Below are 55963 nucleotides of genomic sequence, written 5' to 3'. Positions count from 1 at the left end.
CGCGGCGTCGCGCACCTCCGGCGGGGCACCCGCCACCGCGAAGGAGCGTCCGGCCCACGTGAGCATGGGGATGTCGTTCGGCATGTCGCCGAACGCCCACACCTCCGCCGCGTCGATGCCGCGCCCCTCGCACCAGGCGGCGAGGGCGCTCGCCTTGCTCACGCCCGCGGGGCCGATCTCGGCGAGCCCGCACGCGCCGGAGTAGTTGACGACGGCCCGCTCACCGACGACCTCACGCACCCGCTCGAGGAACGCGAGCCCCTCGGGGGTCTCCGGCGAGGGGCCGAGATCGGCGGACGGGTCGTCGGTCGTGAGACGGGCGAGGAGCTTGCCCACGCCGTCGAGCCCGCAGACCTCGGGCCCGTCGAGCGGACCACACGTCGCGCTCGGCCCGGCGAGCGCGAGATCGACCGTCCCGTAGGCCTCCTCGCGGTGCATCCCGCCCGCGTGCTCGAGCGCGAACCCGATGCCCGGGAGCGCCGCGCGCAGGTCGACGACGAGATCACGGACGACGGCGACGTCGAGGAGATCGGTGCGGACCACCTCGCGCGCGTGCACGTCGTAGAGGAACGCGCCGTTGGCGCAGATCGCGTACCCGTGACCGCCGACCGCATCGGCGAGCACGTCGATCCACCGTGGCGGCCGCGCCGTGACGAAGAGGGTCTCGACGCCCCGCTCCCACACGCGCGCGAGCACGTCACGGGTGAACTCCGTGACGTGCCCGTGCGGATCGAGCAGCGTGCCGTCGAGATCGGTGGCGACGAGCCGCGGGGTCGACGTCCTCATCGTCCCAGGGTAGGGCGGATCACCGCCGCTTCAGGAGCTCCTCGGCGACCTGCACCGCGTTGAGCGCCGCGCCCTTGCGGAGGTTGTCGCCGACGACGAAGAGCGAGAGACCCTTGCCCTCGGGCGCGGCCTGGTCGGCGCGCACGCGACCGACGAACACCTCGTCGCGGCCCGTGGCCTCGAGCGGGTTGGGCACGTCGGTGACGACGACGCCCGGCGCCGCGCCGAGCAGCTCGAGGGCACGCTCCGGGGAGAGGTCGCGCTCGAACTCGGCGTGTATCGCGAGGCTGTGCCCGCTGAACACCGGCACCCGGACACACGTGCCCGAGACGCGCAGGTGGGGCGCGTGGAGGATCTTGCGAGACTCGTTGCGGAGCTTCTGCTCCTCGTCGGTCTCGCCCGAGCCGTCGTCGACGAGCGACCCGGCGAGCGCGACGACGTTGAACGCGACCGGCACGGCGTAGATGTTCGGCGCCGGCAGGGCGAGGGCGTCGCCGTGGAGCGCGAGATCCTTGGGGTCGCCCGCGGCGTACCCGGCGCGCAGCTGGGAGTCGAGTTCGACGAGGCCCGCGCCGCCCGAACCGGACACCGCCTGGTAGCTGCTCACGAGGAGACGCACGAGCCCGGCCTCGTCGTGGAGGGGCTTGAGCACGGGCATCGCGGCCATCGTCGTGCAGTTGGGGTTGGCGACGATTCCCTTGGGGATCGAGTCGAGGTCGCCCGCGTTGACCTCGCTCACGACGAGGGGGACGTCGGGGTCCTTGCGCCACGCGCTCGAGTTGTCGACGACGACGGCACCCGCCGCAGCGACCTTGGGCGCGTACTCCTTGCTCGCCGTGCCGCCGTTGGAGAACAGGGCGATGTCGATGCCGGCGAAGTCGGCCGTCGCCGTGTCCTCCACCGTGACCTCGCGGCCGCCGAACGACAGGGTCGTGCCCGCCGATCGCGCGGAGGAGAAGAAACGGACGTCGTCGAGGGGGAAGGCCCGCTCCTCGAGCAGGGTTCGCATGACGTTTCCGACCTGGCCGGTGGCTCCGAAGACAGCAACACGCATGGGCTCAGCGTACGGGTCGTGTCCGCCTGTCGGTACGACCGATTCGAGGGGTGGACGGTGTGTCGCGTCGCCCCACCCCCGTCGCACGCGCCGCCGTCCACCCCGCGACAGCGGGCCGGTGCCGGGCCACGCCTACCCGTACCCTCACGCCCATGGAGGAGTCCGCCGGGTGGTTGCTGATCTTCGTCATCACGGTGATCGTGGTGGCGTCCTGGTGCCGGAGCCGCGGGCTCCCGGCGCCACTCGTGCTCACCGCCCTCGGGCTCGTCGCGAGCTTCCTGCCGTTCCTGCCGCACCCGCCGCTCAGCCCCGACCTCATCCTCACCGGGCTCCTCCCGCCGCTGCTCTACGCGGCGGCGATCCAGGTGAGCCTCCCCGACTTCAAGCACGAGTGGCGGGCGGTGCTCGTCCTCTCCGTCGGACTCGTCATCGTCACGACCCTCGCCGTCGGCGCCGTCGGACTGTGGCTCCTGCCCGTGCCGGCCGCAGTGGCCCTCGCGATGGGCGCCGTCGTCGGCCCGCCCGACGCCGTGGCCGCGACCGCCGTCGGCCGCCGCGTCGGGCTGCCGCGGCGTCTCGTCACCGTCCTCGAGAGCGAATCGCTCGTCAACGACGCGACGGCCATCGTCCTCCTCCACACGACGACCGCGGCGATCGTCGGGCGCGTCACCGCCCGCGACCTCGGACTCGCGTTCGTGCTGTCGATCGTCGGCGGCCTCGTCGTCGGGGTCGTCGTCGCCCGCCTCGTCGGCTGGATGCACGCCCACACCGACGAGCAGGTGACGAGCACCGCGATCTCCCTCATCACCCCGTGGATCGCGTTCCTGCCCGCCGAGGCCGTCCACGGCTCCGGCGTGCTCGCCGTCGTCGTCGCCGGTCTCCTCATCGCGCACGAGTCGCCGGTGCAGCAGAGCGCCACGGCTCGGCTCGCCACCCGCCTCAACTGGAGCACGGTGCAGTTCTTCCTCGAGAACTCCGTGTTCCTCCTCTCCGGCCTCCAGCTCGCGGTCGTCCTCGGTTCACTGCGCGCCTCCCATCTCGGCCGCGGCACGATCACCGCCCTCTGCGTCGCGGTGCTCCTCACCGTCGTCCTCGTGCGGCCCGTGTGGATCTTCGCGATGGCGTGGCTCCTCAACGTGCCCGACCGGCGCGGCGAGAGGATGACGAAGGGTGAGCTCGGCGTCGTCTCCTTCGCCGGCATGCGTGGCGTCGTCACCCTCGCCGCCGTGTTCACCCTCCCGCCCGAGACCCCCCACCGGGAGGTCGTCGAACTCGTCGCGATGGTCGTCGTCGCCGGCACCCTGCTCATCCAGGGGCCGACGCTGCCGATCGTCGCGCGCCGCCTCGGCGCTCAGGGCCCCGACCCGCGCGCCGACGCCCTCCAGGGCAGCGCCGTCCTCCGCCGCGCCGTCGACGCCGGACTCGTCGAGCTCGACCGCATCCAGTCCGACCCCGACACGGCCATCTCCGAGCAGGCCCTCGAGGACCTCCGCGGTCGCGCCACGCGCAGCGTCAACAGCGCGTGGGAGCAGCTCCGCGGCGGCCTCGACGAGAAGGAGATGCCCGGCGAGGCCTACCGGCGCACCCGACTCGCGATCATCGACGTCGAACGCAAGGAGATCCTCCGGGCGCGCGACGCGGGCGAGGCCGACAACGAGGTCCTCGTCCGGATCCTCTCGACGCTCGACCTCGAGGAGTCGATGCTCCTGCGTCTCGAGGAGCGCATGGAACGGTGGTCCGCCGCAGCCGACCTCGTCGCCCCCGAGGGCAGCGGCGGGGGCTGCGAGCACCTCCGCCGCGCCAAGCGCCGCCACCCGCGGCCCCTCAGCGAGACCTGCCTCGAGTGCGAGGAGTCCGGGGACGACCCCGTGCACCTGCGCCTCTGCCTCTCGTGCGGGTACGTCGGCTGCTGCGACTCCTCCGTCGGCCGCCACGCGACCCGCCACTTCGAGGAGACCGGCCACCCCGTCATACGCTCCTTCGAGGACGGCGAGGCCTGGCGCTGGTGCTACGTCGACACGTGCCTGGGTTGACGCGCACCCGGCGACGCCCAGGACGCGGGGATCGACTCCCTGCGCCTCGGGGCACCTCCCCCGGCGGATCCCTATGCTCGGGGACATGAGCGACGCCCACGCCCCCGACGGTCCCCAGGACGTCGTCCCCGGCCGCCCGCACGGAGTACCGTCGAAGGACTCGATGCCGGTGATCCGCCCCGACGGTGTGCAGCCCCCTGCCCCCGCGGTGCGTCACGGCGAGATCGTCGTCCACGACGGCGGCACCCTCCCGGCGGCACCCCCACCGGAGACGCACATCGTCACGGTGTTCGGCGACGCCCGACGCTCCGGCCGGTTCCGCGTCGCTCCCCACACCTCCGTATCCCTCCTGTTCGGCGACCTCACCCTCGACCTCCGGGAGGCGATCCTCGACGCCGACGTCGTCGAGCTCCGCACGGACATGCTGTTCGGCGACGTCCGGCTCGTCGTGCCGCCCGGGGTGGACGTGCAGATGCGGACGACGACGGTCTTCGGCGATGCGACGGTCCACCCGGGCTGCTCCACGGACGTGCCCCACACCCATACCGTCGTCGTCCACGGCGTCACCGTCTTCGGCGACGTCACGGTCCACACCCTCGAGGTCGGCGCACCGATCCCCACGCTCTGGGGCCGCCTCAAGACCCGGTGGGCGCAGACGCGCCGCTCCTCCGGCGGGACGTAGGGGAGAGGCGTCGGTCGCTCGCACCCGGGCAGGGCCGTGGACGAGGACGACGCACCCACCGACGGCCGTGACGACGCGACGAGCGCGGAGCGGCGGGGACGGATCGGACGACTTCTCCGGAGTCCTCCTCCGGCAGGGTCCCCGGCCGCTAAGGTCGACTCACCGTGACACCCCTGACGACCCACCCGGTCGCCGGAGGAGGACACCGCCGGCCGACCTGACGCACGACCGGCCGCGGAACCGTTCACGTCGGGTGCGTCGTCGCGGCGCCCGGACCAGGAGGTGCCCGATGAGCGAGCACGTCGCCGACCCCCGCACGTACATGATCCCGCCCCACCTCGAACGCCTCTGCGACGACACGGCCCTCTTCCCGCCCGGCGACCTCACCCTCGAGGCGGCACTCGCCGCCCACATCGACGGATCCTGGGCGTCCCACCGCGCGTTCCTCGGCCCGCTCATCGCCCCCGCCGACCGCCTCGACGAGCTCGCCGCCCTCACCGCAGACCTTCCCCGGGACGCCCTGTGGTTCGCCCTCACGGCACCCTCGCCCGACGTCCTCGGCGACGCCCTCCGTCAGGCGCTCACCATCCCCGCCGTCTGGCTCGCCGGCGCGGAGGTCGCCCTGACGGACGACGTCACCCCGCGACACCTGCCCCGCCTCCTCGCGACCGCGCTCGACGAGGCCGGGGTGGGCACCACCGAGATCTACGTCGAGGTTCCCCGAGACGAACGACGACCCGACGTGCTCGACGCCCTCGCGGACTCCGACTTCGACGCGAAGTTCCGCACCGGCGGGGTCCACGCCGAGCTCCACCCCGGCGAGGAGGAACTCGCCGACGCCATCCTCGGTGCCGTCACCCGCCACCTGCCGTTCAAGGCCACCGGCGGCCTCCACCGGGCCATCCGCCACACCGACCCCGCGACCGGTTTCGAGCGGCACGGGTTCTGCAACCTCTTCCTCGCCGTCGACGCCGCACGTCAGGGCGTCGACACCGACCGCGGCGGACTACGCGAGCACCTCGTCGAGATCCTCGCCGACCGCGACGGGGCCGAGGTCGGCCGACGCATCCGAGCCCTCGAAGCCTCACGGGCGATGGTCGTCCGCGCCTCCTTCACCTCGTTCGGGTCCAGCGACGTGAAGGCCCCCCTCGCCGACCTCGTCGCCCTCGGCCTCGTCGACGCGCCCACTCCCTGACCCGGCCGGGCGATCCCACCGGCCGACCCGACCGACCACGCCCCGCCCCCTCGGCCGACCACCTGCGCCCTCCCGCGCCCGACACCGCGACCGGTCACACCGCGCGACGGCCGAACCCACGCGCGTCCGGCCGTGTCCGCGACGCATGCCCCCGCGGGCGTACCCTGCAACGTCGGGGACACGTCCCCCATCGGTGTGCGCGCCGTCGCCCGCACGCCGCCCACCACACGACGACCGACGGAGGGCCCGTGGCCGAGAACATGTCGACGGGCGGGACGACCCCGCCCGCCCCGCAGCCCCGCCAGGGTCACCCGGCCGAGGACGGCGCCCCCGAGAACCCGTGGCCCGCCCTGTGGGCGCTCGTCCTGGGGTTCTTCATGATCCTCGTCGACTCGACGATCGTCTCGATCGCGACGCCCGCGCTCATGTCGCACTTCCACGCCGGCATCACCGAGGTGCTGTGGGTGACGAGCGCCTACCTCCTCGCCTACGCCGTCCCGCTCCTCATCACGGGCCGTCTCGGCGACCTCGTCGGCCCCAAGCGCGTCTACATCGCCGGTCTCGCCGTGTTCACCCTGTCCTCGCTGTGGTGCGGACTCACCGGGTCGATCACCGGCCTCGTCGTCGCCCGCGTCGTCCAGGGACTCGGCGCCTCGCTCATGACGCCGCAGACGATGTCTGTCATCACTCGCACGTTCCCGCCGGACCGCCGCGGCGGCGCCATGGCCCTGTGGGGTGCGACGGCCGGCATCGCCGCCCTCGTCGGCCCGATCCTCGGCGGGTTCCTCATCGACGCCCTCGGCTGGGAGTGGATCTTCTTCGTCAACGTGCCCGTAGGCGTCCTCGGGATGGTCCTCGCCTGGCGACTCGTCCCCGACCTCACCACCCACGCCCGCAGCTTCGACTGGGTCGGCGTCACCCTCTCGGCCGTGGGCCTCTTCTGCGGCGTGTTCGCCCTCCAGGAGGGCTCGACCTACGACTGGGGCACGATCGTCGGCCCGATCTCCGTGCCGCTGCTCCTCGCCGTCGGCACCGTCCTCCTCGTCGCGTTCGTGTGGTGGCAGTCGCGGGTGCGCACCGAGCCGCTCGTGCCGCTCTCCCTGTTCCGCGACCGCAACTTCTCCCTGTCGAACATCGCGATCACCGCGGTCGGGTTCTCCGTCACGGCGTTCGCGTTCCCGTTCACGATCTACGCCCAGGCCGTTCGCGGCCTCCCGCCGACGGGCGCGGCGCTGCTGCTCGCCCCGCAGGCCGTGATGTCGCTCGTCCTCGCCCGCCCCGTCGGCAAGCTCGTCGACAACACCCACCCGCGCATCCTCGCGGGCATCGGCATCCTCGGCTGGTCGGTGAGCATCTTCGCGCTCACCCGCCTCATGGTCCCCGGGTCGCCTACATGGGCGATCCTCCTGAACGCGGTCGCGATCGGCACGTTCAGCTCGCTGGTGTGGGGCCCGCTCGCGACGTCCGCGAGCCGCAACCTGCCCCGCGAGCTCGCGGGCGCCGGCTCCGGCGTCTACAACACGACCCGCCAGATCGGCTCCGTCCTCGGCAGCGCCGCGATCGCCGCGCTCATGCAGGCACGCATCGCCGCCCGCCTCCCCGGCGCCGGAGAAGGGGCCGGGGCCGCGGCGATGGGCGGCGGCGGTGGCGCCATGCCCCCGGCCGTGGCCGACCAGTTCGCCCGGGCACTCGCCGAGACGATGCTCCTGCCTGCCACCGTCCTGCTCATCGCGTGGGTCGCGGCGCTCTTCTACCAGCGGCCCCGCCACCTCGCGCACTGACCCGCACCACCGCCCCCGCCCCCGGTCGTCCGCCGTGCCGATGCCGGGGTGACGGGCCGTCGAGGTGCGGGCGCGTGCGACGTCATCGGTGATCGCAGTTCGGGCCCGCAGACCTCAGCCGCGGGTCGCGTTCCGCCGCTCCTCGACGTCGTCGCTGATCGCCCGCTGGTACCCGTCGAGGTCGGTGATGATCCCGACGATCCCGTCGATGCCCTCGATGGCGCTCTGCGCATCGGCGCGGGTGGCCTCGACCTGCGAGACGATGTCGCTCGTCGCGTCCGAGGTCTCGTCGGCGAGGTCCTCGACCCGCCCCAGGACGGCACGCTCCCGCCGGTCCGAGAACGTCGGGCACCCCCGCCGCCCTCGCGCGGCCGCCCGCGGCGACACCGCACTGCGAGGGGGGGTTGGGTTCACGGCGGGGGACGCGCGAGAATCGGGGCATGCGTGCAGCCGTGATCCACCGCTTCGGCGGCCCAGAGGAGTTCGAGATCGAGGATCTCCCCACCCCCACCGCAGGCGAGGGCGAGGTGGTCGTGCGGGTGACGCACGCCGCCGTCAACCCCCTCGACTTCAAGATCCGTGACGGCTCATCCGGCATGGCCGCGCAGCTGCGCGACGAGGACTTCCCCCTCGTGCTCGGCCGCGAGTGCGCAGGCGTCGTCCACGAGGTCGGCGAGGGCGTCACCGACTTCGCCCCCGGCGACCGCGTCTTCGGCATGGCGCCGCCCGACCACAAGGGCCACTGCTACGCCGAGTTCGTCTCCATGCCCGCCTCGGCACTCGCCCACTCCCCCGCCGGGGTCGACGACGTCGTCCTCGCCGGGCTCTCCCTCGTCGGGCTCACCGCGTGGATCGCCGTCGAGGACCTCGCCAAGGTGGGCTCCGACGACGTCGTCCTCGTCCACGGCGGCGGTGGCGGCGTCGGATTCATGGCCGTGCAGCTCGCCAAGGAGGCGGGCGCGAAGGTGTACGCGACGGCCTCGGCCCGCAACGCCGACCGGCTCCAGGCCGTGGGCGCCACGCCGATCGACTACGCGCGCGACGACTTCACGCAGGTCACCCCGCGTCCAAGCGTCATCGTGGACTGCGTCTACTTCGACACGTACGAGCCGTCGATGGACCACCTCGCCGACGGCGGGCGCCTCGTGCTCCTGCCCTCCCTCGCCGACGTCCGCCCCGCCAAGGAGCGCGGCATCGACGTCTCGATCCCCCGCGTCGCGCCCGACCGCACCCGCCTCGACGCGCTGGCCACGGCCGTCGCCGAGGGCCGCCTCACCCTCACCGTCGCCGACGTCCTCCCCCTCGCGGAGGTCGCCGAGGCGCACCGCATCGTCGAGAGGGGCCACACCCCGGGCAAGATCGTGCTCCGCGTCGCGGGTGAGTGAGCGGGGCGCGTGAGCCTGCTCCTCGCGGTCGACCTCCTCGGGGTCTTCTGCTTCGCCCTGTCGGGCTGTCTCCTCGCCGCGAGCCGACGGTTCGACGTCTTCGGGTCGTTCCTCCTCGGGCTGCTCACCGGGCTCGGTGGCGGGATCATCCGTGACGTCATCCTCGACGGGTTCGTCCCTACGGCGTTCGACCGGCCCGTCTACCTCCTCGCACCGCTCATCGCGACCGTCGTCGTACGGCTCGGGTGGCTCACGCCAGGACGGTTCCGCCGCACGCTCCTCCTCTTCGACGCCGGGGGGCTCGCCCTCTTCTGCGTGAGCGGCACGCTCATCGCCCTGCGCCACGGCCTCAACCCCGTCGGCGCGACGCTCATGGGCGTGACGACCGTCATTGGCGGCGGCCTCCTCCGCGACATCGTCGCCCGCGAGGTCCCCCAGGTCGTCCGCGTCGACGGGGGCCTCTACGCCGCGCCCGCCACCGTCGGCGCCGCGCTCGTCGCCACCTCGGCCACGCTCGGGCTCAACCCGCACCTGCGGGTCGGCCCGGGAGAACTCCTCGTCATCGCCCTCGTCTTCGGCATCCGCGGCCTCGCACTCCGACACGACTGGCAACTCCCGCACGCCGGCCCGTCCGCGACGTAGCGGCGGGACATCGCCGGGACGCGGCGCCGAGCTGGGGGACGCGAGACGCGCCCGATTGGCCTGACGAGCGGATCCTCGCACTCACGACGGCGTCGGCGCGTCCTCGACGAGAACGACCTCGCCTCGACGGCGTGGACGCCGCGGCCGGCGAGATGTCGAGAGGCGTCACCGGCGTCGGATCGGCCCGACGCGTGCCGGTGCCGTTCAGAGCCGGTACTCGGCCCGCTCCCCACCGACGAGCTTGGGGCGGCTGCGCAGGGCGGTGACGCGGGCGTCGCCGACCTCCCGCGTCCCGAGACGGACGGGGATCTGGACGAACCGCACGTGCATGCCGACCTCGGTGTCGCCGATGTCGAGGCCCGCGTCGGCGACGACGTGCTCGACCATGACCGGGTCGTCGGCCGCCTCGAACGCCGCCCGGCACACCGCGCCACCCGCGCGGAGGGCGGGGACGACGGTGACGACCTCGAGGCGTTCGGCGCGAGCGTGGTCGCGCTCGACGACGAGCGCACGGTTGATGTGCTCGCAGCCCTGCACGGCGAGCTGCACGCCCTTCTCGGCGACGACGGGGCGGATGCCCGCGATCACGGCCTCACCGATCTCGGTGCTGCCCGCCTTGCCGATGCGTTCCCCGCGGATCTCGCTGCTGCTCGCACCGAGCACGACGAGGCCACCCGGGGGCACGGAGGCGATGTCGAGGAGTTCCCGCATCGCGTCGGCGGCACGGTCGCGGATGCGGACGAGGTCGAGGTCGAGGGGCTCCGTCGCGTCGTTCATGTCCCCAGTCTCGCGCGCCGCGTCCCCGTCGGCCCCCGTAACCCGACCCTCCGTCATACAGCGATGCGGCGGCGCCCTCGACCCCGCCCCGAACGTGCTGGTCGGAAAGTCGGGGCCAGGCGCATGGTGTGCGCCGACGCGATCGCTGCATGACGGAGGGGGCACCTTCCTTCGACCTGTGCATAGCAACTACTTTCCCTTTCGGAAAGTAGTTGCTATGGTTCAGGAACGTTCACGAGAACACGGGGACGCCCGACGAGCAAAGGACTCGCCACGATCAGGCACAGCACCTCCGCCGCCCGCACTGCTCGCCGCCCGCACTGCTCGCCGCCCACGCCGTCTCGCGCCTCGGCCGCCGACCCCGCCGACACCCTGCCGAGGAGAGGACCCACGATGACCGGCCCCACCCGCCCCACCCCCGAGGAGGCCCGCCGCGCCCTCGACGAGGCCTCCGGCCTGCGCGTGGTCACCGACCGTGACCTGCGCACCCTGCCCCGGGTACTCCTCGGCGTGGGCGCCGCCATGGCAGTACTGCTCCTGCTCATCAAGGCCCTCGGCGACAACCCGTGGGGGTTCGCCTTCGCCATCGGGGCCTACGTGCTCGCCCTGGCCGTCCTCATGACGTGGCAGACCACCGTCGCCGCCTCACCCCGTGGATACGGACTGAGGTACGGACTCGGCGTCGCCGGCGCGTCGGCGATGTACGGACTCGGGTGCGCGCTCGTGCCGCAGGGGGTGTCGTGGTCGCTCGCCGCACTGCTCGCTCTGCTCACCTTCCTCCCCACGTTCCTCGGGGCACGGTCCATCGCCCGGCTGGGGCGGACGCGATGACCCTCGAACACGCACGCCACCGCCTCGACGAGACGATTCACGCGCCGGTGCGGTTCAGCATCGTCGCGGCGCTCGCCAAGATCGACCAAGCCGAGTTCAAGGCCGTGCGCGACGCGATCGAGGTGAGCGACTCGGTGCTCTCCAAGCAGGCGTCGGCACTGGAGGCGGCGGGATACGTGCGGATCAAGAAGGGATACGTCGGTAAACGCCCCCGCACGTGGTTGTCCCTCACCCCCGAAGGGCGCGCGGCGTTCGAGTCCCACCTCACCGCGCTGCGGGAGATCGCCGGCGGCGCGTAGCGAGGTGCGCCGCGGGCAGCGCCGAGACGGGGGACACTGGAGGCATGGCGATCTCCCCCCCACCCGCGAACGCGGCCCCCGTCGACTCCTGGCTCACCGACATGGACGGTGTCCTCGTCCATGAGGAGGACGCCATCCCGGGCGCCGCCGAGTTCATCGAGGCCCTCAAGAGCCACGGGCTCAGGTTCCAGGTGCTCACGAACAACTCGATCTACACGCCGCGCGACCTGCGGGCGCGACTCCTCGCGAGCGGCATCGACGTGCCGGAGGACGCGATCTGGACCTCCGCCCTCGCCACCGCCCGGTTCCTCGCCGACCAGCGACCGAACGGCTCCGCCTACGTCATCGGCGAGGCCGGACTCACCACGGCGCTCTACGAGGTCGGGTACACGATGAGCTCCCGCAACCCCGACTACGTCGTCCTCGGCGAGACCCGCACGTACTCCTTCGAGGCGATCACGACGGCGATCCGCCTCATCGACTGCGGCGCCCGGTTCATCGCGACGAACCCGGACGTCTCCGGACCCTCCCCCTCGGGCAAGCTCCCCGCGACCGGCAGCGTCGCCGCCCTCATCACCGCGGCGACCGACCGGACCCCCTACTACGTGGGCAAGCCCAACCCGCTCATGATGCGCACGGCGCTCAACCGCATCGAGGCCCACTCGGAACACACCGTGATGATCGGCGACCGCATGGACACCGACGTCATCAGCGGCCTCGAGGTCGGCATGCGCACCGTCCTCGTCCTCTCCGGCTCGACGAGCGAGAACGAGGTCGAGCGGTACCCGTTCCGCCCCACGCGCGTCGCCGACTCCATCGCCGACGTCGTCGACCTCGTCCACGAACGCGTCCGCCCCGAGGACGCCGAGAACGACGGCGACGAGAACGAGGAGGGCACGGACTCGGGCAGCTGAGCCGCCCCGCGCCCCTGCCGTCACACCTCGCGACGAGCGTCGTCGCCACCTCGGCACGCCCCTCGCCGCACGTCTCGACGTCCCTCACGCGGCGTGCCGCAGGCGCCGTGATGTGCCGTGAGCGCCCACGCTGGCTACGTTTGTCCCATGGCGACCGCGTACAGCGACACCGACAATCACGCCGGACCCCCCGCCACGGGGGCGCCCGCGTCGACCCACGACGACACCTCGGGGGGTGAACCGGCCCCCAAGAAGTTCATCGAGAAGGTCAAGGAATCCCGCCCCGTGCGGGCCTTCATGCGCTTCGGCAAGGCCCGTGGCGGCCTCCTCGCCGGCGGCATCGCCTACACGTCGCTGTTCTCCATCGTGTCGGCGCTGACGATCGCGTGGACGGTGTTCGCCGCGACGTTGGGCGACGACCCGGCGCTGCGTGAACAGGTCATCGAGGCCGTCAACAAGGCGCTGCCGGGGATCCTCAAGGACTCCTCCGGCTCGGGCATGATCGACCCGAACTCGCTCGTGCTCGAGACCGCCCTCAACCCGGCGTCGATCGTCGCCGCGCTCGTCCTGCTGTGGAGCGCCATCGGGTTGATGTCGAACATCCGCTCCACCATCCAGGCGATGTTCGGGATCATCGCCCCGGCCGAGAACTTCGCCGTCGCCAAGCTGCGAGACCTCCTCGGGTTCGTCGTCATGGCCCTCGGCATCGTCCTCTCCTCGTTGCTCGGCGGAGCGGCGACGACGATGGGCTCCACGGTCCTCGGCTGGATCGGCCTCGGCGACAACCCCGTCACCGGGTTCCTCCTGCGGGCGCTCGGGTTCGTCATCGCCGCCTCCGTCGCCGCCCTCACGTTCGCGTTCCTCTTCCGCGTCACCGCCGCCGTGCGGCCGCTCAAGAAGGACCTGTGGCTCGGCTCCGCACTCGGCGGCGTCGCCGTCACGGTCGTCCTCACGCTCGGCACGAGCATCGTCAAGTCCGCGAGCGACAACCCGCTGCTCGCCGCGTCGGCCGCGCTCGTCACGCTGCTCCTCTTCGTCAACCTCCTCGCGCAGGTGCTCATGCTCGTCTCGGCGTTCACGGCCAACCCGCCGTCGCCCGACGTGCCGCAGTCGCCGGAGGAGGTCCACTTCCACGAGACGCCGAACTTCGTCACCCTGTCGGACCCGAGCACCCTCGACTGGAAGCACCAGGACGTCACCGGCCAGATCGACGTCGACGAGACCCTCCGCCCCGGCTACCGCAAGCCCAAGAGCCGCGATCGTCGCCCCGGCGACCACGACGTCCGCCCCGACGGCCAGCCGATGGAGGTCCTCGCGAGCCCCTGGTCGGTGGGTCGCATCCGTCGCCGTGCCCGCCGCCACGAGCGCGCCGCGGTCGAGCTCCGCGCCCAGCTCGGCCAGCGTCCCCGCACCGAGGCCGCCGAGGCCGCCTACTGGACGAAGCGCGGCGTCACGGGCACCCGGCGCCGCAAGCGCACCTCCTGACGCGCCGGCCCGCACGACGAACGCGCCCCCTGCTCGCCGCGGGGGGCGCGTTCGCGTGCGAGGAGACGTCCGTGACGGCATGCCCCGGGGGTACCACCCGCGCGGAGGACGGCTGCCTCGTCACGGGATCGGACGCGGGTGTGGTGTGGTGCGGGTCAGGTGAGGACGAAGTGATGGACCTCGGTGACGTGCGGCAGGGCCGACGCCCGTGTCGTCGACGGGTCCGAAGTGCTGCGTCACGGCCTCGGCGACGGCGGCGCGGATGCGCGCACGGTCGGGCTCGGGGCGGGCGAGGTAGTAGCTGCGCGTCGTGACGAGGTCGGCGAGGTCGCGGGTCGTGAGTCGCCACTCCCACCGGAACGTCCGCGACTCACGACCGGTGAACGCGCCGGTGACGGCGGCGACCGCGACCCCCCCCCCAGCCCCGTGTCCTCACCGGTGCCGACATGGGCCTCGAGACCGGATCGTGGCGTGCGGAGTTCGTCGAGCATGTCGCTGCTCGGATCGACCGCGACGACCTCACGCCCGAGGTCGAGGAGGACGCCGGTGAGCGTGCCCGTGCCGCACCGACGTCGGCCACCGTGCCCGCGGGGGCGTCGGCGAGCGCCCACGCGACGGCCTCGCGCAGGTAGGTGGGGCGGAGCCGCTCGTCGTCGGCACCGCCCTCGGCGAACGCGGATCCCAGGCGGCGACGCTCGTCCGCGATGCTCGAGGACTCGACGCTACCGGGCCCGCGGCCCGGCCCGAACTGCGATCACCGGTGAGGATGTGGTCGGGGCGTGAGGAGGGGATGGGTGGGAAACCGCAGGTCAGCGCGCTGGGCCCGCAGGGCCCTCGTCACCGCCGCGCATCGGTGATCGTCGTTCGGGCCGCCGACCGCGTCGGCGGGGCGGGTTCAGAGGCGACGGAGGGTCTCGGGGTCGCGCTCGCCGTCGTAGAACGTGTCGAGGACGTCGGCGAACAGGGCGCGGTCCTCGCCGTCGGCGGCGGCCTCGAAGAGGGTCGCCGAGCTGCGGAACTTCATCGCGTCGATGCCGCCGAAAAGGGCGACCGGGTCGGCGACGCCGGAGCCGAGCGCCGCCTGCGTCGCCTCACGGAGGCGGGGGCCGAGGACGGGGTGGGCGAGGTAGGCGCGGGCCTCGTCGAGGTCGGCGATCGCGTACCGCTGCGCCATCGGGCTGCGGCCCAGGCCGCTGATCTGCGGGAACACGAACCACATCCAGTGGCTGCGCTTGTGTCCCCGCCGCAGCTCCGCGAGCGCCGTGTCGTACGTGCCGTCCTGGGCCTCCACGAACCGTTCGAGATCACTCATGGGGCCAGTCTCCGCGACCGGTTGCGCGCGGGCAGCACGAGACGGGGCCGACACGGCGCCGACACGGCGAGGGGCGAGGCGTTACATCGGTCGGACGACGACGGTTCCCTGGTGGCGGAGGGCCTGCCACCCGGCCTGGGTGCGGCGCCAGAGGGTCGTGCGGCGGGAGAGGCGGTCGCCCTGGTGGAGGAGGTAGGCCGCCTCCCACAGGTCGGGGGCGAGTTCGGTGACCGCGAACTCCTCGACGCGCCAGGTGTCGTCGTCGCCGTGGTCGCCGGTGACGTAGCGGTGGAGGGTGCGGGCGAGGTACTCCTCCCGCTCGGTGCGGATCCCCGAGGCCCCGATGTGGATCACGCCCGGCGCGAGGAGTGCCTCGAAGTGGGCACGGTCGGCGTCGCGGGGTTCGCGATGGGTGAGGGGTTCGCGGGCCCGCAGCTGCTCGGCGACCCGGGCGTCACCCCCGTCCCGGTCCCCGACCCCGTCAGGACGCATCGACGTCGTCATCCGGACCACCTCTCCTCGGCTCGCGTCGGCCGGCCTCGCGCGCAACGCTCCCGGCCGGGTGGCTCGATGCGCGTGGGGGTCGGTTCCTCCTGCGGCCATGAGACCACGTCCGGGGTGCGCCCCGGCGGACGCGCGCGCTCACGGCGCCCCCACTCCGACCCTGTCGGATTCCCTCGCCGGTGCGGTCAGAGCTCGTCGAGGAGGGCGGGCTTGCGGGCGAGACGCACGAGGGCGGCGGCGTGGGAGGCGAACTCGTCCGGGTCGACGAGAGCGGCGAGGCCCTCGGCGTCCTCGGGGAGGCCCGCCAGGCGAGCCCCCTTGATCACCAGCGGATCCGCCACCGGCCGCACGCCGGGCCACACGGCCTGGACCTCCCGCAGGAAGATCGACGCACCCGTCGGGCCGATACCGGTGAACTCCTGGAGCAGGCGGGCGGTGCGGGCCGGGTCGCCTCCGGCCTCGTCGCGGAGTTCGCGCAGGTCGTCGTGCCACCGGTCGCGGATCAGCGTGGCCGCCTCGCCGAGACGGGTGGCGGTGGACTCGTCGTACCGCCGGTAGCCGCCGCGGCCGAGGGCGACGACCCGCGCCCGACGGGCACTCGCCCGCATCGCCTCGGGGGTGCGCCAGCCCGCCTTCCACAGTTCCCGCGCGGTCGCGAGCGCGACCCCCGACCCGATCCGCGTCGAGAGGAGCAGGGAGAGCACGAGCAGTTGCCACAGCGGGGCGGGCTCGTCGCGCAGGGTGATCCCGGCCTCGGCGGCGAAGGTCTCCCGGTGGCGGTCGAGCAGCGTCCGGGCGGTCTCGGCAGGCGTCATGCCTCCTCACCTACCCGCCGGCGGGGCGGGGAACACGACGAGGCCGACCCGGCGCCTGGCGCGCGGGTCGGCCGTCGTGCGGGATGCACCGTCGGCCCTGGGACGACCGCTAGTCGATCTCCTCGCACACGGGTGTTGACGGCGACCGACGCACGGGAGATGATCCATGCAATCGATTCCATGCAATCGATTGCAGTCACACGAAGGAGTGTGGGATGAGCGTCACGCTGCGCGACGTCGCCGAACTGGCGGGTGTGTCCGCCGCCACGGCCTCGCGCGCGCTCGATCCCACCGGATCGGCGTCCTCCGCCACCCGCGAACGGGTCGCCGACGCCGCCCGCCGCCTCGGCTACGTCGGCAATACCGCGGCGCGCAGCCTGCGCACGTGTCGCAGCGACACCATCGGCCTCCTCGTCCCCGACGTCCGCAACCCGTTCTTCACCGACCTCGCCTACGCCGTCGACAAGGCGGCCTCCGCAGCGGGCCTCACGGTGATGATCGGGAACGCCGACGAGGACGGCGCGGCGCAGGATCGCTACCTCGCCGCCCTCGAACGCCACCGCATCGACGGCCTCCTCGTCGTCCCGCAGGGAGGAGCGACCCCGGGGCTGCGACGTATCGTCGAGACCTTCCCCACCGTCGCCATCGATCGCGACGCCGGGCTCGGCGTGCCGGTCGTCGCCTCCGACTCGGAGGCGGGGATGCACGCACTCGTCGACCACGCCGTCGCCCTCGGCCACCGCCGGTTCGCGATCGTCGCCGGCCCGCAGTCGACGTCGACGGGGCGTGTCCGACTCGACGCCGCGCGCGAACGTCTGGCACACCACGACATCCGGTTGAGCGACGGCGACGTCATCGAAGGCGACTTCCGCCTCGAGAGCGGACTCGCCGCCGCTCGCAGGCTCCTCGACCACGACCCCGTGCCCGACCTCGTCGTCGCCGCCGACGCCCTCATGGCCCTGGGTGTCCTCGCCGTCATCCGCGAACGCGGCCTCCGACCCGGTGTCGACGTCGGCCTCGCCGCGTTCGACGACAACCCCTGGTTCCACGTGCTCGACACGCCCGTCACCGTCGTCGCCCAGGACACGACCGTGCTCGCCCGCCGCGCCCTCGACGCCCTGCTGCGCCGCATCGCCGGCGAGGACGTCGACGTCGCCCCGATCCCCACGACCTTGGTCGTCCGCCGGTCCCTCGGCGAGACCACCACAGTGAAGGAGAACGCTCATGAGTGACGTCCTGCTCCGCCTCGAGGGGGTGTCGAAGTCCTTCTCCGGGGTGCGTGCCGTGCACGACGTGAGCCTGGAGGTGCGGAAGGGCGAGGTGCACGTCCTCCTCGGGGAGAACGGCGCCGGCAAGTCCACCCTCATCAAGATGATCGCCGGGGTGCACGAGCCCGACGAGGGCCGTATCGTGCTCGACGGGCAGGAGGTGCGGATCCCCGACACCCGCGCCTCGGAGTCCCTCGGCATCGCGACGATCCACCAGGAGCTCAACCTCGTCCCCGGCCTGTCGGTGGCGGAGAACCTCACGCTCGGCCGCACCCCGAGCCGGTTCGGTCTCGTCGACCGCAAGGCGGCCCGCCGGTACGCGCAGGACGCCGTGGCCCGCATCGGCCTCGACATCGACGTCGACCGCCCGGTGTCGTCCCTCGGTGTGGCCCGCCAGCAGATGGTGGAGATCGCGAAGGCGCTTGCGATGGACGCCCGCATGCTCATCCTCGACGAGCCCACCGCCGCGCTCACCCGGTCGGAGACCGACGTCCTGTTCGGCGTGATCCGGGAGCTCCGCGAGGCGGGCGTCGCGATGGTCTTCATCAGCCACCACCTCGACGAGATCGAGGAGATCGGCGATCGCATCACCGTGCTCCGCGACGGCACCGCCGTCGAGACGGTCTCGGCCGGTGCGGGTGAGGCCGAGCTCGTGCGGCTCATGGTCGGCCGCACCATCGACGACCTGTACCCGCGCCGCCCGTCGGCGTGCGGGGAGCCCCTCCTCGAGGTCGAGGGGCTTACGAGGACGGGCGCGTTCGAGGACGTCGCCCTCACCGTGCGCGCAGGCGAGGTCGTCGGCCTCGCCGGGCTCATGGGTGCAGGCCGTACGGAGGTCCTGCGGGCCGTCGCCGGCGCCGACGCGTACGAGCACGGCACGATCCGCGTCCACGGACGCACACTGCCGAAGAAGGACGTCGCCGCGGCCGTCGCCGCCGGTGTCGGACTCGTCCCGGAGGACCGCAAGTCCGCCGGTCTCGTCCTCGGCGCCTCCGTCGAGGAGAACCTCGGTTACGCCACGCTGCGCCCCACCGGAAAGGGCGGCCTCGCCGACCTCAAGGGCCAGCGGCGTCGCAGCAACGAGGTCGCCGAGCGGCTCCGCATCCGCATGGCGTCGCTCGACCAGCCGGTCCGCGGCCTCTCCGGCGGCAACCAGCAGAAGGTCGTCTTCGGCCGCTGGGCCATGGCGGGCTCGGACGTCCTGCTCCTCGACGAGCCCACCCGCGGCGTCGACGTCGGCGCCAAGGTCGAGATCTACGAGCTCGTCAACCGTGTCACCGAGAAGGGTGGAGGTGTGCTCCTCGCGAGCAGCGACCTCCCCGAAGTCATCAGCATGAGCGACCGGGTGCTCGTCATGGCCCACGGTCGCATCGTCGGCGAGCTCACCGCCGAGGAAGCCACACAAGACGCGGTCATGTCGCTGGCCGTCAAGGAGGTCGAGTCGTCCCGTGCCCGCTGAGTCCGTCACCCCCGCCCGCAACGCCCCCGCAGAACGCTCCCGCACCCGGGACGAGAAGGACGTCCAGGCGCCCGCCCGCCCCAAGCGCACCTTCAAGGACTGGCTCGCCGACAACGGCGCGCTCGTCGGTCTGGTGCTCGTCTGCGTCGTCATGTTCATCGCGACGCCCGCGTTCCTCACGGTGCCGAACCTGCTCAACGTCGGCGTCCAGGCCGCCGTCGTCGCGATCCTCGCCTTCGGGATGACGTTCGTCATCATCACCGGCGGCATCGACCTCTCGGTCGGGTCGGTCGCGGCGCTGTCGTCGATCGCCGCCGGATGGCTCGTCGCCTCGGCGGGGCTGCCCGGGCCGGTCGCACTCCTCGCGGCGCCGCTCGTCGGGCTCCTCACCGGCCTCGTCTCCGGGGCGGCCATCGCCTACGGCAAACTCCCCGCCTTCATCGCGACGCTCGCGATGCTGTCGATCGCCCGCGGTCTCGCCCTCGTCATCTCGGGCGGCCGCCCCATCGACATGCCGGACGCCGTCTCCGCCCTCGGCGGCGACCTCGGTCCCGTGCCGGTGCCGATCCTCGTACTCCTCGTCGCGTGGGCCGTCACCGCGTTCGTCCTCAACCGCACCGTGTTCGGCCGGTCCCTCTACGCGATCGGCGGCAACGAGGAGGCCGCACGCCTCGCCGGCCTGCCGGTCAAGCGCAGCCTCGCCGCCGTCTACGCCCTGTCGGGTCTCTTCGCCGGCATCGCCGGCATGGTCCTCGCCGGCCGCCTCGCCTCGGCCCAGCCCCAGGCGGCCAGCGGGTACGAACTCGACGCCATCGCCGCCGTCGTCATCGGCGGCGCCAGCCTCGCCGGCGGATCCGGCAAGGCGACCGGCACCCTCATCGGCGCGCTCGTCCTCGCCGTCATCCGCAACGGCCTCAACCTGCTCAACGTCACCGCGTTCTGGCAGCAGGTCGTCATCGGCCTCGTCATCGCCGCCGCCGTCGGCATCGACGTGCTGCGTTCCCGTCGCTGACCACTCGTTCACACCAGGAGAGACACCATGCCCAGGATCACCCGCACCGTCACCACCGCCGTCGCCGTCTCCGCGCTCGCCCTGTCGATGAGCGCCTGCAACCGTGGCCCGTCCGACTCCGGCGCGCAGTCCGGCGCCACGGGCGGCGCGTCCGGCACGACGATCACCCTCGCCGTGTCGACGCTCAACAACCCGTTCTTCGTCGACCTGCGCGACGGCGCGCAGGAGGCCGCGAAGGAGGCCGGCGCGACGCTCGACGTCGTCGACGCGCAGAACGACGCCGCCACGCAGGCCAATCAGGTCGCCGACGCCGTCACCAAGCAGAGCTCGGTCGTCATCATCAACCCCGTCGACTCCGACGCCGCCGGCTCGGCCGTCAAGCCCGCCGTCGACGCGAAGATCCCCGTCGTCGCCGTCGACCGTGCCGTCAACGGCGCCGAGGTCGCGAGCCTCGTGAGCAGCGACAACGTGGAGGGCGGCACGCTCGCCGCCGAGGCCCTCGGCAAGGCCATGGGCGGCAAGGGCGACGTCATCATGCTCCAGGGCGTGCCCGGCACCTCCGCGAGCCGCGACCGTGGTAAGGGCTTCACGAACGGCGTCCAGGGCGCCGGGGTCAAGGTCGTCGCGCAGCAGCCGGCGAACTTCGACCGCACCCAGGGCCTCAACGTCGCGACGAACCTGCTCCAGGCCCACTCGGGCGTCACCGGTATCTTCGCCGAGAACGACGAGATGGCCCTCGGCGCCGTCCAGGCGCTCGGTTCGAAGGCCGGCAAGGACGTCAAGGTGTTCGGCTTCGACGGCACCGACGACGCGCTCAAGGCAGTGCAGGCGGGCACGATGGTCGGCACGATCGCCCAGCAGCCGAAGGAGCTCGGCAAGGTCGCCGTCCAGACGGCCGTCGAGGTCGCGGGCGGCGGGACCGTCGAGAAGGACATCCCGGTGCCGGTGAAGTCCGTCACCAAGGACAACGTCGCCGAGTACCTCAAGTGAGCGGTGCGGGCATGACCACCGCGACCACGAAGGCCGGCGGCGGCCGGGTCGTCGTCGTCGGGTCGATCAACGTCGACCTGTTCGCGCGGGTCGCCCGTCACCCCCTGCCCGGTGAGACCGTGCTCGGGGGCGACGGGTCGACCCGGCCCGGCGGCAAGGGCGCCAACCAGGCCGTCGCGGCCGCGCTCGCGGGCGCAGCCGTCGTCATGGTCGGATGCGTCGGCGACGACGCCCAGGCCGAGGTCGGGGTGTCGCTGCTGCGACGCGCGGGGGTGGATCTCACCCGCGTCCGCGAGGTCGCGGGCTCGCCCACCGGTCTCGCGCTCATCACCGTCTCCGACGCCGGCGAGAACTCGATCATCGTCATCTCCGGCGCGAACGCGAAGGTGGGGCACGACGACGTCGCCGACCTCGACCTCACCGCCGACGACGTCGTCGTCGTCCAGGGCGAGATCCCCGTCGACGTCGTCGACGCGACCGTCGCCGGCGCGCGCCGCGCGGGGGCCCGCGTCGTCGTCAACCTCGCGCCCGTCGTCGACCTCGACCCCGCGACCCTCCGGGCGGCCGACCCGCTCGTCGTCAACGAGCACGAGGCCCTCGCCGCGGCGCGGACCCTCGGCGCCGTCGCCGACGGACCCGACGGACCCGACGGACCCGACGCGGCGGCCCCCGTCGACACCGCCGCCGCGGCCCGCCTCGCCGAGGACCTCGTCGCCGTCGGCGTCGCCTCCGTCGTCATCACCCTCGGTGGCGCCGGAGCCGTCGTCGCCGCCCCCGACACCCTGTCGTTCACGTGCGACGGGGAGAAGGTCGACGTCGTCGACACCACCGGCGCCGGCGACTGCTTCGTCGGCACCCTCGCCGCCGAACTCGCCGCCGGTGGCGACCTGCGCTCCTCCGCCGAACGGGGCAACACCGCCGGGGCGAAGGCCGTCCAGGGCCGGGGCGCGCAGGAGTCCTACGACTGGGAGGAGAAGCCGTGAAACGTCGCGGCATCGTCCACGCCGAACTGTCCCGCCAGATCGCCCTCCTCGGCCACACCGACCGGGTCGTCGTCGGCGACATGGGGCTGCCGCTCCCGCGGTCCGTCCCCGTCGTCGACCTCGCGCTCCTCCCCGGCATCCCGCGGTTCATCGAGGTCCTCGACGCGCTCCTCGACGAGATCGTCGTCGAGTCCCACACCGTCGCCCGCGAGTCCCTCGACGGGCAGGCGGGCCGGTGGTTCGACGCCCGCGCCGACCGCCTCGGCACCCGTGCCGAGGTGACCCACGACGAGCTCAAGCGGATGACCGCGAGCGCCGCGTTCGCCGTGCGCACGGGGGAGGCGACGCCGTACTCGAACGTCGTCCTCCACTGCGGTGTGCCCTTCTGACGCGACCCTCCCGTCCGGCGCACCGGCCGGAAGCACACCGAATCGCCCGCGGACGCTCGCCCCGTCCGGGGGCGATTCGTGCGTACATTGCACGGATCCCATACCGCTGCAAGGAGAACGATGAGTGCTGCCCCGGCCGGAACGTCACCGCCTCAGACCGACCTCGAACGCCGCACGATGCGCAAGGTCACGACACGTCTCGTGCCCTTCCTCATCGCGCTGTACTTCGTCAACTACCTCGACCGCACGAACGTCGGGTTCGCGGGCCCCAACGGCATGAACAAGGAGCTGGGGCTCAGCGCGACGATGTTCGGGCTCGCCTCCGGTCTGTTCTTCGCCGGGTACCTCCTGCTCGAGGTGCCGAGCAACCTCGCGCTCCACAAGGTCGGGGCGCGTCGGTGGCTCGCCCGCATCATCTTCACGTGGGGCGTCCTCGCCTCGCTCATGGCGTTCGTGCCGAACGCGACGTGGCTGCTCGTCGTGCGGTTCCTCCTCGGCGTCGCCGAGGCCGGGTTCTTCCCCGGCATCATCCTGTACCTGACCTACTGGTTCCCCAAGCGGCTGCGGGCGCGGGCGACGGCGCTGTTCCTCCTCGCCGTGCCCCTCTCGACCGTCGTCGGCGCACCGTTCTCGGCGTGGCTCATCGGCCTCGGCGACACGCACGCCGCGGGCCTGGCGGGCTGGCGGTTCATGTTCTTCGTCGAGGGGCTCCCCGCCGTCCTCCTCGGCATCATCTGCTGGTTCTACCTCACCGACCGCCCCGAGCAGGCGCGCTGGCTCGCCCCCGAGGAGCGCGACTGGCTCGTCGCCGAGATGGACGCCGAGCACGGACGCACCGCCGCCCGCTACCACTACCCCCTGCGTCGCGCGCTCGTGCAGCCGCGCATCTGGGCGCTCGCGTTCGTGTACTTCGGCGCCGCCTACGGCCTGTACGCGTTGAGCTTCTTCCTCCCGACGATCATCGCCGGGTTCTCCGAGACGTTCGACACGACGTTCACGCTCATGCAGATCGGCCTCATCACGGCGGTGCCCTTCGCGTTCGGTGCGGTCGCGATGGTCCTGTGGTCGCACCACGGCGACCGCACGGGCGAGCGTGTGTGGCACGTCGCGATCCCGCTGTTCATCGGCGGCGTGACGATCCCCGGGGCGCTCTACCTCGACTCGCCGTTCACGACGATGGCGGCGATCACCCTGTGCTGCATGTGCATCTGTTCGGCGCTGCCGACGTTCTGGCCGCTGCCGACGACGTTCCTCTCCGGCGCGGCGGCCGCGGGAGGCATCGCGCTCATCAACACGATCGGCAACGCGAGCGGGTTCGTCGCGCCGTACATCACGGGCTGGCTCAAGGACCTCACCGGCACCCAGAACGCCGGGATGTGGGTCGTCGGCGTCGTCATGGTGCTAGCCGGGTTCACGGTCGTCGCGCTCAAGGCCGCGCCCGCCCCCGACGACGACAGCGTCGCCGAACACGCCGAACCCGAGATCGACTGGCACGACGAAGTGAGGCCCGCATGACGACTCCTCCCACCACCGACCCCGCGACGACCCACGACCTCGTCGAGCGCGAACTCGCCCCGGAGCTCTCCGAGGGTGCGCTCGCCCTCGACGCCGACGTCGTCCGCAGCTACTCGGCCGACTGGGCGCTGTTCTGCCCGGCCGACGGTGCCGTCGCCCTCGTCCGCGCGACGTGCGTCGAGGACGTCCAGGCGACGCTGCGGTTCGCCTCGCGTCACGGCGTCCCCGTCGTGCCCCAGGGCGCCCGGTCGGGCATCTCCGGCGGCGCGAACGCCGTGCCCGGCTGTCTCCTCCTCTCGGTCGAGCGGATGAACCGCATCCTCGACATCGACGTGGGCGAGCGCACCGTCACCGTCGAGCCCGGGATCATCAACCAGGAGCTCAAGAACGCGCTCGTCCCGCACGGACTCTCCTACCCGCCCGACCCCGGCTCGGTCGCGTTGTCCTCCATCGGTGGCAACGTCGCGACGAACGCCGGCGGCCTCTGCTGCGTCAAGTACGGCGTCACCCGCGACTACGTGCGCAAGCTCGTCGTCGTCCTCGCCGACGGCACCCTCGCGACGCTCGGCACGGCCACGGCGAAGGGCGTCGCCGGGCTCGACCTGCGCGGCCTGTTCGTCGGGTCGGAGGGCACGCTCGGCGTCGTCGTCGAGATCACCCTGCGTCTGGTGCCCCTGCTGCCGCCGCCGCTCACGGCCGTCGCGACGTTCCCCGACGAACGTGCCGCGGCCGCGACCGTCTCGCAGTTCATGGCGGGCGGCGCGCAGCCCTCGATGCTCGAGTCGCTCGACCGCACGACGCTGCGGCTCCTCAACGAGTTCGGCGACTTCGGCCTCGACGACCAGGCGGGCGCGATGCTCCTCATGCAGTCCGACGGCGCCGGTCACGCCCCGGCCGCCCTCGCCGAGGTGGAGGCGTTCACCGCCGCGGCGGAGGCGAACGGCGCCCTCGACGTCGGGTTCAGCGACGACGCCGCCGACAGCGACGCCCTCGTCGCCGCCCGCCGCATGGCGCAGCCCGCGTACGAACGCCACGCGCAGGCCCACGGCGGCGGACAGCTCCTCGACGACGTCTGCCTGCCGCGCACGCGCATGCCGGAGTTCTACGACGAACTCGACCGCATCCGTGCCGCGTCGGGCCTCACCATCGCGGTCGTCGCGCACGCGGGCGACGGGAACATCCACCCGTCGGTGTTCTTCGACGCGTCCGACCAGGCCGCGGTCGACTGCGCCGAGGCGGCGTTCGACGAGATCATGCAGCTCGGGCTCGGGCTCGGCGGCACGATCACCGGCGAGCACGGCGTCGGCTACCTCAAGCGCCACTGGCTCACCAAGGAGCTCGACGACGGCGCGAAGGCGCTCCACCGGGCCGTCAAGGGCGCCCTCGACCCGCAGGGGATCCTCAACCCCGGCAAGATGTTCGACGGCCTCTGAGCCCGCCCGGTCATTCCGCTCCGGGCCGAGGCGGGAGGACCCGTCAGTCGCGCGCGGCGCGCCACCCGGCGGCGCGGGCCTCGCTCTCGCTGCAGAACATCCGCTCGCCGCGTGAGGTGTCGATCGTCGTGCGCGCGTAGGAGCGGCCACCGGGCACGTGGTAGATCTTCTCGCCGCGCCGGTTGATGTTGCCCTTGATGTCGCACGAGCCACCGGCGGGACGGTCCCCCTTCGGGGCGTCGGCCGGGCGCCGGGACGTCGTCGACGGTGTCGGACGGGCCGACGTCGAGGGCCCCCGCCGCGGGGACGCCGGGCACGCCCCCCACAACCCCGCGTGCGACTTCTGCGCCGCGGCCTCGGCCGCGCGGTACTCCGCCTGCCCCTCGTAGGCGCGGCGGTACGTGTACTCACGGGCGAACCCCTCCTCGAGGAGCACCTTCGCCGCGGACCGGCCGTCGGCGAGACGCACGTGTCGCAGGAGGCGGCCGTAGCGGTCGCGGTCGCCCTGCGGCGGATCCGTCACGAGCTGCACCTCGCGGCTCTGCACGAGCGACTGCATCCGGCTCGCCGCCTGCCGCGCGTAGCACTCGTCGCCGCGCAGCTCGGGGGTGTCGATGCCGATGACCCGCACCCGCTCCTTCTGCCCGCCGAGACGCACGGTGACGGTGTCGCCGTCGACGACGCCCGCGACGGGCACGAGCACCGTCCCCGATGCCCCCGTCCCCGCCGCGGACGAGGAGGACGCCGGTGCGTCCGGCGTCGACGAGGTCGTGCCCGGTGTGCCGGACGAGCCGGGATCCGTCGAGGTGGACGTCTCGGCCGATGAGGACGACGCCGTCGGTGAGGACGTCGTGGGTGAAGCCGACGCCGTCGTGGTCGAGGTCGTCGACGCAGTCGTCGGCGCCGGGGTGGGGGCACCCCCGCATCCCCCGAGCAGGACGGCACCCACGAGCAGCGCGGCCCCGCGCATCGGAGCACGACGACGGACGATCCTCACGACTTCCCCTCCTCCGGGGCGTGTGCCCCACGACGTCCGGTCGGCGACGACCGCGTCCTCCTGAGCCGCCACGGAGGCGACCGCCTGGGGCCCGGGTCACCGGGCGGGGCGATCCGGACGAAGTCCTCACCCTCACCGGCCCCGGCACCATACCCAGACGCTCCCATGCTCACCGACACCCGTACGGGCCGAATCCCCTTCGGCACGTGCGGCATCGACGACTCTCCTGCGTCGCCCCCCCTGGCCACCACCCCGGTGGCGACGACCCCTGAAGGATGACGACCCCTGAAGGATCTCGATGAGCACCCGCTTCACGCGCGCCGTGTTCGTCGCGCTCACCGCGACCCCCCTCGCCGGTGCGACCATGCCCACCCCCACCACGCCGGCCTCGGCGCGAAATCGCGTAGAGGCGCCAGCGTTCGGGTAATGCTGGCCCATGCGCACCTTCGAACTCCTCGTCATCGGCAGCGGACCGGCCGGCATCCAGGCCGCCGCCTCCTACGCGGAGGCCGGTGGGCCCGGCCCCGTCGCGATCGTCTCCGCCGACGTCGACGAGCCGTACATGCGGCCGCCGCTGTCGAAGGACTCCCTCGCCGGGGGTCCGCCCGTCGAACCGACGCCGATCGGCCCGGCGGTGCCGAAGGACGCCGAACTCCTCCTCGGCAGGAACGTCACCGCGATCGACCTCGAGAAGCGCACCGTCACCGCCGGGGACGAGACCCTCGGTTTCCGTCGCCTGGTCGTCGCGACCGGCGCGGTGCCGACGCCGTTCCCCGAGGCCGACGCCGACGCGGAGATCCACCTCCTGCGTTCCCTCGAGGACGCCCGCTGCCTCACCGCGGCCGCCAAGCGGTCGACGAGCGCCGTCGTCATCGGCTCCGGGTTCATCGGCTGCGAGGCCGCCGCGTCGCTCGGGTCGCGCGGCGTCGACGTCACGCTCGTCACCCCCGAGGACGGCCCCCAGACGACCCGGCTCGGCGACCACGCCTCCCGACAGATCACGTCCTGGCTCACCGACCTCGGCGTCGAGATCCGCACCGGCGTGCAGGTGACGCACGTCGACGCGCCCCGCACCGTCCACCTCGACGACGGCACGACGCTCGCGCCCGACATGATCCTCTCCGCGATCGGCATGCAGCCGGCCGCCGGTGACCTCGGCGACCCGGCCGGTCTCCAGACGTACGACGGCCGCCTCGTCGCCGACGAACGCCTCTCCGTCGCACCGGGAGTGTGGGTGGCGGGCGACTCCGCCCGCGGCCTCAACGTCACCGCGGGCCGTTCCCTCGACGTCGAGCACTGGGGCGACGCCCTCGCCATGGGCGACCTCGTCGGCCGCAACGCCGCCGCCACCGACGGCTCCGGCGAGGAGACCGGCGACGGCTGGCAGCCGTGGTCGGACGTGCCCGGCTTCTTCAGCGAGATCGGCGAGCACACCCTGCAGTACGCGGCGTGGGGCGACGGCCACGAGCGCGCCGAGGTCGTCGAACGCACCGGCGGGTTCACCGTCTGGTACGCCGACGCGGACGACGTCGTCGTCGGGGTCCTCACCTACAACGCCGACGACGACTACGAGCGCGGCAGCGGCCTCGTCGCCCAGAAGGCCACGCTCACCGAGGCCCTCAGCGGCGCCCGACCCGACGAGGACGACCCCGAGGGCGACTCGGGCGACGGCGACGCCTGACCGGGCCCTTCACCGGCCGACTCCTGCCGCGAGCCCCCACCCGCACCGACGGAGGACACCATGGTGACGACGCAGATCGAACCGGGGACGAACGTCGTGACGATCGAGGTCGGCGGTGATCTCGGCGCCGACGAGATGGCGGCGTGCCGCCGCACCCTCGAGGAGGTGGAGGCCGAGCACGGCTCGTTGCGGCTCCTCGCGCGCTACGGCGACGTCGACCTCACCCGCATCGCCCCGCGCGCCTACCTCGAGGACCTCGAGAACGTGCCTCTCGTGCGGCACGTCGAGCGGTGCGCGATCGTCGCCCACCAGCGGTGGGTGCGTGCGGTCTCCGAGCTCGGCGGGCGGATCGTGCCGGGCGAGCTGCGCACCTTCGACCGGGGCGAGACCGACGCCGCGCGGGCGTGGCTCCTGTCCTGACCGCCCGGCCGGCGCCGACCACCTGGCGTGGCGCCGCCACCCCGAGGACGAACGACCGCCGCCCCACCCGGGCCCCGCGGCGAGCGGGAAGGGTGGGGCGGCGGCCGTGTGCCGGTGCAGATCAGGCGCCGGTACAGATCAGGCGTCGGTGCGGGAGTCGCCGTTCGCGTCGGCGAGGGCCGCGGTGGCGGCGTCGTGCTCCTCGAAGGGGAGATCGGCGACGTCGAGGCGCGGGTTGGCCTCCTGCGTGTCGACGAGGTCTTGTGCCTCCTCGCTCGACCCGACCGTGGGCATCGACCCCGGCAGGGGACGTCCGGCGCTCTCCTTCATCGTGAGCAACGCGATGCCGCCGAACACGGCGAACGCGATCGTGTAGAACGCGGGCGCGATCGTGATGCCGGTGACCTTGACGAGCAGCTCGCCGATCATCGGGGCGGTGCCGCCGAAGAGGGAGACGGAGATGTTGTAGGCGATCGCCATCGCGCCGTATCGCGACGCCGTCGGGAACAGCGCGGGCAGCGCGGAGGCGGAGATCGCGACGTAGAACGTCACCGAGAACGCGAGCATGAGCATCGAGACCCAGACGAGCGACGGGTTCGCCATCATGAGGTACGCCGGGACGGTGAGGACGATCGTCGACACGATGGCCACCGCGTAGACGGGCTTGCGGCCGATGCGGTCCGACAGCTTGCCGACGAACGGCACGGCGATCGACAACGCGACGAGTGCGGGGATCGTCGCGAGCGAGGCCTGCAGGCCGGTGTAGCCGTGGTTCGCCTCGAGGTAGGACGGCATGTAGGACGTGAGGGAGTACCCGGCGGTGTTCGTCGCGCCGACGAGCGCGACCGCGATGAGGATCGGGCGCCAGTGGTGCCGCAGGAGGCCACCGAGGCCGAGGGGCTGCGCGGCGTCCGCGGTGGTCGAGGTGCCGGTGGGGGCATCCGAGGAGGCCGCAGCGGTGGCGTCGGAGAGGGCCTTCGTCTTCTCGAACGCGGGTGACTCCTCGATGCGGAGCCGGAAGAACATCGCGATGGCGCCCAGCGGGAGGGCGAGGAGGAACGGCACGCGCCATCCCCACGCGAGCATCGTCTCCTGCCCGAGGGTGACCTGACAGACCGCGACGGTCGCGGCGCCGACGGCGAAGCCGAGGTAGGAGCCGGTGTCGAGGATGCTCGCGAGGAACCCGCGACGGTTGTCGGGGGCGTACTCGGAGACGAACGTCGTCGCGCCCGCGTACTCGCCGCCGGTGGAGAAGCCCTGGACGACGCGACACAGGATGAGCCCGACGAGCGCCCAGTTGCCCACCTGCGCGCTCGTCGGCAGCAGACCGATGGCGCCGGTCGCGAGCGACATCATGATCATCGTGAGCGCGAGGGTCTTCTGGCGGCCGATGCGGTCACCGAGGGGGCCGAGGACGAGCCCGCCGATGGGCCGCACGAGGAAGCTCACCGCGAATCCGGCGAGGACGACGAGCAGCTGCCACTGCTGCGGCACGTCGGGCACGAAGACGGTCGTCATCGTGGCGGTGAGGTAGCCGTAGATGCCGAAGTCGTACCACTCCATGCCGTTGCCGACGACGGCCCCGGCGATGGCCGTCCGCATCGGCTTGCGGTCGACGACGGTGACGTGGTCGACCTCGAGCCGCCGCCCCCTCCCCCGGGGGTGTCGCGTGGATCCTGTGCGTTCGTCCGGCATGCATCCTCCTGGGACCGACCGTGAGAGGCCGCGCCGACCCGCACGGATCGGCCCGGCGGTGGACGACCGGCCACGAAACCGCACGCGTGGGCGGCTTGTCCAACCGCCTGCGGACCTCGGCCCGCACCGACGAGCCCACGTGGGGGCCCGTCGCCGCCGTCGCACGCGGGGGGTCGGCGCGGGAGGCGACCCGTCGTCGACGTGTGGACAACCGTCCAAGATGTGGTCAGCGGCGGACGCAGAGGCGTCGGAGTCGCCCCGTCCCCGATCACCGCACCGCAGCGCGCCGGCCCGCCACCGCACACGAGACGTGCGCGAGGTCCGCGCCCCCGGTGCCGCCCACCGGGTTGAACGTTCGTCGGGCCTCATACCCCAGCGCCACAGGCCGATTCGACATCCGTGGACACCGACAGGCCGGGCACGAGCCGCGCGTTCCGGTTCCTCGCCCGCGCCGCGCACCTCACCCCGGCGGCGGCGTGGGACCTCGCCGACGAACCCCTCCTCGTCGGCGACGTGTTCCCCCTCACCACCCCACCCCCGCCTCCGGCGACGCCGCGGCCGCCCGTGCCCGAACTCCTCCTCCCGTGGGTCTCCGGCGACGTCGACCGGCCCGGCGCCCGCATCCGGCTCCGCGCGAAGGCCGACGGGCGGCACCTCCGGGACGTACCGGCGGTCCGCCCCACCTTCCACGACTGGCACGAGAAATGGCTCGCGTGGAGCGACCGCGAGACCGAGGACCGTCCCGCCCGCGCCCGCCACGACCTCCTCCTCCGGGCTGCCGAACTCGCCCGCCACGACCGACACGACCTCCTCCTCGGCGTCGGGCTCCTCACGACGACCGACACCGATGCCGAGGGCCGCATCGGTGGCGGCCCGCGCACGCTGCGACGCCACCTCCTCACCGCCCCGGTCGTCGTCGACGTCGGCCCCGACGGGCACGTCCGCGTCGCCGTCGACGCCTACGCGCGCGGCCTCACCCTCGACCTCCGCGGCGTCCCGGCCGCCCACCGCCCCGCCCGCGGCATCGCCGACGACCTCCACGCCGCCGCCCGCGGACTCGAGGGTTCCCCCCTCGACGAGGAGGCCGTCGCGCCCCTCCTCGCCCGGATCCGCGCCGCGCTCCCCACCCCGCCGAGCACAGCCGCGCCGGACCTCGCGTGGGCGCCCACCCTGCTCGTCCGCCGACGCGGCACGGTCGACCCCGAGCCGTACCGCCGCCTCGCCGACCGCCTCGAGGCCACCCCCGCCTCCCTCACGCACGTCCCCACACCCACACCCGACCCCCGACCCGGCGCCGGGCCGGAGGCGCCCGACGACCTCACGACGGTCGCCGACCTCACCGGCCCCGAAGGGGAGGCGCTCCATCACGCCGTCCATCACGCCGAGACGGTGATCGACACGACCGGCATCGACCCGACGCCCCTCGCCGCCGCCCTCGTCGCCCACGAGCTGCGGGAGGGGCGCCGGGTCCTCGTCACCGGCGGCGCGACGGCGACCCTGCGCGCCGTCCACGCCCACCTCCCCCTCGACCTGCGGCCCCTCGCCGTCACCGTGCCCGACGTCGCCGCGACCGACGACGACCTCACGAACGCCGTCGAGACCATCACCCGACGGTTCACCGACCTCGACCGCGACGCCGTCGACCGGGACCTCGCCGCCTCCGGCCGCACGCTCCGGCTCCTCCGCGACGAACGCCGCCGCCTCCTCGACCAGGCCGAGACGAGCCGGGAGGCCGAGACCCTCGTCCGCACGCACGGCGGCCACACCGCCCCGCTCGCCGAGCTCGTTCGACGTCACCACGACGCCGCTGCCGAGGACGGCTGGCTCGCCGACCTCGTCGACGCCCCCACCGACGGCCCGTGTCCCGTCGACGCCGACGACCTCCGCGCCGCCCTCGACCTCGCCGGGGACGAGGCGCTCGCCCGTCTCGCCCGCGGCTTCCACGGCCGCCGCCACGACCTCGCCCGGCTACCCGACCCCGCCGAGTTCGCCCGTCTCGTCGCCCGGTTCGACGAGGACGCCCACGACGCCGCCGGCCGGGCGCGGTACGCCGACGACCCCGCCGTCCGACGACTCTCCTCGGCGAGCACGGAGGACCGAGCCCGGCTCGTCACGCTCCTCGGCGACCTCGCGGACGACCTGTGTGCCGCCGCCGACTTCCCGGGCGAGTGGATGGAGGGCGCGATCCGCGACCTGCGCTCCGCGACGCCGCAGGAGTGGCACCGGGCCGCCACCGTGATCGGCGACCTCGTCGCGACGGCGACCGAGAAGGTCGGCGCCGTGGGCCGCGACGTCGACGTCGTCGAAGCCCTCGACCACCCCGCGCCCCGCGCCCGCTACCTTCGCGACCACCTCCGTGAGGTCGGCCCGCTCCCCGTCGACCGGCACGGCATCCCGCTCGGCGGCATCGACCTCCCCGACCACGTCCGCGCCGCCGACCCGCTGTTCCGGTTCGTCCGCGTCGACGGGCGTCCCCCGACCCGCCTCGAGGACGTCGAGGCGTTCCTCCGCCACCTCGACGCCGAGCGCGCCCTCGACGAGCTGGACGCGGCGTGGCCGGCGTCGACCGTCGTCCCCGAGCAGGACTCGCTCACCGCCCGACTCGACTGCCACCGCACTCTGTGGATGCAGTTCGACCGCATCGTCGCACTGCCCACCCGCCTCGCCGCGGTGACCGACCACCTCGCCACCCTCGGCGTCCCCCTGCCCGACTGGGCCGACGACGACGCCGGCGGCGACCTCCTCGCCCGCCTCGCCGCCGCGGACGACGTGGCCGCGACGACGGCGCACGCGGCGCCGCTCACGCACCTCGTCATCCGGCTCCGCGACGAGCTCGCCGACGGCGGGGCCGCCGACGCGGCGCGCCGTCTCCACGACGCCGTCCTCGCCCTCGACCCCGGCGGCTACGCCCACGCGTGGGAGGAACTCGCCGAGCTCGACCGCCGACACGACGACCTCGCCCGCCGTGCCGCCGTCGTCCCTCGCCTGCGGGTCGCGGCGCCGCGCCTGCTCGACGCCCTCGACAGCGCGCCCCGCGCCTGGTGGGAGGCCCGCCTGCCCCGCCTCGAGGAGGCATGGCGGTGGGCATGCACCCGGACGTGGCTCGACGAGCAGCGCCGGGACGACCCGACGGCGTTCCCGAGCGAACTGGCCCGTCTCGACCGCGAGATCCGCGACGCCGCCGAGCTGGGGACACGTCTCGCCGCGTGGCGTCACGCCGTACGGGCCGACCGCCTCACCCCCGCGACGCGCATGGCGCTCACCCTCCACACGTACCTGCATCGGCGCCTCGCCGGGGCGGGCGGATCACCCCGCCAGTACCGGGAACTCGCCCGCATCCGCCGACGCTGCCGTGCCGCCGTCCCCGCCTGGCTCGTGACGGCCCACCGCGTCCCCGACCTCTTCCTCGACGACCCCGCCGACCGGCCCGTCGTCGACACCGTCGTCGTCCTCGACGCCGCGGCCCTCGACCTCGGAGCGACGTTCCTCCGCGCGGTCGGGCCGCGCATCGTCCTCCTCGGCGCACCCACGCCGGTGACACCGGCCACGGCCGGGGCGGCGGACACGAACCACGCCGACGCCTGGGACGACGCCTCCCGCGGCCACGCGACGGACGACCCGGCGGCGCGGGACCTGACGACGCGCCGTACGCGCCTCGCCGAGCGGTACCTCGGTACGGAGCGGGCCGGGACGTGGGGTGATCCGACGACGTCGTTGTTCACCGAGGCGGTGCGACGTCGCGGGATCGACGTACGGCTGCGCCCGGAGGAGGACGGCGGCGACGAGCCGCCCGCTCCCACCTCGACGGCGTCACGACTCGCGGCCGTCCTCGCGAGCCGGGGCTACGACGTGCGCACCGGGGCCCTCGTCGAGGGTCGACATCTCGACCTCGTCGTCACCGACCCGGAGCGACCGAGCGCGCGCCTCGCGATCGTCTGCGAGACGTCGACGTGGGACGGGCCGGAGGACCACCGCCGCGGCCTCGAGCACCAGTGCCGGATCGAACGCCACGGGTGGACGGTGCACCGGATGCGCGAGTCCGAGCTCGAGATCGACCCCGCCCGCGCCTTCGCGGCGCTCCGCCGCGTCCTCCTCGACCAGGGTCTGCACCCCCGCGACGACCGGGAGGCGCCGGGCGCGCCCGACTCGCCCGCACCCGCCACGACGCACCACGCGGCGGCACGCGCCTCCTGAGGCACGGCCGCCGCGTGGGCGCGGGGAGAAGAGCGGGTCAGGGGGCGACGAACCCGCCGACGACGAGCCCGATGAGCACGAGGCCGAGGGCGATGCGGTACCAGATGAAGCTCGTGAAGTCGTTCGACGAGACGAACTTCAGCAGCCACGCGATCGAGACGTAGGCGACGACGAACGACACGAGGGTCGCGATCCCGGTGGGCACCCAACCGACGGACTCGGAGATGTGGTCGGCGGCGGTGACCGCCTCGAGAAGACCGGCCGCGACGAGGGCCGGGATGCCCATGAAGAAGCTGAGTCGGGTGGCGGTGACGCGGTCGAACCGGCGGAAGAGACCGGCGGAGATCGTCGCGCCCGAACGGGAGATGCCGGGGAACACCGGCGACAGCGCCTGGAAGCAGCCGATGACGAGGGCGTCGGTGACGGTGACGTCCTTCATCCCGCGCTCGTTGCCGGTGCGGCGGTCGGCGAGCCACATGACGAACGACCACGCGATGAGCGCGCCGGCGATGACCCACAGGCTGCGCAGCGAGCCCTCGATCGCGTCCTTGAAGAGCAGACCGACGACGGCGACGGGGATCGAGCCAAGGATGATGCCCCAGCCGAGACGCCAGTCGGGGTCGTCGCGTCGGTCGGCGTGCCGCAGACCCGCGAGCCACGCGGACGCGATGCGGACGATGTCGCCCCAGAAGTAGACGATCGCCGCGAAGATCGCGCCGATCTGGATCACGGCGGTGAACGCGGTCATGCCCACGCTGTCGATCTCGTAACCGAGGAGCTTCTCGACGACGTTGAGGTGGCCGGTGCTCGAGACCGGCAGGAACTCGGTGACTCCCTCGACGATGCCGAGGAGGACGGCGTGCAGCCAGTTCACGCGGGGACTCCGTTCAGGGGTTGTTCGCGGGTGTCGCGGATCGCGGCACGGGTGATGGGTCGATCATGCCGCAGCGCCTTGGGACGAGTCTGAATGTCGAGGCCGGGAGGCGCGCCACCTACGCTGGTGGGATGCCCCGGTTCCACGCCCGCCCCGCCGCATCGTCCCCCAGGGGAGGGTCGAGCACATACTCCTCACGCGTCCTTGCCCGACTCATGGACGATCTCGTCCGGGTGCCGGGCACGAACATCGGCCTCGGTCTCGACGCGCTCATCGGGTTGATCCCCGGGGTGGGGGACGCCGCCGGGTCGGTCATCTCGGGCATGATCCTCGCGGACGCCGTACGCAAACGGGTGCCGGTGTCGGTCCTCGCGCTCATGGGCTGGAACCTCGTCCTCGACGCGCTCCTCGGGCTCATCCCGGGGGTCGGCGACGTCGCCGACGCGGCCCATCGCGCCAACCTCAAGAACCTCCGTCTGCTGGAGCGCACGCTCGACCAGGGGCGCACGGTGGACGTCTCCTCGAGGACGTACCTCGTGAGGGCTGTCCTCATGGTCGTCCTCATCCTCGTGGTCGTCCTCGCCTTCGCCGTCCTCGCCATCTGGGGTCTGCTCAAGCTCCTCCGCCTCGTCTGACGGGGCTCAGAACTCGGCTCAGAAATCCGAGGTCCCCCGCATCGAGCGCGGACGCCCGTCGGGGTCGCTCGCCAACCGGTAGGCGACCTTGCCGAGCGCACGCTGCACGCCGGTGACCTCCCGCATCGTGTACGTGCGCAGGCGGCCGGGCGAGCGCGGGCCGACGCATCCGCCCTCGTGCCACCGGTCGAGGTCGCGGGCCGCCTTGCGGAACGCCTCGAACATCGACACCGGATCGACGAGGTCGGCGTCGTCCCCGTCGGCGCGGTCGAGGTGCTCACGGGCGAGGGTGAGACGCGCCTCGCGGGCGAACCGACGCGCCTCCTCCTCGCCCATGCGGCGGGGTTCGCGCTCGTCCCGGGTCTCGTCGATCACGGCGCACGTGAGTTCGGTGTCGTACGTCCACGAGCGGCGGTTGACGTTGTCGGAGCCGACGGCCGTCCACACGTCGTCGACGACGCACACCTTGGCGTGGACGTACACGGGCGTCCCGGCGTGGTTCTCGAGACCGTAGACACCGACCCGGTCACCACCCGCCCGATACACCTCGCGGAGGGCGTCGTTGCGGGAGGGCATGGCGCTCGCCTCGGCGACGCGGGTGTCGGCCGTCGTGTACGTCGACAGGACGACGACGAGGCGGAGGTCGGGGTTCTCCCGCAGGGCCTTCGCGAAGCACGAGGCGACCTCGCCGCTCCAGAAGTACTGATCCTCCACGTAGACGATGCGCGAGGCCCGCGGGACGGCCTTGTTGTAGCCGCGGGCGACGCTGCGCTCGCCGCGCGGCGCGAACGGGAACCGCGGCAGCTTGGCGGGGTATGTGCGGAGCAGCTGGACGTGCAGGTCGCCGCACGGCTCCGGGTCGGGGGCCTGCGGGGGGAGGGTGTCGGCATGGGGATCGTCTCGGTGCACCCACGAGTCGAGGCGCGAGATCGGGTCGAGGGTGAGCGGGGTGGGGTCGTCCCACCGTTCGCGGAACGTCGCCTCGACGTCGCCGACGACGGGGCCGTGAACCTCGATCATCGCGTCGTGCCATCCCGGCGTCGGGCCCCACACGTCGCCCATGTCGACGGGCTGGGGGTCGCCACGGTGGTCACGGTCGTCGCGGCGCGTGTGGCACAGGTCGATGCCCCCGACGAACGCGACGTCGAGCTCGGGCCGACCGGGGTGACGGGCGACGACGAACTTCTGGTGGTGGGAGCCGAGCGGCAGGACCCGCAGGTCGAGGAGGACCTCCCCACCGGCGGCACGGATGTCACCGGCCATCCACCGGTTCTGCTCCTCGGAGTAGGAGAACTGGTCGAGGTGCGACCGCCAGAACAGGCCCTTGACGACGACACCCCGGCTCGCCGCCCCCGCGAGCAGCTGTGCGACGGTGAGGTCGTCGTCACCGATGCGCTCGTCGGGGTCGCCCCGCCAGTCGGTGAACAGGAGCAGGTCGCCGGCCTTGAGCCCGTCGACGACCTCCCGCAGACGCGCGAAGTAGTCGGCCCCGTGGACGTGGAGCCGGGCGGAGTTGCCGCTCGTCCACGCGGCACCGCCGTGTCGGTGGGTGAGCCGCGTGAAGGGGTTGCCGCGTTCCTCGGTCGTGAGGAACCACTTCTCGAGCGCCATGTCCTCATGGAACCGCACCGGTCGGCCACGCGGCGCCGGGGTCCTGAAACTCCGGGGTCCCGAAACTCCGGCACGCCCCCACCACCACGGGACGTTACGCCCGGGGCGGAGAGCCAGATCTCCTGGGGACGGACGAAACCGGGCCGTGGCGGTGCCGCCGCTCGCCACGCCCGCCCCTCAGGATGGGGGGCCGCCGGTCGAAGAGGGACAGGATGACCGACAGCGGTTCACACACGGGCGAGGACACGAGGGACATGACCGGCACGACGGGCCAGACGCAGGGCCACACACACGCGGGCGAGGGCGGCCTCCTCACCCACTTCCAGCCGTTCTACAACCTCCGCAACGACGCCCTGCAGGGCTTCGAGGCCCTCGTCCGTCTGCGTCGTCCCGACGGCGGCATCGACGCCCCGCGGCGCGTCTTCGCGGCGGTCGAGGCGACGGGCGAGATGCGCACCGTCGACCTGCACACCCTCGACGACGCCCTCGCGTTCCAGGCCCGGTTCCGCGAGACGCACCCCGAGCACCACTCGATCGTCTCCGTCAACGTCTCGTGGGACGTCGTCGCCGGCCCGACCCTCGTCACCGAGGTGAACGCCGTCCTGCGACGTCATCGCATCACCGGCGACCGACTGCTCGTCGACCTCACCGCCGACATATTCCGGCGCCTCTTCGACGCCGACGCCAAGGCGTTCGCGCGTCTCACGCAGCTCCAGGAGAACGAGGTGACGCTCTGCCTCGACGGCTTCACCCCGGCCGATCTCGACCTGCTGCCCGCCGCGGCCGACGTTCCCGTCGACATCATCAAGCTCCACCCGAAGCTCGTCGCCGGCGAGCAGCGCGCCGCGCTCACCGAGATCGCCTCCGCCGTGCAGGGCATCGGCCTGCCCGTCGTCGCCGCCGGCGTCGAGAGCGCCGACGCGCTCGACCTCGTGCGGGAGCTCGACTTCGAGTGGGCGCAGGGCTTCCACCTCGGCGCCCCCGTCGACGCCGAGGCCGCCCTCGCCGCACCGCTCGCCCTCCCCGAGAACTGATCCGCCCCAACTTCGGGGTGCCTCTTCCTCATCCTGTGGCTCGCGCTGCTCGGCCGGAAGGTCGGCCACCCCCGCGACCGGCACGTCGTCGTCGATGCCGCGGCGTTCACCGTCGGCGCGGCCCTCTCCTCGTGGGTCACCGTGCTCGCCCCGCTCGTCGGCGGATCGGGATTCCCCGCCGGCCTCGTCGGCATGATCCACCCGACGCTCGACGTCTTCCTCCTCACCCTCGCCGACCTCGGCTGCCCGATGGTGCAGGGCTGGCTGTACGTACGACCCGAACCCGCCGTCGACATCCTCCGCCGCGACGCGGGCACGGCGGCGGCCGACGCGTCCCACCGGGCGGGCACCGCCACGTCCGCATAGACGGGCCTCCGGTGGGGCGGACGAGGCGGATGCCCGGACGCGTTCGACCGAGACGGGCACCTCGCACGAACCCCCCTGGCACGAAACCCGAATACAGGGTTGAATCGCGCTGATGCCCCCACTGCCCGCCTCCCCCCGTCCCGGCCGTCCCCTCTCCGCCGAGACGCGCCTCGACGTGGGCCGACGCGTCTGCCACGACATCACGTACGCCAACGGCACGACGTACTACTGGGGCACCCTGTTCCTCGACCGGGAGCAGCGGGAGGACGTCTACGCCGTCTACGCGTTGTGCCGCCTCGCCGACGACATCGTCGACGAGCCCGGCGCCGCCCACCTCGCCGGCCTCGGGGTCCCCGGCGCCGAGGTCGGCCCGGAGGACCGTCTCGACGCCTTCGAGGCCCGCTTCCGCGAGGCGTGGGAGCGCGGCGAGGACGACGTCCCCGTCTTCCACGCGATCGTCACGAGCGTCCGCCGCATGCAGCTGCCGCAGGACTGCTTCGACCGGTTCTTCCACGCGATGCGCCTCGACCTCACCCGCACGAGCTGGGCGACGTGGCCCGAGCTGCGCGACGACTACATGGAGGGCTCCGCCGCCGTCGTCGGCGAGATGATGCTGCCCGTCCTCCGCCCGCACTCGCCCGGCGCGCTCGGCCCCGCTCGCGCACTCGGCCTCGCCTTCCAGCTCACGAACTTCCTCCGCGACGTCGGCGAGGACCTCGACCGCGGCCGCGTCTACCTCCCCGCCGACGAGCTCGCCGCCCACGGCGCCGACCCGTGGGTGCGTCGCGTGACGCCGGAGTGGCGCCGCTTCCTCGCCGCGCAGATCGACCGCAACCGCGAGCTGTACCGGCAGGCCGAACCCGGCGTCGCGATGCTCCCGCCCGCCTCCGCGCGATGCGTCGGCGCGGCCCTCTCCATGTACGCCGACATCCTCACCCGCATCGAGAAGGCGGATTACGACGTGTTCACCCAGCGACGCCGGGTCTCCCCGGCGGGCAAGGTCGCCCTCACCGCGCGGACCCTCCTCACCGGCCGCCCCCACCTCTCGGGCCCCGCGACGAGCCCTTCGAGCGCGACGAGCACACCGGACGCCCCCGTCGACGGGGCGGCGCCCGTCCACCGCGACCGCATCCCGATCAAGCGGGTGCCCCAACCCCCAGCCGAGGAGCTGCGGAGCACGTGGCGGCAGGCGGCGATCCCCCGCATCGAGAAGGCCCTCGCGCGGGCGCTCGACCGTGACCCCGGCGGCTGGTACGTCGTCGGGTGCAGCGGCGACGTCGGCGCGGAGTCGATCGTCCGCACGATCGCCGGCCGCGAGATCGCCCTGTGGCGCACCGAGGACGGCGAGCTGCGGGCGTCTTCCGGCGTCTGCCCCCACATGGGTGCCCGCCTCGACCGGTGCGAGGTCGACGGCCGCGACCTCATGTGCCGCTGGCACGGGCTGCGCCTCCCCTCGGAGTGGCCGCCCGCCGCGTCCGGCCGATGGCCGACGTTCCCCGTCCACGACGACGGCGTCCTCCTCTGGGTGCAGCTCCCCACCGAGGGCGAGACGCCTTGCGAGGCACCGCGGCTCCCGGTGCGGCCCGCGCTCGACACCGCGATCAGCGCCGTCCATGTCGCCGCCGCGCAGTGCGCACCCGAGGACGTCGTCGCCAACCGCCTCGACCCCTGGCACGGGGCCTGGCTGCACCCGTACGCGTTCAGCCACCTCGTCGTCGACGACGACGCGAGCACCCCCGACCGCCTCGTCACCGACGTGGCGTTCCGCCTCACCCCGACATGGGGCGTGCCGGTGCGGGCGGAGTTCACGTGCCCCGACGCCCGCACGATCGTCATGCACATCACCGAGGGCGAGGGGCGGGGCAGCGTCGTCGAGACGCACGCGACGCCGCTCACCGCGCCCGGCGCGGACCGGCCCGTCTCCGTGATGACGGAGGCGACCATCGCCTCCTCCGATCGCATGGGATTCCGTGTCGCACGGGCGTTCTCGCCCCTCATCACGCCGTTCGTGCGGCGCACGCAGGCGCAGCTGTGGGTGGACGACCTCGAGTACGCCGAGCGCCGCCGCCTCGTCCGGCGCGGGGTGGTGACGCCGTGAAGTGGGACACCGCCTGGGACCCCTACCAGTACCTGCTCCTCATGGCGGCCTGCCTGCTCATCACCCTGCCGCTGGAGCTGTTCCTCCGCGCGGGCGTCTACCGCAGGCCGCGGCGTCTCCTCGCGGCACTCCTGCCCGTCGTCCTCGTGTTCTCCGTCTGGGACGTGTTCGGCATCGTCCGCGGGCACTGGTGGTACTCGCCGCGATTCATGACGGGATGGCTCGTGCCGGTCGTCGACATGCCCGTCGAGGAGCTCGTCTTCTTCGTCGCGATCCCGATCTGCGGCCTCCTCACCTACGGCGCCGTCGGCACCGTGCTCGACCTCGTCGGCCGCCTCCGCGGTCGTCGTGCCGGGCACCCGGCGCGGGGCGAGCACGGGACACGGACGCACGCGAACACGCTCGAGGAGGGTCACGATGATGCCTGAGTACACCGTCCTCGCCGCCGTCTCGGTGTGCGTCGTCCTCGCCCTCGAATGGCACTGGCGCACCGGCCTGTTCCGCACCGCCCGCTACTGGCTGAGCATGGCGATCGTCGGGTTCTTCCAGATCCTCGTCGACGGTTGGCTCACCAAGCTCGACGCCCCGATCGTCCTCTACGCCCCGCAGCACCACCTCGGTGTGCGAGTCCCGTGGGACATCCCGATCGAGGACTTCCTCTTCGGGTTCTCGATGGTGACGCTGACGATCCTCCTCTGGGTCCGGGCCGGCTCCCGGCACGCGACCGAGACCCACACGGAGAGCCGCGCCGCCGCCCGCGCCCAGCGCCGCGCCCTCGCCCGGACGCGCACCGAGAACCACGCCACGCACCGGAGCGCGCCCGGCGCGACCGGCACCATCACCCCCACCCGCCCGCTCGACGAGGAGCCGTCGTGACCCCCATCTCCGCGAAGGACTCGACGGTCGCCCCGGCGTTCGACGAGGTCGGACTCCACTACGACCGCCTCACCGGTATGTCGCCCGGGTACGCCGCCCAGCTGCGGTCCTCCGCCCGGGTCCTCACCGGCATGCTCGCGCGCCGACCGGCGCCGGGCGAGGAGCCCCTGCAGATCGCCGATCTCGGCTGCGGGTCGGGCGCCTCGACGAGCGCGCTCCTCGCCGCGCTGCGGGAGACGGGCAGCCCGTTCCGGGTCGAGGGCGTCGACGGCTCGGCCGGGATGCTCGAGGCCGCCCGCGCCAAGGAGTGGCCCGACTCGGTGAGCTTCACCCACGCCCAGGCCGAGGACCTCCCCGACGCCGGCACCCGCTACGACGCGGTGTTCGCCGCCTACCTCCTGCGCAACGTGCCCGACCGCGACGCGTTTCTCCACCACGTGTGGCGGAGCCTCCGCCCCGGCGGCGTGCTCGTCGTCCACGACTACGGCGTCGCCGGGCGCCCGCTCGACGTCGCCGCGTGGACGGCGCTGTCGTGGGGGATCATCATCCCGTCCGCGGCGATCGTCACCCGCAAGCGGCCGAACCTCTTCACCTACCTGTGGCGCAGCGTCCTCGAGTTCGACAGCGACGAGCAGCTGCAGGAGCGCCTCACCCGCGCCGGGTTCACCGACGTCGGCCTGCGCCCCGTGCCGGGGTGGCAGTCCGGCATGGTCCGCACCCTCTGGGGGCGACGGCCGTGACCTCCCGGGCACCCTTCCCCCTCCGCCGCGCCCGCCGCTGGACGCCCGGCGTCGACCCACGCGCCGAACTCCACCGGGCACCACGACCCGGCGCCACGGCGTCCCTGTCCGACGCATCCGAGGCGCCCCGCCACGTCGTCGTCGTCGGCGGCGGCATCGCGGGCGTCACCGCGGCCGTCGGCCTCGCCGAACGCGGCGTGCGGGTGAGCCTCCTCGAGGCGGAGCCACAGCTCGGCGGACGGGTGCGTGCCTGGCCCGTCGACGTGCCGGAGGCGGGAGCCGAGCAGGCGCCCCAGCACATGAGCCGCGGGTTCCACGCGTTCTTCCGGCAGTACTACAACCTCCGCGCGCTGCTGCGTCGCGTCGACCCCGACCTCTCGCGGCTGCGGCCCATCGAGGACTACCCCCTCGTCCACGGCGACGGCTCCCGCGACTCGTTCACGACGGTGCCGACCCGGCCGCCGTTCAACATCCTCGGGTTCGTCGCGCAGAGCCCGAGCTTCGACCTCACCGACCTGCCCGAGGTCGACGTCGACCGTGCCCTCGGCCTGCTCGACGTCGACTTCCCCCGCACGTTCGTCGAGTACGACGGCGTGAGCGCCCAGGACCTCCTCGACGCGCTCCGGTTCCCCGAGGGGATGCGGCACCTCGCGCTCGAGGTGTTCGCGCGGAGCTTCTTCGCCGACCCGCGGGAGTTCTCCGCCGGCGAGCTCGTCGGGATGTTCCACACGTACTTCCTCGGCTCGGCCGAGGGGCTCCTCTTCGACGTCTCCGCCGACGACTTCGACACGTGCTGGTGGGCGCCGCTCGGTCAGCTGCTGTACCGGCTCGGCACCCGCACGCACACCGGGGTGCGCGTGCAGCGCGTCGAGCGCGACGAGGCGGGGCGACTCCACGTCGTCACCGACCGCGACGACGTGAACGGCGCCCTGGCGGAGGTCGGTCCGGTCGACGCCGTCGTCCTCGCCACCGACCGGGCCGCACTCCAGGGGATCGTCGCCGCGAGCCCCGAGCTCGGCGACAAGACATGGCTCGCGGCGGTCGAGCGGGGCCGCATCGCACCGCGATTCGTCGTCCAGCGGCTGTGGTTCGAGGCCCCGATGCGCGGGGGCACCGCCCCGTTCGTCGGCACCGCCGCACTCGGGTATCTCGACAACGTGAGCGCCCTCCACCTCTTCGAGGACGGCGCCGCCGACTGGGCGCGCCGCACCGGCGGCAGCGTCGTCGAACTCCACGCCTACGCCGTACCCGACGATGTCACCGACGAGACCGTCCTCGCCGACCTCCGGGCACAGCTCGACCGGCTCCACCCCGAGCTCGAGGGCGCCCGCGTCGTCCACGAGGAGGTCCTCGTCGAGCGTGACTGCCCGCTCGCCGGCACCGACCCGTGGGCGGAGCGTCCCGGCGTCGTCACGCCCGACGCCGACGTCGTCCTCGCCGGTGACGGGATCCGCTGCGAGCTGCCCGTCTCGCTCATGGAGCGGGCCGCGACGACGGGGTTCCAGGCCGCGAACCACCTGCTCACCGGCTGGGGGCTGCCCGGCCACGACCTGTGGAGCGCCCCCACCACGGCGCGCTTCCCCGCGGCGACCTCCGCGCTGCGTGCCGCGGCCCGCCTCCGACCCCGAGGGGGTGGCCGACGTGAGCGGAACGACGCCTGAGCGCACCGTCGGCGTCCACGGCTCCTGGGCCACCGGCGAGCGCATCGACCGGCTCGTCGAGGCGTTCGTCCCCGCCGTCCTCGCGACGATCGACGACGCCCTCGCCCGCAGCGGCGCCGCCCAGCACGAGGCCGTCGCCGGACTCCCGCCGTCGAGCCTCGATGCGGCCACCCGCCTCGAACGCATCATCGACGACCTCGTCCGCGCGGGCGGCAAGTTCATCCGCCCCCGGGTCGTCCAGCTCGGGTTCCTCGCCCGCGTGACGAGCACCCACCACACGGGCGACGGCCCCGACCCCGTCGAACTCATCGACTCCTCGACGTGCAGCGACCTCGCCCACCTCGCCGCCGCGGTCGAACTCCTCCACGTGTTCGGGCTCCTCCAGGACGACGTCATGGACGAGGCCGCCACCCGCCGCGGCCGCCCCACCGCCCACGTCGACGTCGCCCGCCGCGTCGGACTCGACGAGGGCGCCGCCGCCACCCCCGCGGGCGGCGGCCGGGCCCGACGGTTCGGCGAGAGCATCGCCGTCCTCGCAGGCGACCTCGCGTTCGCCCTCGCCCAGCAACAGGTGCGGGGGCTGCCGCCGTCGGTCCTCGCCGCGTGGGACGCGCTCGTCGTCGAACTCGTCCACGGTCAACGCCTCGACGTCGTCTTCGCCGAGGAGGGCCGCTTCGACGCCGCGAGCACCCGCCGCGTCGCCGAACGCAAGTCCGCCGCGTACACGATCACCCGCCCCCTCGAACTCGGCGCGCTCCTCGCCGCCCCCGACGAGCCGTGCCCCGAATGGTTGAGCACGTTCGGCCACCACGTCGGGGAGGCGTTCGCCCTCGCCGACGACATCCTCGGCGTATGGGGCGAGCCGCACGTCACCGGCAAGCCCGTCGGCGACGACATCGCCCAGCGCAAGCCGACGATCGTCCTCGGTCTCGCCGAGCAGGAGCTCGACGGGCAGGTGTCGGCGACGCTCGGCGCCGACCGTTCCCCCGACGAGAGCGAGATCCGCGACCTCGTCGCCGCGATGGACGCCGCCGGCGTGCGGGCCATCGCCGAGGCCGAACTCGACCGACACGTCGACGACGCCCTCACCGCCCTCGCCGACCGCACCCACCCCCGTGTCCGCGCGGCGCTCACCGGCCTCGCCCGGTCCGTCGCCCGCCGCCACCACTGACCCGCCACCACCACCCCGCCACCACCGATCCGCCACCGCCGACCGGCACCGACCCACCGGCGACCACCCGAAGCCCTGCCCCTTCAGCCCGAGGAGACCCCCGTGTCCCACGTCATCGTCATCGGAGCCGGTCTCGCCGGGCTCTCGGCCGCCTGCCAGGTGCGGGGTCTCGGCCACGAGGTCACCGTCGTCGAGGCGGCCCACGCGCCCGGCGGTCGCGGCATCCGCCTCGAGCAGGACGGCTTCACGTTCGACACCGGCCCCACCGTCCTCACGATGACGAACCTCGTCGACGAGGCGATGCGCGCCGTGGGCACCCGCGCCGAGGACGTCCTCGACCTCCAGCTCCTCGACCCCGCCTACCGGGCCCGGTTCGCCGACGGCTCGACGATCCTCGTGCGTCACGGCCACGAGGCCATGCGCGAGGAGATCGCCCGCGAGTGCGGCGCGGCCGACGCGGCGGCGTTCGACGACTTCGTCGTGTGGCTGCGCACGCTCTACGAGGTCGAGATGCCGAACTTCATCGACACGAACTACGACACCCCCCTCGACCTGCTGCGCAACCCCGCGGCTGCGGCGCGGCTCGTGCGGCTCGGCGGCTTCGGGCGGCTCGGGCCGGCGATCAAGAACCGGTTCGCCGACCCGCGACTGCACCGCCTCTTCTCGTTCCAGGCGATGTACGCAGGCCTCGCACCCGAGCAGGCCCTCGCGATCTATGCCGTCATCACGTACATGGACTCCATCGAGGGCGTGTGGTTCCCCCGCGGCGGCATGCGCGAGGTGCCCGAGGCGATGGCGCGGGCGGCCGCGGCGGCCGGGGTCGAGTTCTGCTACGACTCACGGATCGAGCGGGTCCTCACCCGCCGCGACGGCGCGGTCGCGGGCGTCGAGGTCGCCGGTGGCGAGCGTCTCGCCGCCGACGCGGTGATCTGCACGATCGACACCCCCACCGCCTACGACCGGCTGCTGCCCGACCTCGTACCGCCCCGCGTCCTGCGCTCCCCGCGGTACTCGCCGTCGGCCGTCGTGTGGCACGTCGGCGTCCGCGGCGTGCCGAGCGACGTCGCCCACCACAACATCCACTTCGGGCACGCCTGGGAGGAGTCGTTCGACGACCTCCTCGACCGCGGCGTGCGCATGGCCGACCCGTCCCGCCTCGTCACCGTCCCCTCCCTCGACGACGAGGGCGCCGCCCCCGAGGGCTGTTCGACGCTCTACGTCCTCGAACCGGTGCCCAACCTCACGGCGGGCCGGATCGACTGGGAGGTCGAACGGCCGCGTGTCCGCGAGGATCTCGAGGCGTTCCTCGCGCAGGCGGGCTACCCCACCGACATCGTCACCGAACACCTCGTCGACCCCACCGACTGGGCACGTCAGGGCATGGCGGGCGGCACCCCGTTCGCCCTCGCCCACACGTTCTCCCAGACGGGCCCGTTCCGCCCCGCCAACGTCGACCGCCGCCGACCGGGCCTGTTCTTCGCCGGGTCCGGCACCGTGCCGGGCGTCGGCGTGCCGATGGTCCTCGTCTCAGGCAAGCTCGCCGCCCGCCGCGTCGAGGACTACCTGCCCGCGGCGCGCTGACCGCACCCCCCTGCAGCTCCTGCCACCCCTGCCGCCACTCGGAACGTGGGCCGAGACGCGACGACGCCGCACCCCTCGATGAGGGACGCGGCGTCGTCGGCGGACTCAGAAAGGTCAGAGGCGGGTGCGGAGCATCCGGTAGGAGGCGTAGCCCGCGGCGGAGAGGGTGAGGGTCAGGCAGCCGAGCGGCAGCGGGAGGCAGCAGCCGGCGACGGTGATGCCGGTGCCGTTACGCGTGGTCGTCGAGTAGCTCGGGAACGGGAACGTCGAGAACCCGCCGCGCCGCTCCTGCGGCGCGCCGAAGTCGTCGGACACCTCACCGCGTCCGTAGGTGTTGTCGGAACCGTTGCCGAAGGAGCCGTTGTCGCGCCCCGGCACGTGGTCCTGGGGGCGTCCGTCGGCGTCGCGGGGTCCGGGGATCTCACTCACGCCTGCCTCACTACCCCGGGGGTCCCGACCTCATGCGTGCCGATGCATCCTACTCGGCGGATCCCGATCGGTGGATCCCACGGTGAATCCCCCACGCAGGGGCGTGAGATCACGGACGGGGGCGTCGGAACACCGGCACGTCGGGCGTGGAGAGCTCGGGCTCGTAGGCATACCCGCCCTCGTCGAACCGTCGGAGGGCGCGGGCGGAGCGGAGGCGTCCCTGCACGATCCAGCCCGCCATCATGCCGCGGGCGCGCTTGGCCGCGAACGAGATGACCTTCCAGTCGCCCTTGGGGCCCTGGTCCTCGAAGCGGGGGGCGACGACGCGGGCCCCGTCGGCGCGGAGGGCGTCGAGGTCGACGGCGGAGGAGTACTCCTCGGAGGCGAGGTCGACGAGGACGTCGGGGCCGGGTGAGGCGGCGAGGTCGGCGGCGACGGCCTCGGTGATCCGTGATCCCCACCAGGCGTAGAGCGAGGGGCCGCGGTCGGTCACGACCCGCGTGCCCATCTCGAGGCGATAGGGCTGCATGAGGTCGAGGAGGCGCAGGAGCCCATAGAGGCCGGAGAGGATCCGCAGGGTCTTGCCCGCCTCGGTGAGGTCGCGGGTGTCGAACCGCTCCCGGGCGTCGAGGCCGCGGTAGACGTCGCCGTCGAACGTGTAGAGCGCCGGGCGTGCGTTCGCGGGCGTGAACGGGGTGGTGAACGCGGCGTACCGCTCGACGTTGAGTTCGGCGAGTTCGGCGGAGATGCCCATGAGGTCGGACAGCTCCTCGGGGCTCTTGCCCCGCATGACGTCGACGAGTTCGCTCGCCTCCTCGAGCATCCGCGGCTCGGTGTGGCGGCGGGTCGGCAGTGGGGAGGCGAGGTCGAGCGTCTTCGCGGGCGAGATCAACGTGAGCACGACGTCACGGTACGTCGCGCGACCGGCGGGCACGATCGACGTGGCGGCGACGCTGTTCGGCGGCGATCTCCCGCAGGTCGGGGTCGTCCTGGACGAGGTAGACGAGCCCGCAGTCCTGCGGTCCGTTCGCGCCCGGCTGGCAGAGACTGCACGGGTCGCCGGGGCGGATCGGGCACATCGGCGTCGGGCGGGAGCGTCGCTCTGGGTGGTCGGTCACCCCGGCGACAACGGCGGAAGGCCCCCGCGTGATTCCCGACGCACGTGCCTCACGGCCCTCGCCACCACCGCCTCGCTCGCCGTATACCGGGAGCAACGCGACGCCCGAGGGACCCGTCATGAGCGAGACGGTGCTCGACGAGCGCCTCTACGCCGACAGGCGTGAGGTGAGGCTCGACCAGATCCCGGGCCGCACGCCGGGCCGGGCGAGGTGCGCATCAAGGTCGCGTACTGCGGCATCTGCCACTCCGACCTCTCCCTCATCGACGGCAGCTCCCCCGCCGCGCTTCGTGTGGTGACGCAGGGGCCACGAGATCAGCCGATGCCTCGACGAGGTCGGCCCCGGCGTCCACGGGTGGGAGGTCGGTGACGCGGTCATCCCGTCCGCGGGCCGCGCGTGCCGCCGGTACCGCAACTGTCGACGCGGCGACTTCGCCGACTGCCTGTCGCTGAAGCTCATGGCGTTCGCGGTCGACGGTGGATGGGCGGAGTACGTCGTCGTCGGTGCCGTCGGCCTCACGCGGGTCCTCACCGCCGAGCACCGCAACCGCTGCCGCGCCATCCACCTCGGCATGTGCCCCCTCGGGTACGGCCTGAACTTCGTCGGATTCACGACGCTCATGACGTACGTCTGTCCGGCACTCCGGTACATCGGCATGTTCCTCGCCGTCGTCCTCGGTGCCGCCTGGTGGCACCGCTCCCGCATCGAGAAGGAGACCGGCCGCCGCGTCGGTATCCGCGACATCCTCACCGCCCGCGACGACCCCCGGCAGGAGTTCGGCGCCGACGAGGAGGCCGAACTGCAGCAGCACGCCTCCGACTCCAACATCGACGACGAGGCCATCGTCGACGCCGTCGAGGACGACATGGACGACGACGACTCGGACGACGACAGGGGCGACACGGACGGGTCGGGTGGGTCGAGCGGGTCGAAGGACGCGCGTCGGGACGGCGACGTGGCCTCGACGCGAGGGTGATCTCGGAAGCCCGTTCCTTATCGACAGTCGATGTTATCGTTTATCGACAACATCGACTGTCGATACAGGGGACGTCATGGCCAGGCACACCACACCCGAGGATGTCCTCGCCCCGATCGAGGTGGCCATGCAGGCACTGCTGGGGCTGATGATCGTGTGGCTGGCCTTCACGGCCATCGCGCCCCTCACGGGCGCCCATGTGGGATTCGGAGCCTGGGGCGACGGTGGAATCCCCTGCGCCCCCGTCACGTCGAACGGATTGACGATCAACTCCGGCGGCATCGACGGGGAGGGGCACCCCCTCGCCGCCCCACCCGTGGAGAACCTCCGCCCGGGAGTGCGCCTCGGGGAGCCCCGGGAGTACCTCCTGTGCCGCGACGACATGGGTCCCCTCGACGAGGCCCTGGTCAGCGTTCCGGTCCTCGTGGACTGGCTGTGGACGCTGGGGTTCCTCGCCCTGACGACCGCCCTCGTCCGCCGCGGACGGCGCGACGGCCTGTTCACCGACGCCGTCGCGCGCGGAACACGGCGCCTCGGGTGGTTCGTGCTCGGCGGCGCGATCCTCGTCGCTCTGGTCGGCGGGGTCCTCACCTCCGTGGAGACCTCCCGCCTCGTCTCGGACTTCCCGGTGGTCGCCGGGATCCCGGGCAACATGCACGTCGACTGGACGGCGATCGTCGCCGGGTGCGGCGTCCTCACCGTCGGGCGGATCCTCGGCCAGGCGGTCGACATGCACCGCGACCTGGAGGGGACGGTATGACGCGCGGCACACGCGGACGGGCCGCCGAGGACGACGCGGATCACGCGGTCGAGGTGCACCTCGGAGAGGTGCTCGCCGCGCGGGGCATGACGCTCACCGAGCTCTCGGAGCGCACGGGGCTCACCCTCGCGAACCTGTCGATCCTCAAGAACGGACGAGCGCGCGCGGTGCGGTTCACGACGCTCACGGCGATCTGTGAGGTCCTCGACTGCCAGCCCGGCGACCTCTTCACGGTGGCGAGGCGCGCGGGCGCCTGACGCGTCGGGCGCCGGAGAGACGCGTCGCGGTGGCGCCCCCGAAAGTGCCGGGCCCTCGTTGTCGACAACCGTGCTGGACGTCTGACCTGGTGCCGCTAGGGTGGTCCTGGCGCAGGCCTGTCCACGGGGGGCGAGACGGGCGGCGCCGCGGGGGTGAGCGGGGGAACGCGAGCCGGCCGAGCGAGAGGGTCGCCCCGTCGATCCGGCACGCCACCGGAGGTGAGGAGCCGCCATGAGCACCACCACCACCCGTCCTGCCGCACGTGCGGAGGGAGGGTCGTCCGCGCTCACCTCACTGTTGTGCTGGTCGACCGTCGCACTCGAGGGGTTCGACCTCGTCGCGTTCGGCGCGGTCATCCCCACACTCAAGGAGACCGCCCACCTCGGCATGGGCGGGCCCGAGCTGACACTCGTCGCCACGCTGTCGCTCGTCGGTGTCGGCATCGGCGCCGCCGCGGGCGGGCCTCTCAACGACCGCTTCGGGCGCCGGTTGGGCCTCACGGTGTCGGTCGCGATCTTCTCGATCTTCACGATTCTCGTGCCGCTCGCGCCCACCGTCGGGCTTCTCGCCGCGGCCCGTCTCATCGCCGGACTGGGTCTCGGGTCGTGCATGCCGACGGCGATCACGATCATGACGGAGTCGTCGCGCTCCGACCGCAAGGCCACCGCGACGACGGCAACGATGACCGGGTATCACGTCGGCGCGGTCGCGATGTCGCTGTTCGCGCTGCTCGTCATCCCGAACTGGCACCTCATCTTCTACGTCGGCGGCATCGCCGGCCTCCTGCTGCTCCCGCTCGTGTGGCTCCGCATCCCGGAGACGTCGCCGATCGTCCGTGAGGACGGGGCGGTCGCGGAGAAGCCGCGGATGCTCGACCTGCTCGGTTCGCACCGTCGCGCGCTGCTGTGCTCGTGGCTCGCGTCGTTCATGGGGCTGCTGCTCGTCTACGGACTCAACACGTGGCTGCCGCAGATCATGCGGTCCGCGGGGTACTCGCTCGCCTCGTCGTTGAGCCTGCTGCTCATCATGAACGCGGGCGCCATCGTCGGCCTCGCGCTCGGTGGGGTCGTCGCGGACCGCCGCGGCATCAAGACGTCGACGATCGCCTGGTTCGGCGTGTCCGCGCTCTTCCTCGCACTGTTGAGCCTGCGGATGGAGAACGCCGTGCTGCTGCACGCGGTCGTGTTCGTCACGGGCCTGTTCGTGTTCAGCGCGCAGGGTCTCGTGTACGCGCTCGTCGCCCACCTCTTCGAACCCGAGGTGCGTGGCACGGCGATGGGTCTCGCGTCGGGCGTCGGCCGTGTCGGTGCGATCGTCGGCCCGGCCGTGACGGGCATGCTCGTGACCCGTGGCCTCGCCCACCCGTGGGGGTTCTACGTCTTCGCCGGCGTCGCCCTCCTCGCCACCGCCTCCGTCGCCCTCATGCCGGCCCACCCCACCACCCGCCGCACCGACGTCGACGCAGCACCGGCGCGCGTCTGATCGCGACGCGTCGTTCGGGCCCAGGGCGAACCGGCCGGCCACGCGAGGGCACACCGGTCGGACCTCGCACGCCGACCCCACCTCGCACGCAGGCCGGGACCTCCCGTTCCAGCCGCACTTCGGGTGTCGGCCGAGCCACGCACGCCGGCCGCATCTCGCACGCCGTGGGCCCTCGACCGTCCGGTCGGGGGCCCACGGCGCATAGGTGTCGACAGATCCAAGCGGCCACCATCACGGCGCACCTTGCGCGGCGTGAGGGGTTTGCCGTTGCAGGCCTCGATGACCTTGGGCCTCCGCGTCGCCTCCGGCGATGGCGACTCCCCGATGAGAGCACGACCGATGACAGGCGGAGGCAACCTCCAGCACCTCGACGAAGCGACGGTCGCGCGCCTGTCGCAGCGCGCGCCTGCGCGATGCGCCTCGCCCGGCAGGGAGACATCGATCTATCGCTCATGTGTTCGATCATAAGCCGCAACACCACGACCGCGCCAGGAAATGACGACGAAGAACTTCACGCGGAAAACCCTATCGATGCGTACGCATGTTCGATAGAATGAGGCCATGACCGCGACCCACATGCTCGACGTTCCGCACCCCGGTGCGGAGCTCGACGTGCTCGCGCGGCTGCGGGTGGCGAGGGAGATGCTCGCGGGCATCCCGGAGGATCTCGCGGGAGTGTTCTCGCACGACCTGGCCGAGGCGGCAGCAGAGGTGGCGGGCGCCGTCGCGGCGGCGAATGCGGCTCAGGCGGCGGTCGTGCTGGAGGCGTCCGCGCGGGGGGTCATCGCGGCGTCCGATCATCCGCGGCCTCAGCGATGGGTGGAGCAGTCCTGCCGTGAGGGTGGGGCGCCGGTGATGCGACGGGCCGCGCGGGATCTGCACGAGGTGGCGCTCACGTGCGCCGGGCCCGACGGGGAGGCGTTCCGGCGGGCCGTGTCGTGCGGGCGGTTGCCGGTGGAGAGCGCCGGCCTCGCGGCCAAGGTCTATCGGCGGCTGCGCAAGAACATCGACTACCCCGACTGGGACGCCCTCGCCGAGATCATCATCGACTGGGCGGCGTCGGGGGCCTCGGCGCGGCGGCTACGCGAGTTGTCGGGGCCAGGTGCTCGACCTGGGGCGTCGGTCCCGCCTCGTCACCTCGGCGGAGCGGACGGTGCTCGCGCTGCGCGACGGGGGCTGCACCTATCCCGGGTGCGGGGCGCCACCGGGGTGGTGCGACGGCCACCACATCCGGCACTGGTCGGAGGGCGGGATGACCGATCCGCCGAACCTCGCCCTGTTGTGCCGCCACCACCACACCGTCGTCCACCGCCACGGCCACACCGTCACCGTCGACCCCGACGGGGTGCTCTGGCGACGCGCCGACGGCTCACCGATCGGGAACACACCCCGCTTCGGGTGGGTCGGCGCCGTCGAGAATGACACGTGCCCACGTGTACCGCGCCCCGCTCAGCCGGCGTGATCCCATTCACCCGGTCGCAGCACCTCCGCGGCCTAGGTCGCGCGGAGCGAAGACATGCGTGCCCCCTCCGGCCGTCGCGGCGAGGGACGCTGCACCGGGTGAGCACGACCCCCTTGCGAGCCACTGCGGAGGGGAGGGCAGAACAGGCGAAGATGGCCCCGTGACCTCCGACGTCGTGGTGTTCAACGGAGGTTCGAGTTCTGGGAAGTCGAGCCTGACGCGTGCCCTGCAGGGCGTCCTGCCGGGGGTGTCGGGGCGCACCGGTGTAGTTGTGCCCGATGAGGACGATCGGCAAGTGCCACATCGCCCATATGACCCCGCCGGCGGCGGCAGCCCGCAGCCGCCCGAGCGGCCGCAACGCGGGCCACAACCAGCCCCGCCACCCGATCTCCTCCCCCAGGGCGAGGACGCACGTCACGAGCAGACCGGCGACGGCCGTCAACGCGACGAGACCGACGGCCTGCGCCGGACCGACCGGTGAGCCTGACGCCGCCGACATCTGCTCCAGGACGATGCGCATCCACGTCCCGCCGGGCAGGTCGCCCGGCACACCGCGCAGGATTGGCTATGTCAAGCCCAAGTGGACCCACCCTGTCTGTCTGAACTGGCCCCACACGAGGCCAAGCACGGGCAACTGCGGCTACTGCAGGTGACGATGCTGAGGGGCTGCGGAGCGTGCGGAGACATCCCACGCGCGGCATGAGCGCGCGTCGTCATCGGGGCACGACGTGGCGCCACAACCCCCGAGCAACTCTGGCCGGGTCGACCTGATCCGTCACGTCGATCGCGACGGTCACGCCATGTCGTCCTCCGTCTGGTTGAACAGATCGATGACGGTGCCGGCGGGCCCGGCGAGCAGGACGGACCGGGTGCCCCAGTCCGTCGTCGTCAGGGGCTGCTGGACCCGTGGCGTGATCGTCTGCCCTGGCTCGAGGTCGCGCTCGTGGTCACTCGCCGACCTCGAGGTTGAGCAGCAACCCCCGATGCCGCGCCCGGACTCAGGAGGTCCATCAGGCCGCGGGCGATTCGATGGCCCGCCGTCTTCATGGGGAGCCCATAATCGGCCCACTTCCCGCCGGCGCCCTGGGGGCAAGGTGGGCATGGGCGACGGGGTCGCGATAGGCATCAGCCAGTGCCTGGGTTGCTCGATCGTCGCTGCCGAACAGCGCGTCGTAGACGTGCTCGCGAAGTTCTATGGCCTGCTTGAGTTCCGCGCCCGCGGCGCGAGGGTGTGCGTTCGCGAGGGCCAGGAGCTGTGTCAGATCTGTCAAGTCGGGCATGCTGGCACAACCCGCTATCGACTGACCCCGGGGCGATCCAATCCTGCCCGGCGCCGACCACGCCCAGCATGTTCCCGGCCGCGTCGAACCAGGTCGAGAACTCGACCCCCGAGGGGTCCTTGATGTAGTCCTGCCGGTTCTGCGCGTCGTAGGAGATGACCGAGTCGTTGAAGTTCACGTTCCCGTCGGCGTCGTAGGACTGGTAGATCGTGCGGTCCGCGACCCCGGCGGCGGCAGGGACCGTGGTCGACAGCAGTCGATCCTGCGCGTCGTACTCGTAGGTCACGCGCTGTCCGCGGCCGTTGACCGACGCGGTCAGGCGCCCCAGGGAGTCGCACTCGAATCTGCGTTCACCCAACGGCGCCGGCGGGGTGGCCTTGATGAGGTTGCCGTCACCGTCGTAGGTGTAGCTGGTCTTGCCGCCCTTGCCGTCGGTCATGCTGCAGACCTGCCCGGGTTTGCCGGCTCTTCCCAGATGAGGGTGTAGGTCGAGCCGCGGCAGGTTCGATGGGGGTGGGCGCGTCGGTGCCGGGGTAGACGTCGAGGTCTCCCGAAGATGGAAGTTCTGACGCTCACCATCTGGAAGACCTCGACATGCGCGACGCTACCTTCACCGACCCCGATCTGACCACCTTCACCGGTCTGGACGACCTGGGCCTGCTGGCCGTCGGGCAACGCGTAGACCCGGATCGGGCGGTGCTGGCCTGCCGTGTCGCCGCCGAGGACCGTTGGTGTCGCCGGTGTGGGTGCCAGGGGCGCGTGCGGGACAGCACCGTGCGCGAACTCGCCCACGCGCCACTGGGGTGGCGCCCCACGACCTTGCGGGTGCGGCTGCGCCGCTACCGCTGCACCGGCTGCGGGCACGTGTGGCGCCACGACCTCTCCTGCGCGGCGACGCCGCGGTGCAAACTCACCAAGACGGCGTTGGCGTGGGCGCTGGAAGCGCTCGTGGTGGCCCACCTGTCGATGACTCGCATCGCCGACGCGCTCGGGGTCGCGTGGGACACTGCCAACACCGCC

54 protein-coding genes and 3 pseudogenes (1 of these 57 cut by a window edge) are annotated in these 55963 nt (G+C 72.9%); 41 read left to right on the top strand and 16 right to left on the bottom strand.

Annotation, left to right across the window (positions count from 1 at the left end; genetic code table 11):
* Both MOPEL_RS14635 and MOPEL_RS14630 read right to left on the bottom strand, forming a co-directional pair.
* Positions 1 to 786: the 5' portion of an HAD family hydrolase gene (locus MOPEL_RS14635; RefSeq protein WP_009483661.1), read on the bottom strand. 75 nt of this gene lie to the left of the window's left edge; 786 of the gene's 861 nt are visible here — the first part of the coding sequence; its start codon is at positions 784 to 786; the stop codon falls past the left edge of the window.
* A gap of 19 nt (positions 787 to 805) precedes the next feature.
* Positions 806 to 1840: an aspartate-semialdehyde dehydrogenase gene (locus MOPEL_RS14630; protein WP_040634912.1), complete on the bottom strand. Its 1035-nt coding sequence runs from the start codon at positions 1838 to 1840 to the stop codon at positions 806 to 808.
* Between the two features lie 152 nt (positions 1841 to 1992).
* Between MOPEL_RS14630 and MOPEL_RS14625 the strand changes: the two genes are divergently transcribed.
* The 4 genes from MOPEL_RS14625 (at position 1993) to MOPEL_RS14610 (ending at position 7531) form a co-directional block, all read left to right on the top strand.
* Entirely contained in the window at positions 1993 to 3873 is a 1881-nt protein-coding gene (locus MOPEL_RS14625; protein ID WP_040634911.1) for a Na+/H+ antiporter, read from the top strand.
* An 85-nt stretch (positions 3874 to 3958) separates the two neighbouring features.
* Entirely contained in the window at positions 3959 to 4555 is a 597-nt protein-coding gene (locus MOPEL_RS16235; RefSeq protein ID WP_169316332.1) for a LiaF domain-containing protein, read from the top strand.
* Between the two features lie 289 nt (positions 4556 to 4844).
* Positions 4845 to 5750 carry a hypothetical protein gene (locus MOPEL_RS14615; protein ID WP_009483657.1) on the top strand — a complete coding sequence of 302 codons (906 nt, stop codon included), beginning with the start codon at positions 4845 to 4847 and terminating at the stop codon, positions 5748 to 5750.
* Positions 5751 to 6010: 260 nt separating this feature from the next.
* The gene (locus MOPEL_RS14610) at positions 6011 to 7531 is read left to right on the top strand and encodes a DHA2 family efflux MFS transporter permease subunit (protein WP_051992349.1); all 1521 of its coding nucleotides are present in this window, start codon (positions 6011 to 6013) and stop codon (positions 7529 to 7531) included.
* 114 nt (positions 7532 to 7645) lie between these two features.
* Here the strand turns inward: MOPEL_RS14610 and MOPEL_RS14605 are convergent, their stop codons facing one another.
* Positions 7646 to 7945, bottom strand: coding sequence for a hypothetical protein (locus tag MOPEL_RS14605; RefSeq protein ID WP_141631381.1), 300 nt, complete (start codon positions 7943 to 7945; stop codon positions 7646 to 7648).
* A 26-nt stretch (positions 7946 to 7971) separates the two neighbouring features.
* Here MOPEL_RS14605 and MOPEL_RS14600 point away from each other — a divergent pair, with 26 nt between their 5' ends.
* Both MOPEL_RS14600 and MOPEL_RS14595 read left to right on the top strand, forming a co-directional pair.
* A complete protein-coding gene (locus MOPEL_RS14600; protein WP_009483654.1) occupies positions 7972 to 8916 on the top strand; it encodes an NADP-dependent oxidoreductase in 945 nt (314 codons plus the stop codon).
* Between the two features lie 9 nt (positions 8917 to 8925).
* The gene (locus MOPEL_RS14595) at positions 8926 to 9558 is read left to right on the top strand and encodes a trimeric intracellular cation channel family protein (RefSeq protein WP_009483653.1); all 633 of its coding nucleotides are present in this window, start codon (positions 8926 to 8928) and stop codon (positions 9556 to 9558) included.
* A 204-nt stretch (positions 9559 to 9762) separates the two neighbouring features.
* Here MOPEL_RS14595 and MOPEL_RS14590 read toward each other — a convergent pair whose 3' ends face one another.
* Positions 9763 to 10335, bottom strand: coding sequence for a TIGR01440 family protein (locus MOPEL_RS14590; RefSeq protein ID WP_009483652.1), 573 nt, complete (start codon positions 10333 to 10335; stop codon positions 9763 to 9765).
* A gap of 393 nt (positions 10336 to 10728) precedes the next feature.
* On the opposite strand from MOPEL_RS14590, the gene MOPEL_RS14585 reads away from it, so the two are divergent.
* The 5 genes from MOPEL_RS14585 (at position 10729) to MOPEL_RS14565 (ending at position 14496) form a co-directional block, all read left to right on the top strand.
* Positions 10729 to 11166: a hypothetical protein gene (locus tag MOPEL_RS14585; protein WP_009483651.1), complete on the top strand. Its 438-nt coding sequence runs from the start codon at positions 10729 to 10731 to the stop codon at positions 11164 to 11166.
* Positions 11163 to 11465, top strand: a complete 303-nt coding sequence (locus MOPEL_RS14580; RefSeq protein ID WP_009483650.1) for a winged helix-turn-helix domain-containing protein — start codon at positions 11163 to 11165, stop codon at positions 11463 to 11465. Before MOPEL_RS14585 ends, MOPEL_RS14580 begins: the two co-directional genes overlap by 4 nt.
* 44 nt (positions 11466 to 11509) lie before the next feature.
* Positions 11510 to 12379 (top strand): HAD-IIA family hydrolase, encoded by an 870-nt coding sequence (locus MOPEL_RS14575; protein ID WP_009483649.1) that lies wholly within the window; start codon positions 11510 to 11512, stop codon positions 12377 to 12379.
* A gap of 147 nt (positions 12380 to 12526) precedes the next feature.
* Positions 12527 to 13864 carry a YihY/virulence factor BrkB family protein gene (locus MOPEL_RS14570; protein WP_141631378.1) on the top strand — a complete coding sequence of 446 codons (1338 nt, stop codon included), beginning with the start codon at positions 12527 to 12529 and terminating at the stop codon, positions 13862 to 13864.
* Between the two features lie 446 nt (positions 13865 to 14310).
* The gene (locus MOPEL_RS14565) at positions 14311 to 14496 is read left to right on the top strand and encodes a hypothetical protein (protein ID WP_009483647.1); all 186 of its coding nucleotides are present in this window, start codon (positions 14311 to 14313) and stop codon (positions 14494 to 14496) included.
* Between the two features lie 263 nt (positions 14497 to 14759).
* Here MOPEL_RS14565 and MOPEL_RS14560 read toward each other — a convergent pair whose 3' ends face one another.
* From MOPEL_RS14560 to MOPEL_RS14550, 3 genes are all read right to left on the bottom strand, one after another.
* Complete coding sequence (locus MOPEL_RS14560) at positions 14760 to 15176, bottom strand: DUF1810 domain-containing protein (RefSeq protein ID WP_009483646.1); 417 nt, start codon at positions 15174 to 15176, stop codon at positions 14760 to 14762.
* An 81-nt stretch (positions 15177 to 15257) separates the two neighbouring features.
* Positions 15258 to 15680 carry a DUF4440 domain-containing protein gene (locus MOPEL_RS14555; protein WP_009483645.1) on the bottom strand — a complete coding sequence of 141 codons (423 nt, stop codon included), beginning with the start codon at positions 15678 to 15680 and terminating at the stop codon, positions 15258 to 15260.
* 185 nt (positions 15681 to 15865) lie between these two features.
* The gene (locus MOPEL_RS14550; protein ID WP_009483644.1) at positions 15866 to 16495 is read right to left on the bottom strand and encodes a hypothetical protein; all 630 of its coding nucleotides are present in this window, start codon (positions 16493 to 16495) and stop codon (positions 15866 to 15868) included.
* 215 nt (positions 16496 to 16710) lie between these two features.
* Between MOPEL_RS14550 and MOPEL_RS14545 the strand changes: the two genes are divergently transcribed.
* The 8 genes from MOPEL_RS14545 to MOPEL_RS14510 all read left to right on the top strand — a co-directional run bounded on the left by MOPEL_RS14545 (position 16711) and on the right by MOPEL_RS14510 (position 25544).
* Entirely contained in the window at positions 16711 to 17727 is a 1017-nt protein-coding gene (locus MOPEL_RS14545) for a LacI family DNA-binding transcriptional regulator (RefSeq protein ID WP_009483643.1), read from the top strand.
* The gene (locus tag MOPEL_RS14540; protein WP_009483642.1) at positions 17720 to 19222 is read left to right on the top strand and encodes a sugar ABC transporter ATP-binding protein; all 1503 of its coding nucleotides are present in this window, start codon (positions 17720 to 17722) and stop codon (positions 19220 to 19222) included. Before MOPEL_RS14545 ends, MOPEL_RS14540 begins: the two co-directional genes overlap by 8 nt.
* Positions 19212 to 20234 (top strand): ABC transporter permease, encoded by a 1023-nt coding sequence (locus tag MOPEL_RS14535; protein ID WP_009483641.1) that lies wholly within the window; start codon positions 19212 to 19214, stop codon positions 20232 to 20234. Before MOPEL_RS14540 ends, MOPEL_RS14535 begins: the two co-directional genes overlap by 11 nt.
* A gap of 27 nt (positions 20235 to 20261) precedes the next feature.
* Positions 20262 to 21224 carry a substrate-binding domain-containing protein gene (locus tag MOPEL_RS14530; protein ID WP_009483640.1) on the top strand — a complete coding sequence of 321 codons (963 nt, stop codon included), beginning with the start codon at positions 20262 to 20264 and terminating at the stop codon, positions 21222 to 21224.
* An 11-nt stretch (positions 21225 to 21235) separates the two neighbouring features.
* A complete protein-coding gene (locus tag MOPEL_RS14525) occupies positions 21236 to 22207 on the top strand; it encodes a ribokinase (RefSeq protein ID WP_051992348.1) in 972 nt (323 codons plus the stop codon).
* Positions 22204 to 22596, top strand: coding sequence for a D-ribose pyranase (rbsD, locus tag MOPEL_RS14520; RefSeq protein ID WP_009483638.1), 393 nt, complete (start codon positions 22204 to 22206; stop codon positions 22594 to 22596). Before MOPEL_RS14525 ends, rbsD begins: the two co-directional genes overlap by 4 nt.
* Before the next feature lie 120 nt (positions 22597 to 22716).
* Positions 22717 to 24111, top strand: coding sequence for an MFS transporter (locus MOPEL_RS14515; protein WP_009483637.1), 1395 nt, complete (start codon positions 22717 to 22719; stop codon positions 24109 to 24111).
* Positions 24108 to 25544 (top strand): FAD-binding oxidoreductase, encoded by a 1437-nt coding sequence (locus MOPEL_RS14510; protein WP_009483636.1) that lies wholly within the window; start codon positions 24108 to 24110, stop codon positions 25542 to 25544. Before MOPEL_RS14515 ends, MOPEL_RS14510 begins: the two co-directional genes overlap by 4 nt.
* Positions 25545 to 25587: 43 nt before the next feature.
* Here MOPEL_RS14510 and MOPEL_RS14505 read toward each other — a convergent pair whose 3' ends face one another.
* Positions 25588 to 26241 (bottom strand): thermonuclease family protein, encoded by a 654-nt coding sequence (locus MOPEL_RS14505; protein WP_169316331.1) that lies wholly within the window; start codon positions 26239 to 26241, stop codon positions 25588 to 25590.
* Between MOPEL_RS14505 and MOPEL_RS17885 the strand changes: the two genes are divergently transcribed.
* From MOPEL_RS17885 to MOPEL_RS14490, 3 genes are all read left to right on the top strand, one after another.
* Entirely contained in the window at positions 26210 to 26605 is a 396-nt protein-coding gene (locus tag MOPEL_RS17885; RefSeq protein WP_217994551.1) for a hypothetical protein, read from the top strand. The two genes, MOPEL_RS14505 and MOPEL_RS17885, sit on opposite strands and share 32 nt — an antisense overlap.
* 372 nt (positions 26606 to 26977) lie before the next feature.
* Positions 26978 to 28222, top strand: coding sequence for an NAD(P)/FAD-dependent oxidoreductase (locus MOPEL_RS14495; RefSeq protein WP_009483632.1), 1245 nt, complete (start codon positions 26978 to 26980; stop codon positions 28220 to 28222).
* 63 nt (positions 28223 to 28285) lie between these two features.
* Positions 28286 to 28642 (top strand): SpoIIAA family protein, encoded by a 357-nt coding sequence (locus MOPEL_RS14490; RefSeq protein ID WP_169316330.1) that lies wholly within the window; start codon positions 28286 to 28288, stop codon positions 28640 to 28642.
* Between the two features lie 138 nt (positions 28643 to 28780).
* On the opposite strand, the gene MOPEL_RS14485 is transcribed toward MOPEL_RS14490, so the two are convergent.
* The gene (locus MOPEL_RS14485; protein ID WP_009483630.1) at positions 28781 to 30337 is read right to left on the bottom strand and encodes an MFS transporter; all 1557 of its coding nucleotides are present in this window, start codon (positions 30335 to 30337) and stop codon (positions 28781 to 28783) included.
* A 399-nt stretch (positions 30338 to 30736) separates the two neighbouring features.
* Between MOPEL_RS14485 and MOPEL_RS17880 the strand changes: the two genes are divergently transcribed.
* A complete protein-coding gene (locus MOPEL_RS17880) occupies positions 30737 to 34531 on the top strand; it encodes a PDDEXK-like endonuclease domain-containing protein (protein WP_009483629.1) in 3795 nt (1264 codons plus the stop codon).
* 37 nt (positions 34532 to 34568) lie between these two features.
* Here MOPEL_RS17880 and MOPEL_RS14475 read toward each other — a convergent pair whose 3' ends face one another.
* A complete protein-coding gene (locus MOPEL_RS14475; protein WP_009483628.1) occupies positions 34569 to 35405 on the bottom strand; it encodes an undecaprenyl-diphosphate phosphatase in 837 nt (278 codons plus the stop codon).
* 131 nt (positions 35406 to 35536) lie between these two features.
* Here MOPEL_RS14475 and MOPEL_RS14470 point away from each other — a divergent pair, with 131 nt between their 5' ends.
* On the top strand, positions 35537 to 36040 hold the full coding sequence (locus MOPEL_RS14470; RefSeq protein ID WP_083841887.1) for a DUF4112 domain-containing protein: 504 nt from the start codon (positions 35537 to 35539) through the stop codon (positions 36038 to 36040).
* Between the two features lie 18 nt (positions 36041 to 36058).
* On the opposite strand, the gene MOPEL_RS14465 is transcribed toward MOPEL_RS14470, so the two are convergent.
* Positions 36059 to 37651 carry a phospholipase D family protein gene (locus MOPEL_RS14465; protein WP_009483626.1) on the bottom strand — a complete coding sequence of 531 codons (1593 nt, stop codon included), beginning with the start codon at positions 37649 to 37651 and terminating at the stop codon, positions 36059 to 36061.
* A 254-nt stretch (positions 37652 to 37905) separates the two neighbouring features.
* On the opposite strand from MOPEL_RS14465, the gene MOPEL_RS14460 reads away from it, so the two are divergent.
* The 9 genes from MOPEL_RS14460 to crtI all read left to right on the top strand — a co-directional run bounded on the left by MOPEL_RS14460 (position 37906) and on the right by crtI (position 47178).
* Entirely contained in the window at positions 37906 to 38685 is a 780-nt protein-coding gene (locus tag MOPEL_RS14460) for an EAL domain-containing protein (protein ID WP_169316329.1), read from the top strand.
* A gap of 141 nt (positions 38686 to 38826) precedes the next feature.
* Positions 38827 to 39051, top strand: a complete 225-nt coding sequence (locus MOPEL_RS14455) for a hypothetical protein (RefSeq protein WP_009483624.1) — start codon at positions 38827 to 38829, stop codon at positions 39049 to 39051.
* A gap of 112 nt (positions 39052 to 39163) precedes the next feature.
* Positions 39164 to 41149, top strand: coding sequence for a DUF5914 domain-containing protein (locus MOPEL_RS18190; RefSeq protein WP_009483623.1), 1986 nt, complete (start codon positions 39164 to 39166; stop codon positions 41147 to 41149).
* Positions 41146 to 41577: a lycopene cyclase domain-containing protein gene (locus tag MOPEL_RS14440; RefSeq protein ID WP_009483622.1), complete on the top strand. Its 432-nt coding sequence runs from the start codon at positions 41146 to 41148 to the stop codon at positions 41575 to 41577. The genes MOPEL_RS18190 and MOPEL_RS14440 overlap by 4 nt, the downstream gene beginning before the upstream one ends.
* Positions 41570 to 42025, top strand: coding sequence for a lycopene cyclase domain-containing protein (locus tag MOPEL_RS18185; RefSeq protein ID WP_009483621.1), 456 nt, complete (start codon positions 41570 to 41572; stop codon positions 42023 to 42025). Before MOPEL_RS14440 ends, MOPEL_RS18185 begins: the two co-directional genes overlap by 8 nt.
* Complete coding sequence (locus tag MOPEL_RS14430) at positions 42022 to 42765, top strand: class I SAM-dependent methyltransferase (protein WP_009483620.1); 744 nt, start codon at positions 42022 to 42024, stop codon at positions 42763 to 42765. Before MOPEL_RS18185 ends, MOPEL_RS14430 begins: the two co-directional genes overlap by 4 nt.
* Positions 42762 to 44426 (top strand): FAD-dependent oxidoreductase, encoded by a 1665-nt coding sequence (locus MOPEL_RS14425; protein ID WP_009483619.1) that lies wholly within the window; start codon positions 42762 to 42764, stop codon positions 44424 to 44426. The genes MOPEL_RS14430 and MOPEL_RS14425 overlap by 4 nt, the downstream gene beginning before the upstream one ends.
* Positions 44407 to 45597, top strand: a complete 1191-nt coding sequence (locus MOPEL_RS14420; protein WP_009483618.1) for a polyprenyl synthetase family protein — start codon at positions 44407 to 44409, stop codon at positions 45595 to 45597. The genes MOPEL_RS14425 and MOPEL_RS14420 overlap by 20 nt, the downstream gene beginning before the upstream one ends.
* Positions 45598 to 45624: 27 nt before the next feature.
* On the top strand, positions 45625 to 47178 hold the full coding sequence (gene crtI / locus MOPEL_RS14415) for a phytoene desaturase family protein (RefSeq protein WP_373279742.1): 1554 nt from the start codon (positions 45625 to 45627) through the stop codon (positions 47176 to 47178).
* A gap of 114 nt (positions 47179 to 47292) precedes the next feature.
* Here the strand turns inward: crtI and MOPEL_RS14410 are convergent, their stop codons facing one another.
* From MOPEL_RS14410 to MOPEL_RS17410, 3 genes are all read right to left on the bottom strand, one after another.
* On the bottom strand, positions 47293 to 47607 hold the full coding sequence (locus MOPEL_RS14410) for a hypothetical protein (RefSeq protein ID WP_009483616.1): 315 nt from the start codon (positions 47605 to 47607) through the stop codon (positions 47293 to 47295).
* Between the two features lie 109 nt (positions 47608 to 47716).
* On the bottom strand, positions 47717 to 48508 hold the full coding sequence (gene yaaA, locus MOPEL_RS14405; protein WP_009483615.1) for a peroxide stress protein YaaA: 792 nt from the start codon (positions 48506 to 48508) through the stop codon (positions 47717 to 47719).
* Positions 48509 to 48512: 4 nt separating this feature from the next.
* On the bottom strand, positions 48513 to 48725 hold the full coding sequence (locus MOPEL_RS17410; protein ID WP_141631375.1) for a DUF6767 domain-containing protein: 213 nt from the start codon (positions 48723 to 48725) through the stop codon (positions 48513 to 48515).
* A 210-nt stretch (positions 48726 to 48935) separates the two neighbouring features.
* Here MOPEL_RS17410 and MOPEL_RS19060 point away from each other — a divergent pair, with 210 nt between their 5' ends.
* From MOPEL_RS19060 to MOPEL_RS19050, 7 genes and pseudogenes are all read left to right on the top strand, one after another.
* The gene (locus MOPEL_RS19060) at positions 48936 to 49094 is read left to right on the top strand and encodes an alcohol dehydrogenase catalytic domain-containing protein (protein ID WP_217994550.1); all 159 of its coding nucleotides are present in this window, start codon (positions 48936 to 48938) and stop codon (positions 49092 to 49094) included.
* Entirely contained in the window at positions 49039 to 49701 is a 663-nt protein-coding gene (locus tag MOPEL_RS16895; RefSeq protein ID WP_217994552.1) for an alcohol dehydrogenase catalytic domain-containing protein, read from the top strand. Before MOPEL_RS19060 ends, MOPEL_RS16895 begins: the two co-directional genes overlap by 56 nt.
* A gap of 76 nt (positions 49702 to 49777) precedes the next feature.
* Positions 49778 to 50461, top strand: a complete 684-nt coding sequence (locus MOPEL_RS14395) for a DUF2975 domain-containing protein (protein ID WP_009483612.1) — start codon at positions 49778 to 49780, stop codon at positions 50459 to 50461.
* Positions 50458 to 50718: a helix-turn-helix domain-containing protein gene (locus MOPEL_RS14390; RefSeq protein WP_009483611.1), complete on the top strand. Its 261-nt coding sequence runs from the start codon at positions 50458 to 50460 to the stop codon at positions 50716 to 50718. The genes MOPEL_RS14395 and MOPEL_RS14390 overlap by 4 nt, the downstream gene beginning before the upstream one ends.
* A 232-nt stretch (positions 50719 to 50950) precedes the next feature.
* The gene (locus MOPEL_RS14385; RefSeq protein ID WP_009483610.1) at positions 50951 to 52201 is read left to right on the top strand and encodes an MFS transporter; all 1251 of its coding nucleotides are present in this window, start codon (positions 50951 to 50953) and stop codon (positions 52199 to 52201) included.
* Between the two features lie 1102 nt (positions 52202 to 53303).
* Entirely contained in the window at positions 53304 to 53663 is a 360-nt protein-coding gene (locus tag MOPEL_RS19055; protein WP_009483609.1) for an HNH endonuclease signature motif containing protein, read from the top strand.
* A pseudogene (locus tag MOPEL_RS19050) lies at positions 53620 to 53898 on the top strand (phosphotransferase-like protein); the annotation flags it as partial. The gene MOPEL_RS19055 and the pseudogene MOPEL_RS19050, both read left to right, overlap by 44 nt.
* A 63-nt stretch (positions 53899 to 53961) precedes the next feature.
* On the opposite strand, the pseudogene MOPEL_RS19045 reads toward MOPEL_RS19050, so the two are convergent.
* Positions 53962 to 54162: pseudogene (locus tag MOPEL_RS19045) on the bottom strand (CPBP family glutamic-type intramembrane protease); the annotation flags it as partial.
* A gap of 626 nt (positions 54163 to 54788) precedes the next feature.
* On the bottom strand, positions 54789 to 55382 hold the full coding sequence (locus MOPEL_RS14370) for an RHS repeat domain-containing protein (RefSeq protein ID WP_009483607.1): 594 nt from the start codon (positions 55380 to 55382) through the stop codon (positions 54789 to 54791).
* A gap of 155 nt (positions 55383 to 55537) precedes the next feature.
* Here MOPEL_RS14370 and MOPEL_RS14365 point away from each other — a divergent pair.
* Positions 55538 to 55963 (top strand): annotated as a pseudogene (locus MOPEL_RS14365) (ISL3 family transposase); the annotation flags it as partial.

The sequence above is a fragment of the Mobilicoccus pelagius NBRC 104925 genome (assembly GCF_000247995.1).
In the GTDB taxonomy this organism is placed as follows: Bacteria; Actinomycetota; Actinomycetes; order Actinomycetales; family Dermatophilaceae; genus Mobilicoccus; species Mobilicoccus pelagius.
This window is presented reverse-complemented; position numbering and strand designations above follow the sequence as displayed.

What these genes read in the sequence shown, in the direction of transcription:
- MOPEL_RS14495 (WP_009483632.1), top strand. Translation starts at nt 26,978, where the DNA reads ATGCGCACCTTCGAACTCCTCGTCATCGGCAGCGGACCGGCCGGCATC.
- MOPEL_RS14580 (WP_009483650.1), top strand. Translation starts at nt 11,163, where the DNA reads ATGACCCTCGAACACGCACGCCACCGCCTCGACGAGACGATTCACGCG.
- MOPEL_RS14470 (WP_083841887.1), top strand. Translation starts at nt 35,537, where the DNA reads ATGCCCCGGTTCCACGCCCGCCCCGCCGCATCGTCCCCCAGGGGAGGG.
- MOPEL_RS18190 (WP_009483623.1), top strand. Translation starts at nt 39,164, where the DNA reads ATGCCCCCACTGCCCGCCTCCCCCCGTCCCGGCCGTCCCCTCTCCGCC.
- MOPEL_RS14600 (WP_009483654.1), top strand. Translation starts at nt 7,972, where the DNA reads ATGCGTGCAGCCGTGATCCACCGCTTCGGCGGCCCAGAGGAGTTCGAG.
- MOPEL_RS14625 (WP_040634911.1), top strand. Translation starts at nt 1,993, where the DNA reads ATGGAGGAGTCCGCCGGGTGGTTGCTGATCTTCGTCATCACGGTGATC.
- MOPEL_RS14575 (WP_009483649.1), top strand. Translation starts at nt 11,510, where the DNA reads ATGGCGATCTCCCCCCCACCCGCGAACGCGGCCCCCGTCGACTCCTGG.
- MOPEL_RS14460 (WP_169316329.1), top strand. Translation starts at nt 37,906, where the DNA reads ATGACCGGCACGACGGGCCAGACGCAGGGCCACACACACGCGGGCGAG.
- MOPEL_RS14630 (WP_040634912.1), bottom strand. Translation starts at nt 1,840, where the DNA reads ATGCGTGTTGCTGTCTTCGGAGCCACCGGCCAGGTCGGAAACGTCATG.
- MOPEL_RS14550 (WP_009483644.1), bottom strand. Translation starts at nt 16,495, where the DNA reads ATGACGCCTGCCGAGACCGCCCGGACGCTGCTCGACCGCCACCGGGAG.
- MOPEL_RS14510 (WP_009483636.1), top strand. Translation starts at nt 24,108, where the DNA reads ATGACGACTCCTCCCACCACCGACCCCGCGACGACCCACGACCTCGTC.
- MOPEL_RS14540 (WP_009483642.1), top strand. Translation starts at nt 17,720, where the DNA reads ATGAGTGACGTCCTGCTCCGCCTCGAGGGGGTGTCGAAGTCCTTCTCC.
- MOPEL_RS14385 (WP_009483610.1), top strand. Translation starts at nt 50,951, where the DNA reads ATGAGCACCACCACCACCCGTCCTGCCGCACGTGCGGAGGGAGGGTCG.
- MOPEL_RS14590 (WP_009483652.1), bottom strand. Translation starts at nt 10,335, where the DNA reads ATGAACGACGCGACGGAGCCCCTCGACCTCGACCTCGTCCGCATCCGC.
- MOPEL_RS14515 (WP_009483637.1), top strand. Translation starts at nt 22,717, where the DNA reads ATGAGTGCTGCCCCGGCCGGAACGTCACCGCCTCAGACCGACCTCGAA.
- MOPEL_RS14610 (WP_051992349.1), top strand. Translation starts at nt 6,011, where the DNA reads ATGTCGACGGGCGGGACGACCCCGCCCGCCCCGCAGCCCCGCCAGGGT.
- MOPEL_RS18185 (WP_009483621.1), top strand. Translation starts at nt 41,570, where the DNA reads ATGCCTGAGTACACCGTCCTCGCCGCCGTCTCGGTGTGCGTCGTCCTC.
- MOPEL_RS14570 (WP_141631378.1), top strand. Translation starts at nt 12,527, where the DNA reads ATGGCGACCGCGTACAGCGACACCGACAATCACGCCGGACCCCCCGCC.
- MOPEL_RS14485 (WP_009483630.1), bottom strand. Translation starts at nt 30,337, where the DNA reads ATGCCGGACGAACGCACAGGATCCACGCGACACCCCCGGGGGAGGGGG.
- MOPEL_RS14555 (WP_009483645.1), bottom strand. Translation starts at nt 15,680, where the DNA reads ATGACGACGTCGATGCGTCCTGACGGGGTCGGGGACCGGGACGGGGGT.
- MOPEL_RS14370 (WP_009483607.1), bottom strand. Translation starts at nt 55,382, where the DNA reads ATGACCGACGGCAAGGGCGGCAAGACCAGCTACACCTACGACGGTGAC.
- MOPEL_RS14465 (WP_009483626.1), bottom strand. Translation starts at nt 37,651, where the DNA reads ATGGCGCTCGAGAAGTGGTTCCTCACGACCGAGGAACGCGGCAACCCC.
- MOPEL_RS14390 (WP_009483611.1), top strand. Translation starts at nt 50,458, where the DNA reads ATGACGCGCGGCACACGCGGACGGGCCGCCGAGGACGACGCGGATCAC.
- MOPEL_RS14530 (WP_009483640.1), top strand. Translation starts at nt 20,262, where the DNA reads ATGCCCAGGATCACCCGCACCGTCACCACCGCCGTCGCCGTCTCCGCG.
- MOPEL_RS14615 (WP_009483657.1), top strand. Translation starts at nt 4,845, where the DNA reads ATGAGCGAGCACGTCGCCGACCCCCGCACGTACATGATCCCGCCCCAC.
- MOPEL_RS14525 (WP_051992348.1), top strand. Translation starts at nt 21,236, where the DNA reads ATGACCACCGCGACCACGAAGGCCGGCGGCGGCCGGGTCGTCGTCGTC.
- MOPEL_RS14560 (WP_009483646.1), bottom strand. Translation starts at nt 15,176, where the DNA reads ATGAGTGATCTCGAACGGTTCGTGGAGGCCCAGGACGGCACGTACGAC.
- MOPEL_RS14585 (WP_009483651.1), top strand. Translation starts at nt 10,729, where the DNA reads ATGACCGGCCCCACCCGCCCCACCCCCGAGGAGGCCCGCCGCGCCCTC.
- MOPEL_RS14545 (WP_009483643.1), top strand. Translation starts at nt 16,711, where the DNA reads ATGAGCGTCACGCTGCGCGACGTCGCCGAACTGGCGGGTGTGTCCGCC.
- MOPEL_RS16235 (WP_169316332.1), top strand. Translation starts at nt 3,959, where the DNA reads ATGAGCGACGCCCACGCCCCCGACGGTCCCCAGGACGTCGTCCCCGGC.
- MOPEL_RS14565 (WP_009483647.1), top strand. Translation starts at nt 14,311, where the DNA reads ATGGGCCTCGAGACCGGATCGTGGCGTGCGGAGTTCGTCGAGCATGTC.
- MOPEL_RS14395 (WP_009483612.1), top strand. Translation starts at nt 49,778, where the DNA reads ATGGCCAGGCACACCACACCCGAGGATGTCCTCGCCCCGATCGAGGTG.